Source organism: Lederbergia sp. B243.17 (assembly GCF_057657925.1).
This window is the reverse complement of record NZ_JBWBKF010000023.1, coordinates 1-57,671: the sequence shown is the minus strand read 5'-3', so window position 1 is coordinate 57,671 and position 57,671 is coordinate 1. Positions and strand designations below refer to the sequence as shown.

Annotated in this window: 56 protein-coding genes and 1 riboswitch (1 of these 57 running past the window's edge); of the genes, 17 read left to right on the top strand and 39 right to left on the bottom strand. The window is 47.9% G+C overall.

Annotated elements, in window-relative coordinates; translation table 11 throughout:
• Window positions 1-1,436 carry the 5' portion of a xylulokinase gene (xylB, locus tag AC0TWI_RS02980; RefSeq protein ID WP_488124845.1) on the bottom strand. 58 nt of this gene lie to the left of the window's left edge, so the window shows 1,436 of its 1,494 coding nt (coding positions 1-1,436); it begins with the start codon at window positions 1,434-1,436; the stop codon falls past the left edge of the window.
• Between the two features lie 65 nt (window positions 1,437-1,501).
• The gene (gene xylA / locus AC0TWI_RS02975; RefSeq protein WP_488124844.1) at window positions 1,502-2,827 is read right to left on the bottom strand and encodes a xylose isomerase; all 1,326 of its coding nucleotides are present in this window, start codon (window positions 2,825-2,827) and stop codon (window positions 1,502-1,504) included.
• 324 nt (window positions 2,828-3,151) lie between these two features.
• Here xylA and AC0TWI_RS02970 point away from each other — a divergent pair, with 324 nt between their 5' ends.
• From AC0TWI_RS02970 to AC0TWI_RS02960, 3 genes are all read left to right on the top strand, one after another.
• Window positions 3,152-4,333, top strand: coding sequence for an ROK family transcriptional regulator (locus tag AC0TWI_RS02970; RefSeq protein WP_488124843.1), 1,182 nt, complete (start codon window positions 3,152-3,154; stop codon window positions 4,331-4,333).
• A 354-nt stretch (window positions 4,334-4,687) separates the two neighbouring features.
• Entirely contained in the window at window positions 4,688-6,298 is a 1,611-nt protein-coding gene (locus AC0TWI_RS02965) for a glycoside hydrolase family 43 protein (RefSeq protein WP_488124842.1), read from the top strand.
• A 351-nt stretch (window positions 6,299-6,649) separates the two neighbouring features.
• Window positions 6,650-7,069 (top strand): hypothetical protein, encoded by a 420-nt coding sequence (locus AC0TWI_RS02960; RefSeq protein ID WP_488124841.1) that lies wholly within the window; start codon window positions 6,650-6,652, stop codon window positions 7,067-7,069.
• Window positions 7,070-7,181: 112 nt separating this feature from the next.
• On the opposite strand, the gene AC0TWI_RS02955 is transcribed toward AC0TWI_RS02960, so the two are convergent.
• The 3 genes from AC0TWI_RS02955 to AC0TWI_RS02945 are packed head-to-tail and all read right to left on the bottom strand — an operon-like array spanning window position 7,182 to window position 9,533.
• The gene (locus AC0TWI_RS02955; RefSeq protein WP_488124840.1) at window positions 7,182-7,877 is read right to left on the bottom strand and encodes an LrgB family protein; all 696 of its coding nucleotides are present in this window, start codon (window positions 7,875-7,877) and stop codon (window positions 7,182-7,184) included.
• On the bottom strand, window positions 7,870-8,247 hold the full coding sequence (locus AC0TWI_RS02950; protein WP_488124839.1) for a CidA/LrgA family protein: 378 nt from the start codon (window positions 8,245-8,247) through the stop codon (window positions 7,870-7,872). Before AC0TWI_RS02950 ends, AC0TWI_RS02955 begins: the two co-directional genes overlap by 8 nt.
• Window positions 8,248-8,258: 11 nt before the next feature.
• A complete protein-coding gene (locus tag AC0TWI_RS02945; RefSeq protein ID WP_488124838.1) occupies window positions 8,259-9,533 on the bottom strand; it encodes a helix-turn-helix domain-containing protein in 1,275 nt (424 codons plus the stop codon).
• 94 nt (window positions 9,534-9,627) lie between these two features.
• Between AC0TWI_RS02945 and AC0TWI_RS02940 the strand changes: the two genes are divergently transcribed.
• A complete protein-coding gene (locus tag AC0TWI_RS02940; protein ID WP_488124837.1) occupies window positions 9,628-10,926 on the top strand; it encodes an MFS transporter in 1,299 nt (432 codons plus the stop codon).
• A 173-nt stretch (window positions 10,927-11,099) separates the two neighbouring features.
• Window positions 11,100-11,660, top strand: a complete 561-nt coding sequence (locus tag AC0TWI_RS02935; RefSeq protein WP_488124836.1) for a hypothetical protein — start codon at window positions 11,100-11,102, stop codon at window positions 11,658-11,660.
• A 28-nt stretch (window positions 11,661-11,688) separates the two neighbouring features.
• Here the strand turns inward: AC0TWI_RS02935 and proC are convergent, their stop codons facing one another.
• The 8 genes from proC to AC0TWI_RS02895 all read right to left on the bottom strand — a co-directional run bounded on the left by proC (window position 11,689) and on the right by AC0TWI_RS02895 (window position 17,887).
• Window positions 11,689-12,498, bottom strand: coding sequence for a pyrroline-5-carboxylate reductase (gene proC, locus AC0TWI_RS02930; RefSeq protein ID WP_488124865.1), 810 nt, complete (start codon window positions 12,496-12,498; stop codon window positions 11,689-11,691).
• A gap of 72 nt (window positions 12,499-12,570) precedes the next feature.
• Complete coding sequence (locus tag AC0TWI_RS02925; protein WP_488124835.1) at window positions 12,571-13,290, bottom strand: YebC/PmpR family DNA-binding transcriptional regulator; 720 nt, start codon at window positions 13,288-13,290, stop codon at window positions 12,571-12,573.
• Between the two features lie 278 nt (window positions 13,291-13,568).
• A complete protein-coding gene (locus AC0TWI_RS02920; protein ID WP_488124834.1) occupies window positions 13,569-14,054 on the bottom strand; it encodes a GyrI-like domain-containing protein in 486 nt (161 codons plus the stop codon).
• Window positions 14,055-14,560: 506 nt separating this feature from the next.
• Window positions 14,561-15,277, bottom strand: a complete 717-nt coding sequence (tenA, locus tag AC0TWI_RS02915) for a thiaminase II (RefSeq protein WP_488124833.1) — start codon at window positions 15,275-15,277, stop codon at window positions 14,561-14,563.
• A 16-nt stretch (window positions 15,278-15,293) separates the two neighbouring features.
• Window positions 15,294-16,322 (bottom strand): ThiF family adenylyltransferase, encoded by a 1,029-nt coding sequence (locus tag AC0TWI_RS02910; RefSeq protein WP_488124832.1) that lies wholly within the window; start codon window positions 16,320-16,322, stop codon window positions 15,294-15,296.
• Entirely contained in the window at window positions 16,319-17,086 is a 768-nt protein-coding gene (locus tag AC0TWI_RS02905; RefSeq protein WP_488124831.1) for a thiazole synthase, read from the bottom strand. Before AC0TWI_RS02905 ends, AC0TWI_RS02910 begins: the two co-directional genes overlap by 4 nt.
• Window positions 17,087-17,290: a sulfur carrier protein ThiS gene (thiS, locus tag AC0TWI_RS02900; protein ID WP_488124830.1), complete on the bottom strand. Its 204-nt coding sequence runs from the start codon at window positions 17,288-17,290 to the stop codon at window positions 17,087-17,089. It lies immediately after the preceding gene.
• Window positions 17,291-17,296: 6 nt separating this feature from the next.
• The gene (locus AC0TWI_RS02895) at window positions 17,297-17,887 is read right to left on the bottom strand and encodes a thiamine phosphate synthase (protein ID WP_488124829.1); all 591 of its coding nucleotides are present in this window, start codon (window positions 17,885-17,887) and stop codon (window positions 17,297-17,299) included.
• Window positions 17,888-17,973: 86 nt separating this feature from the next.
• Window positions 17,974-18,081, bottom strand: a riboswitch (TPP riboswitch).
• Between the two features lie 168 nt (window positions 18,082-18,249).
• Between AC0TWI_RS02895 and AC0TWI_RS02890 the strand changes: the two genes are divergently transcribed.
• Window positions 18,250-18,660, top strand: a complete 411-nt coding sequence (locus AC0TWI_RS02890) for a hypothetical protein (protein ID WP_488124828.1) — start codon at window positions 18,250-18,252, stop codon at window positions 18,658-18,660.
• 60 nt (window positions 18,661-18,720) lie between these two features.
• On the opposite strand, the gene AC0TWI_RS02885 is transcribed toward AC0TWI_RS02890, so the two are convergent.
• The 7 genes from AC0TWI_RS02885 to AC0TWI_RS02855 form a co-directional block, all read right to left on the bottom strand.
• A complete protein-coding gene (locus tag AC0TWI_RS02885) occupies window positions 18,721-20,370 on the bottom strand; it encodes a long-chain-fatty-acid--CoA ligase (RefSeq protein WP_488124827.1) in 1,650 nt (549 codons plus the stop codon).
• A 35-nt stretch (window positions 20,371-20,405) separates the two neighbouring features.
• Complete coding sequence (locus AC0TWI_RS02880; RefSeq protein ID WP_488124826.1) at window positions 20,406-21,134, bottom strand: 2-phosphosulfolactate phosphatase; 729 nt, start codon at window positions 21,132-21,134, stop codon at window positions 20,406-20,408.
• Window positions 21,135-21,145: 11 nt separating this feature from the next.
• A complete protein-coding gene (locus AC0TWI_RS02875) occupies window positions 21,146-22,207 on the bottom strand; it encodes a phosphotransferase family protein (protein WP_488124825.1) in 1,062 nt (353 codons plus the stop codon).
• A gap of 76 nt (window positions 22,208-22,283) precedes the next feature.
• Complete coding sequence (locus AC0TWI_RS02870; protein WP_488124824.1) at window positions 22,284-22,847, bottom strand: TetR/AcrR family transcriptional regulator; 564 nt, start codon at window positions 22,845-22,847, stop codon at window positions 22,284-22,286.
• A gap of 73 nt (window positions 22,848-22,920) precedes the next feature.
• Window positions 22,921-23,691: an SDR family oxidoreductase gene (locus AC0TWI_RS02865; protein ID WP_488124823.1), complete on the bottom strand. Its 771-nt coding sequence runs from the start codon at window positions 23,689-23,691 to the stop codon at window positions 22,921-22,923.
• Window positions 23,691-24,914: an acyl-CoA dehydrogenase gene (locus AC0TWI_RS02860; RefSeq protein WP_488124822.1), complete on the bottom strand. Its 1,224-nt coding sequence runs from the start codon at window positions 24,912-24,914 to the stop codon at window positions 23,691-23,693. The genes AC0TWI_RS02865 and AC0TWI_RS02860 overlap by 1 nt, the downstream gene beginning before the upstream one ends.
• A gap of 162 nt (window positions 24,915-25,076) precedes the next feature.
• Window positions 25,077-26,513 carry a SulP family inorganic anion transporter gene (locus tag AC0TWI_RS02855; protein WP_488124821.1) on the bottom strand — a complete coding sequence of 479 codons (1,437 nt, stop codon included), beginning with the start codon at window positions 26,511-26,513 and terminating at the stop codon, window positions 25,077-25,079.
• A gap of 121 nt (window positions 26,514-26,634) precedes the next feature.
• Between AC0TWI_RS02855 and AC0TWI_RS02850 the strand changes: the two genes are divergently transcribed.
• Window positions 26,635-27,177, top strand: coding sequence for a recombinase family protein (locus AC0TWI_RS02850; protein WP_488124820.1), 543 nt, complete (start codon window positions 26,635-26,637; stop codon window positions 27,175-27,177).
• A gap of 151 nt (window positions 27,178-27,328) precedes the next feature.
• Here AC0TWI_RS02850 and AC0TWI_RS02845 read toward each other — a convergent pair whose 3' ends face one another.
• The 10 genes from AC0TWI_RS02845 to AC0TWI_RS02800 all read right to left on the bottom strand — a co-directional run bounded on the left by AC0TWI_RS02845 (window position 27,329) and on the right by AC0TWI_RS02800 (window position 35,710).
• The gene (locus AC0TWI_RS02845) at window positions 27,329-27,655 is read right to left on the bottom strand and encodes an N-acetyltransferase family protein (RefSeq protein ID WP_488124864.1); all 327 of its coding nucleotides are present in this window, start codon (window positions 27,653-27,655) and stop codon (window positions 27,329-27,331) included.
• Window positions 27,656-27,856, bottom strand: a complete 201-nt coding sequence (locus tag AC0TWI_RS02840; protein ID WP_488124819.1) for a hypothetical protein — start codon at window positions 27,854-27,856, stop codon at window positions 27,656-27,658.
• A 131-nt stretch (window positions 27,857-27,987) separates the two neighbouring features.
• The gene (locus tag AC0TWI_RS02835) at window positions 27,988-29,820 is read right to left on the bottom strand and encodes a serine hydrolase domain-containing protein (protein ID WP_488124818.1); all 1,833 of its coding nucleotides are present in this window, start codon (window positions 29,818-29,820) and stop codon (window positions 27,988-27,990) included.
• Window positions 29,821-29,948: 128 nt separating this feature from the next.
• Complete coding sequence (locus AC0TWI_RS02830; RefSeq protein ID WP_488124817.1) at window positions 29,949-30,320, bottom strand: Na+/H+ antiporter subunit G; 372 nt, start codon at window positions 30,318-30,320, stop codon at window positions 29,949-29,951.
• Window positions 30,298-30,570, bottom strand: a complete 273-nt coding sequence (locus AC0TWI_RS02825; RefSeq protein WP_488124863.1) for a Na(+)/H(+) antiporter subunit F1 — start codon at window positions 30,568-30,570, stop codon at window positions 30,298-30,300. Before AC0TWI_RS02825 ends, AC0TWI_RS02830 begins: the two co-directional genes overlap by 23 nt.
• Window positions 30,571-30,581: 11 nt before the next feature.
• Window positions 30,582-31,064, bottom strand: coding sequence for a Na+/H+ antiporter subunit E (locus tag AC0TWI_RS02820; protein WP_488124816.1), 483 nt, complete (start codon window positions 31,062-31,064; stop codon window positions 30,582-30,584).
• A gap of 22 nt (window positions 31,065-31,086) precedes the next feature.
• Window positions 31,087-32,565: a Na+/H+ antiporter subunit D gene (locus AC0TWI_RS02815; RefSeq protein WP_488124815.1), complete on the bottom strand. Its 1,479-nt coding sequence runs from the start codon at window positions 32,563-32,565 to the stop codon at window positions 31,087-31,089.
• Window positions 32,558-32,896 carry a Na(+)/H(+) antiporter subunit C gene (locus tag AC0TWI_RS02810; protein WP_488124814.1) on the bottom strand — a complete coding sequence of 113 codons (339 nt, stop codon included), beginning with the start codon at window positions 32,894-32,896 and terminating at the stop codon, window positions 32,558-32,560. Before AC0TWI_RS02810 ends, AC0TWI_RS02815 begins: the two co-directional genes overlap by 8 nt.
• A gap of 4 nt (window positions 32,897-32,900) precedes the next feature.
• Window positions 32,901-33,323 (bottom strand): Na(+)/H(+) antiporter subunit B, encoded by a 423-nt coding sequence (locus AC0TWI_RS02805; RefSeq protein ID WP_488124813.1) that lies wholly within the window; start codon window positions 33,321-33,323, stop codon window positions 32,901-32,903.
• Window positions 33,320-35,710: a Na+/H+ antiporter subunit A gene (locus tag AC0TWI_RS02800; RefSeq protein WP_488124812.1), complete on the bottom strand. Its 2,391-nt coding sequence runs from the start codon at window positions 35,708-35,710 to the stop codon at window positions 33,320-33,322. Before AC0TWI_RS02800 ends, AC0TWI_RS02805 begins: the two co-directional genes overlap by 4 nt.
• 298 nt (window positions 35,711-36,008) lie before the next feature.
• Between AC0TWI_RS02800 and AC0TWI_RS02795 the strand changes: the two genes are divergently transcribed.
• The gene (locus AC0TWI_RS02795) at window positions 36,009-36,692 is read left to right on the top strand and encodes a histidine kinase (RefSeq protein ID WP_488124811.1); all 684 of its coding nucleotides are present in this window, start codon (window positions 36,009-36,011) and stop codon (window positions 36,690-36,692) included.
• 50 nt (window positions 36,693-36,742) lie between these two features.
• Here AC0TWI_RS02795 and AC0TWI_RS02790 read toward each other — a convergent pair whose 3' ends face one another.
• Together AC0TWI_RS02790 and AC0TWI_RS02785 are read right to left on the bottom strand one after the other, a co-directional pair.
• Entirely contained in the window at window positions 36,743-37,882 is a 1,140-nt protein-coding gene (locus AC0TWI_RS02790) for an ElyC/SanA/YdcF family protein (protein ID WP_488124810.1), read from the bottom strand.
• A gap of 203 nt (window positions 37,883-38,085) precedes the next feature.
• Window positions 38,086-39,252 (bottom strand): MFS transporter, encoded by a 1,167-nt coding sequence (locus AC0TWI_RS02785; RefSeq protein ID WP_488124809.1) that lies wholly within the window; start codon window positions 39,250-39,252, stop codon window positions 38,086-38,088.
• 184 nt (window positions 39,253-39,436) lie between these two features.
• On the opposite strand from AC0TWI_RS02785, the gene AC0TWI_RS02780 reads away from it, so the two are divergent.
• Window positions 39,437-39,736: a hypothetical protein gene (locus AC0TWI_RS02780; protein ID WP_488124808.1), complete on the top strand. Its 300-nt coding sequence runs from the start codon at window positions 39,437-39,439 to the stop codon at window positions 39,734-39,736.
• 164 nt (window positions 39,737-39,900) lie between these two features.
• Here the strand turns inward: AC0TWI_RS02780 and AC0TWI_RS02775 are convergent, their stop codons facing one another.
• Window positions 39,901-40,476 (bottom strand): undecaprenyl-diphosphatase, encoded by a 576-nt coding sequence (locus tag AC0TWI_RS02775; protein ID WP_488124807.1) that lies wholly within the window; start codon window positions 40,474-40,476, stop codon window positions 39,901-39,903.
• A 122-nt stretch (window positions 40,477-40,598) separates the two neighbouring features.
• A complete protein-coding gene (locus tag AC0TWI_RS02770) occupies window positions 40,599-41,573 on the bottom strand; it encodes a Rieske 2Fe-2S domain-containing protein (RefSeq protein WP_488124806.1) in 975 nt (324 codons plus the stop codon).
• A gap of 183 nt (window positions 41,574-41,756) precedes the next feature.
• On the opposite strand from AC0TWI_RS02770, the gene AC0TWI_RS02765 reads away from it, so the two are divergent.
• Both AC0TWI_RS02765 and ggt read left to right on the top strand, forming a co-directional pair.
• A complete protein-coding gene (locus AC0TWI_RS02765; protein ID WP_488124805.1) occupies window positions 41,757-43,103 on the top strand; it encodes a uracil-xanthine permease family protein in 1,347 nt (448 codons plus the stop codon).
• A 529-nt stretch (window positions 43,104-43,632) separates the two neighbouring features.
• Complete coding sequence (gene ggt / locus AC0TWI_RS02760; protein WP_488124804.1) at window positions 43,633-45,327, top strand: gamma-glutamyltransferase; 1,695 nt, start codon at window positions 43,633-43,635, stop codon at window positions 45,325-45,327.
• A gap of 49 nt (window positions 45,328-45,376) precedes the next feature.
• Here the strand turns inward: ggt and AC0TWI_RS02755 are convergent, their stop codons facing one another.
• Window positions 45,377-46,198 (bottom strand): STAS domain-containing protein, encoded by an 822-nt coding sequence (locus AC0TWI_RS02755; protein WP_488124803.1) that lies wholly within the window; start codon window positions 46,196-46,198, stop codon window positions 45,377-45,379.
• A gap of 202 nt (window positions 46,199-46,400) precedes the next feature.
• Between AC0TWI_RS02755 and AC0TWI_RS02750 the strand changes: the two genes are divergently transcribed.
• Both AC0TWI_RS02750 and AC0TWI_RS02745 read left to right on the top strand, forming a co-directional pair.
• On the top strand, window positions 46,401-47,858 hold the full coding sequence (locus AC0TWI_RS02750) for an aldehyde dehydrogenase family protein (RefSeq protein ID WP_488124802.1): 1,458 nt from the start codon (window positions 46,401-46,403) through the stop codon (window positions 47,856-47,858).
• Window positions 47,859-47,882: 24 nt separating this feature from the next.
• On the top strand, window positions 47,883-48,731 hold the full coding sequence (locus AC0TWI_RS02745; RefSeq protein WP_488124862.1) for a methyl-accepting chemotaxis protein: 849 nt from the start codon (window positions 47,883-47,885) through the stop codon (window positions 48,729-48,731).
• 56 nt (window positions 48,732-48,787) lie between these two features.
• Here AC0TWI_RS02745 and purU read toward each other — a convergent pair whose 3' ends face one another.
• On the bottom strand, window positions 48,788-49,666 hold the full coding sequence (gene purU / locus AC0TWI_RS02740; RefSeq protein ID WP_488124801.1) for a formyltetrahydrofolate deformylase: 879 nt from the start codon (window positions 49,664-49,666) through the stop codon (window positions 48,788-48,790).
• A gap of 164 nt (window positions 49,667-49,830) precedes the next feature.
• Here purU and AC0TWI_RS02735 point away from each other — a divergent pair, with 164 nt between their 5' ends.
• The 3 genes from AC0TWI_RS02735 to AC0TWI_RS02725 all read left to right on the top strand — a co-directional run bounded on the left by AC0TWI_RS02735 (window position 49,831) and on the right by AC0TWI_RS02725 (window position 53,069).
• Window positions 49,831-51,408: a M2 family metallopeptidase gene (locus AC0TWI_RS02735; protein WP_488124800.1), complete on the top strand. Its 1,578-nt coding sequence runs from the start codon at window positions 49,831-49,833 to the stop codon at window positions 51,406-51,408.
• Between the two features lie 28 nt (window positions 51,409-51,436).
• A complete protein-coding gene (locus AC0TWI_RS02730) occupies window positions 51,437-51,934 on the top strand; it encodes a DUF1648 domain-containing protein (protein ID WP_488124799.1) in 498 nt (165 codons plus the stop codon).
• A 139-nt stretch (window positions 51,935-52,073) separates the two neighbouring features.
• Complete coding sequence (locus AC0TWI_RS02725; protein ID WP_488124798.1) at window positions 52,074-53,069, top strand: YecA family protein; 996 nt, start codon at window positions 52,074-52,076, stop codon at window positions 53,067-53,069.
• A gap of 51 nt (window positions 53,070-53,120) precedes the next feature.
• On the opposite strand, the gene AC0TWI_RS02720 is transcribed toward AC0TWI_RS02725, so the two are convergent.
• Window positions 53,121-53,633: a hypothetical protein gene (locus tag AC0TWI_RS02720; RefSeq protein ID WP_488124797.1), complete on the bottom strand. Its 513-nt coding sequence runs from the start codon at window positions 53,631-53,633 to the stop codon at window positions 53,121-53,123.
• 287 nt (window positions 53,634-53,920) lie between these two features.
• On the opposite strand from AC0TWI_RS02720, the gene AC0TWI_RS02715 reads away from it, so the two are divergent.
• A complete protein-coding gene (locus AC0TWI_RS02715) occupies window positions 53,921-55,336 on the top strand; it encodes a VWA domain-containing protein (protein WP_488124796.1) in 1,416 nt (471 codons plus the stop codon).
• 154 nt (window positions 55,337-55,490) lie between these two features.
• On the opposite strand, the gene AC0TWI_RS02710 is transcribed toward AC0TWI_RS02715, so the two are convergent.
• Both AC0TWI_RS02710 and AC0TWI_RS02705 read right to left on the bottom strand, forming a co-directional pair.
• Window positions 55,491-55,661 carry a hypothetical protein gene (locus tag AC0TWI_RS02710; protein ID WP_488124795.1) on the bottom strand — a complete coding sequence of 57 codons (171 nt, stop codon included), beginning with the start codon at window positions 55,659-55,661 and terminating at the stop codon, window positions 55,491-55,493.
• A 29-nt stretch (window positions 55,662-55,690) separates the two neighbouring features.
• Window positions 55,691-56,989, bottom strand: coding sequence for an arsenic transporter (locus AC0TWI_RS02705; protein ID WP_488124794.1), 1,299 nt, complete (start codon window positions 56,987-56,989; stop codon window positions 55,691-55,693).
• Window positions 56,990-57,671 lie beyond the last annotated feature (682 nt).

The following is a 57,671-nucleotide window of genomic DNA, read 5'->3' as shown; positions in this document are numbered from 1 at the left end:
CGGTACACTTCAAACAATTGCTCATATAGGCGGACATTTTCAAGGTTCGGTTCAAATACTTGATCCTCATCCAAAAACTCAGCTGCACAAGACTCTAAAGAATCAAACCAGCCGCATCCAAACGCCGCAAGCATAGCCGCCCCCATTCCTGGCCCTTGCTCGCTCTTCAGCTTGACGATGGAAGCATTAAAGATATCCGCCTGCATTTGCAGCCATGCTGCGTTTTTTGCACCGCCGCCGATCGACACAATCCGATCGATTGTTTTCCCGCTCTCTCTGAAAATCCGGATCGATTCATTCAGGGAAAACGTAATCCCTTCCAGTACAGCCCGGACAAAGTCCTTGCGCTCATGCGAGCTATCCATCCCGACGAAGCTTGCCCGGATGGCCGAATCCGCATGCGGCGTTCTTTCTCCTGATAAATAAGGCGTGAACAGCAGGCCGCGGGAACCGGGAGGAACTGAATCGACGTCTGCCAGCAGGGCTTCAAAGGAATCATTCTTTGCGAACACATCGCGGAACCAGGTCAGGCTGTGTCCTGCAGACAAGGTCACCCCCATTGTGTAATAGGCATCGGGCGCACCGTGGTTGAAATAATGGACCTTCCCGTGAAAGTCCTGATCGCCGTTTTCCTCAAAAGATAGGACGACGCCCGAAGTACCGATGCTGCATAATGTTTTCCCTTCCGAAAGAATGCCTGCACCGATCGCTCCGCACGCATTGTCCGCTCCGCCTGCAAAGACACGGGTCGTTTCCAACAGACCGGTTTTTGCCGCAGCTTCCTCTGTCAGCCTGCCTGTCTCCTGTACGGATTCAACAAGGGGCGGACAGATGGCGGGATCAATGTTTAGCCGTTCGCATATTTCCTTGCTCCATTGCTTCTTTTCCACATCAAGAAGCAATGTTCCTGCCGCATCGGAATAATCCATTTCCAGCGTGCCTGTCAGGCGGAAACGGACGTAATCCTTCGGCAGCAGAAAGAGGGCTGCCCTTTCGTACAAATCGGCTTCATGTTCTTTGACCCATAAAAGCTTAGGCAGAGTGAAGCCTTCCAGGGCAGGGTTCTTAGCAATTTCCAGGAGCTGTTCTTTTCCGAGGACGCGTTCGACTTCCCGGCATTGGGCAGTCGTCCTCGTATCATTCCAGAGAATAGCATTCCGCAGTACCTGCTGGTGCTCATCGAGGAGGACAAGGCCATGCATCTGACCGGAAAAGCTGATGCCTTCAATCGAGGCCGGATCAAAACCGGCTGAAAGTTCGGCAAGCCCCGCAAAGGTTTGCGCTGTCCACAGTTCTGGATCCTGTTCGCTATACCCCATCTTTTCATGAATCAGCGGATAGGACTTTGACACTTCCTTCACAACATTTCCTTTCTGGTCGACAAGCAGCAATTTCACCGCACTCGTCCCCAAATCAATTCCGATCACATACTTCATTCTTTCTCCTCCAATTCATCAAAAATGAAGACAGGAATCTGAACTATTCAGATTCCCATCCTGCTTCACTTGCCGGCAAAGGCAGTCAGCATATATTGATTGATCAATGCTTTGATCTGTTCCTGGTGTCCGGATTGATGCTTGATGTCCGTCAGTTCAAGCGCATGCTTTTCGAGAGAATGGAAGTCTGCTTTTCCGTCCAGGATTTCTTTGCCGATTCCCTCCTGATAGCTGCTGTACCGTTCCTCGATCACCTTTTCAAATACCTGGTCGTCAATCAGTTTTTGAGCGATGACCAATCCGGCGGCAAAACTGTCCATGCCGGCAATATGGGCGTGGAACAAATCTTCCGGTTCAAAAGAGCCGCGGCGCACTTTTGCATCGAAGTTCAATCCCCCGCGACCGAGACCGTCGTTCTTCAAGATCTCATACATAGCGAGAGTAGTGGAATATAAGTCTGTCGGAAACTCATCGGTATCCCAGCCGATCAGCGGGTCTCCCTGGTTGGCATCGACCGATCCGAGCATCCCGTTAATGCGTGCATACCGCAGCTCATGCTCGAAGGTGTGACCAGCAAGGGTGGCATGGTTGGCTTCAATATTAAATTTAAAATGATCGGCAAGATCATAGGCCTGAAGGAAGGCGTGTGCTGTCGCCACATCAAAATCATATTGGTGGGTCGTTGGCTCTTTCGGCTTCGGTTCGATCAGGAACTGCGCATCAAATCCGATTTCTTTGGCATAGTCGACAGCCATATGGAAGAACCGGCCCAAATTGTCCTGCTCCAACTTCATATCGGTATTGAGCAGCGTCTCATAGCCTTCACGGCCGCCCCAGAAAACAAAGTTTTCAGCGCCGAGCTCCTTGCCGATTTCCAAGCCCTTTTTCACCTTGGCCGCAGAATAAGCGAACACATCGGCATTCGGGGAGGTGGCAGCCCCATGGACAAACCGGGGGTTCGTGAAGTTATTCGCCGTGTTCCAGAGCAGCTTCGTTTTGCTGTCTTTCATGTAATCCTTGATCATCGCTACAATCGTATCCAGGTTTTGGTTCGTCTCGCGCAAGCTGTCCCCCTCAGGTGCAATGTCAACATCATGGAAGCAGAAGAAAGGAACGTTCAGCTTTTCAAATAATTCAAAAGCCGCTTCAACACGTGCTTTTGCCAAGTCCAATCCGGACAGCCGATCCCAAGGTCGGACCATCGTTCCCGCGCCGAATGGATCGGAGCCATCCATCGTGAATGTATGCCAGTAGGCAACGCCGAAGCGAAGGATTTCCTCCATTGTTTTCCCGCCGATTACCTCTTCAGGATTGTAAAATTTAAATGCATAAGGATTTTTTGATGTCGGGCCTTCGTATTGTATTGAGCTAATTTCGTTAAAGTATGCCATGGTCTTCCTCCCTGAATTGAAATGATATTCTGAAAATGCTTTCATTTTCATTATAGCAACCTAGATTTTGTTTGTCTATCGAATAAACTAAGTTTAATCTAAATGTATACTGGCTACGTAAGAGCATTAAGGTTTCATTTCAAATTGCCTTACTCTCTTTCCTAAATTTCTCCCTTATCTATTCTATGGTTAGTATTTTCATTTGTTTGTTAGATGGATAAACAATATTTCTTTAATTGATTTATGCTATTATAAAAATAGAAAAACGAAGATTAGGACACCTTCCTGCAGTTTCAATACCTTAGAAATGAGTTGAAGCGCTACATGAAACCAACCCAAACATGGAATCAGCATGTCGTGAAAAAAGAGAATAAACAATTAGTGTTGGAAACCATTCAAAACAATGATGCCATATCGAGGGCAGATATTGCCTATACAACAGGATTGAATAAAGGGACGGTCTCCTCGCTGGTGAGTGAATTGATTGAAGAACATTTCATATATGAATCCGGCCCCGGAAAATCAAGCGGCGGCCGCCGTCCGGTCATGCTTCATTTCAACAAGATCGCAGGCTACTCAATCGGCATTGACCTGGGAGTCAATTATCTGCTCGGGGTGCTGACCGACCTGCAGGGAAACATATACGAGGAAAAGTTAATCAAATACAAAAATTTAAATTTTGAAGAAATAAAAGAGAAGATTTTTCTTCTAATCGACTCCTTAATGTCCTTTGCTCCAGACAGCCCTTACGGAATTGTCGGCATTGGCATCGGCGTCCCGGGAATCGTCAGCAATGAAGGCAATATTTTGCTTGCACCGAATCTTGGGTGGAAAAATATCCACCTGCAACAGATTGTTGAAGAACGATACCATTTGCCGGTAATCATTGAAAACGAGGCGAACGCCGGGGCATATGGCGAAAAGAAATTTGGCGCCGGCAAAACTGCCGATAACATCATCTATGTCAGTGTCGGAATCGGAATTGGTGTCGGAATGGTACTGGGCGGCCAGCTTTACAGAGGAATCAATGGTTTTTCAGGCGAGCTTGGACATATGACAATCGAAGTGGATGGAAAAGAATGCCGCTGCGGCAATCGAGGCTGCTGGGAACTATATGCTTCTGAGCAGGTGCTTGAAGAAGAAGCTCAAAAGTCGGGGCTGCTTGACCGATCTGTTGAGTTTTCCTTGGAAAGTCTCTTGGTTCTCGCAGATGAAGGAAATCAAGAGACCATTGCCCTTTTTGAAAATGTGGGCGACTATTTAGGAGTTGGGTTGAATAATATCGTGAACATCTTTAACCCTGATTTAGTCTTGATCGGCAATCGAATGGCATCCGCGGAGAAATGGCTTTCCCCTTCCCTATCCAAGCGCCTAGATCAAATTTTATCGTTCCAGAAGAAGGATCTAAGCGTTGCCTTCTCGGAATTATCTACCCATTCGAGTGCGCTCGGAATGGCCGCATTCACAGTTGAAAATTTTCATACAAAATCTTTTCAGCAAAACTAAAACTTGAGAAAGAATGCACTCCTCGGGTACTGCATTCTTTCTTCAGACTTCTTTGTTTGTTGATCAGACAAACTATATTCCGCTATACTTCCCTTAAAGGTTACTAGTGTCTTCTTGCAATCTGATCAGAAACATTGGAAACCCTTACCTTTTATCAAAAATAGGAGGTGTGCTTGCCTGGCTATAGGAGGACGTGACTTTTGCAAGTGAACCTAACATGGCCATACATGGCTTTGTGACCGTTTCGATCGTCAAGAGGTCCGCAATATCCGTCTAAATAATACTAGAGGCGTATCGCTTTTCAAGTCGGTATATGTAAGCTGATTTTTCCAAACATACATAGAGGTGAGGAAATTGTCAACAATTCGCAATCCGATTTTACCTGGCTTTCATCCAGATCCTAGTATTTGCCGTGCAGGGGAAGATTACTATATTGCCGTTTCCACATTTGAATGGTTTCCTGGTGTCGGTATTTTCCACTCGAAAGATTTAAAAAACTGGCGGCTTGTTTCACGGCCGCTGAATCGTCTCAGCCAGCTGAACATGATGGGGAATCCCGACTCAGGCGGGGTTTGGGCACCGCAGCTGTCCTATGCTGACGGGAAGTTCTGGCTGATTTATACAGATGTGAAGGTTACAGAAGGGCAATGGAAGGACTGCCACAATTATCTTGTTACCTCCGATTCAATAGACGGCGACTGGTCGGAGCCAGTATTTCTTAATAGTTCAGGCTTTGATCCTTCCCTTTTCCATGACGAGGATGGAAGAAAATATCTTGTTAACATGCTGTGGGACCACCGTGTTGGCCACCATAACTTCTACGGGATTGTCCTCCAGGAATATGATCATGAGAAAGGAAGGTTGATTGGAGAAGCGGAAGTGATCTTTAAAGGAACCGATATCATGCTGACGGAGGCTCCGCATCTCTATAAGATCAATGGATACTATTATTTGCTGACAGCAGAAGGCGGAACAAAATATGACCATCAGGCGACCTTCGCCCGCTCAAAAAATCTCCGCGGTCCTTATGAAGTCCATCCGGACAATCCATTGATCAGTTCATTTGCCCATCCGCGAATTCCTTTACAGAAAGCGGGTCACGCTTCCATTGTCCAAACCCATACCGACGAATGGTTTCTCGTTCACTTGACCGGAAGGCCATTGCCGCGGGAAGGACAGCCTTTGTTGGATCCGCGGGGCTATTGCCCGCTTGGCCGGGAGACCGCGATCCAGCGTCTAGAATGGAAGGATGATTGGCCGTATGTTGTGGGGGGAAATCGTCCGGCGATGGAAATAGAAGGACCGGCCATCCAAGAAGTAATATGGGATCAACCTGGGGAGAAAGATGATTTCGACTCAGAGGCCCTTTCTCTCGACTTCCAGACATTGAGGATTCCTCTCGGCGAAAACATTCTTTCGCTCACGGACCGCCCAGGTCACTTGCGGCTTTATGGAAAAGAATCGCTCACATCCAAATTCACGCAGGCCTTTGTCGCCAGGCGCTGGCAGCATTTCAATTTCACAGCCGAGACAAAGGTATCGTTCCGTCCGGAAACATTCCAGCAATCTGCTGGTCTCGTGAACTATTACAATACCCAGAACTGGACGTCCCTTCAGATGACCTGGAATGAAGGAAAAGGACGGATTCTCGAGCTGATGACATCCGATAATTTTACTTTTGCTCAGCCGCTCCAAGGTAGTGAAATCACTATTCCGGAAGAAGTCGAAAATGTGTATCTTCGTGTGAATGTCAACACGGGAACCTATCAATATTCCTACTCGTTTGACGGTAAAAAATGGACAGACATTCCAGTCACTTTCGAATCCTATAAGTTGTCCGATGACTATATCCAGGGCGGCGGCTTTTTCACCGGAGCGTTTGTCGGCATGCAGTGCCAGGACACGTCCGGCCGCGGGCTTCACGCAGATTTCGATTATTTTACCTACAGGCCTGCTGAACAATGACAGAACAAGACCCCGATGCGCGCAGCATCGGGGTCTTGTTTAAGCAGGAAAGTCAAGTCCTTGTAAATCCTTTTCCTTATGGAAATTCTGTTTATCGCCTGTGTTGGAATTCCGTCTTTTTGAATCGAGAATTCTTTAAAATAATGTTACTCAACAACCGCGCCCGTTTGTGGAACAAGCACTCAGATGGAACTATTGATATACATCCAATAGTTAATTATGCTATATCTATAGTAGGGTGAATAACTTATCTGCTCTGTGTCCACTAATATTCGTAACCAATTATAGAAAACATTTTCTCTTCGTGGTTATTGAGAGTTGTGCTATATTCATAGTGTCTGGAGTGAGTTGATGAAAAAGTTTTTAATAATTACTGCAATAGTTCTTGTTTTACTCGGAGCAGCTGGCTATGCTGTATGGCATTTTGGGACAAATATCGCGTCCGAAAAAATAATCGAAAAAGTGGAATCTACTTTAGATGACGAAAAGCTAGAAGAAGTAAAATCCTACATCGAGAACGATTCGCAGGTTCAAGAAATTGTAAGCGAGGCAGCAACTACAAATCCGGATACTCTTCCCTTCCAAACTAAGGAAGAAGCGACACGTGTGCTAATAAAAAAAGTAGGCATTAATCGCTTACTTGAAATTCAGGAACAAGCACAAAATGGTTCAATTAGTAAGGATGAAGTATTATCCGAAGTTGAAGGCAAACTGTCTGAAGATGAAATTTCTGCTTTGAAATATGTTTTATATAAGGAATTGAATAAATAATACTAGCCATTTAATAGTTCTGTTTGCTGAAGTTCAAAATATTGATCATGCTTGCTGTCTTTAGCTTATTGAACACAGAACAAGCCCTCGATGCGCGCATCGGGGGCTTTGTTCATGCTGGAAGAAACAATCCGATCAGAATCGGGATGATCACCGAAACGATCATCGCGCTCAGCACCATCGCGACCGAACTCGCTGCCCCTTCCCTTTCATCCATTTCCATCAATTTCGCCGTCCCGATCGCATGGGCGGCACTTCCCATGCCGAGTCCCCGCGCGAGCGAATGGGAGATGCCAAGCTTGTCCATCAGGAACGGCCCGGCCACTGCGCCGCTGATTCCGGCAATCATGACAAACGTAACCGCCAAGGATGGGGATGCATGGAACTCGCGGGCAATGTCCATCGCAACCGGCGATGTCACCGATTTGGGCAGCATCGCCACGATGGTCAGCCGGTCGATCCCGATCCACATGCCGAACAGCAATCCACTCGCTGTGCCAGCGGCTGCCCCGGCAAACACACCGGCAGCGACCGCGGCGGCATATCGCTTCAGTACATGGCGCTGCTGGTAGAGCGGATAAGCGAGGGCAACAACAGCGGGACCGAGGAACAGATCAATCCATTTTGCTCCCGCGATATACTCCTCATATGGAACGTTGAAAACAAGCAAGATGACGATGATCCCAACGGTCGCCGTAAGGATTGGCAAGGTCAATGGGTTTGGCAGCTTTTTATTCAGCCATTTTGAAAAGAAGAAGATACCGATCGTCAGGAGGAGCGCCCCCAGCTTTCCAAAAGAATTATCCATGGTGTTCTTCCTCCCTGTCCTTACGGGCTGCCAGCAGCTGTGAAACCCAGCCGGCGCTCAACATGACGATCGCTGTGCTTGCGAGGACCGCTGCAATCAGCCAAGCCCCTCTTCCCTTGAACAGATCAAAATAGACCATCACGCCGACCGTTACCGGCAAAAAAAGGAGCGGCATGTATTGGATAAGCAGCGTTGCCGCACGATCTGCAATATTCTCCTTCACCTTTCCCGACAAAAGCAGGAATAAGAGCAGGAGCATGCCGATGATGCTCCCTGGCACCGGCAAGCCCGTCAATAGCTGAATCCCTGTACCGATATAATAAAAGACGAATAGAATGCCGATTTGCCCGATCCATTTTACTGCTTTCACTTCACTCGCCTCTATTTCTTCTGACTGGAATTCGATTTTTTATTCCCACATGCTGACCGAACCTCTTCTGCGGTCTTTTGGATAAATTGATGATAAGGTGCAAAAGGGAACTCATTCACCTTTTCAAGGGCAAGCTCTGCAAGACGGAAAGCGTCGTCCATTTCCCCCAGCTCCAGCTTGCACAACGCCTGGTACGAAAATGACGTATAGAGAGTCGACAGATCGAACGGGTGATGCAAATAATCCGGTATGTCTACCTGTTGCAAGTATTCCAAGGCCTCTGCAGGGTGCCCCAAATGATACAAGGCTTTCCCTCTTCCCAAAGCAAAATACCGGTTCAGGATTTTATTATCCTCATTCTTCTGTAATGCATCCAATCTCTCCAGCGCCTCTTCATATTCTTCCTTCTCGACCAGCGCCTCAATAAGAATGAGGTCACTGAAGACGAGGGCAAAATCGTCGTCGGTAAACTTGCCGTATTCTTTAAGCTTCTTTAAATAATATTCCAGTTTTTCCTCATTCTCTTCAATGCTGGCATGAGCAGCAGCAATCCGGTACAGGTCATCAATCCGGTAAAAAATCCGCTGTTCCTTCGAATAAGCGATTGCCTGTTCCATCACTTCATGGGCCCTTTCGAAATTCCCTACCGCATAATGCAAGATCGATTCATAATAATCCAAGTCAATCCGGCTGAGCGGCTCGAAATAAGCATATCGTGCTTCGAGTTCCTTCCGCTCCTCTAATAAGATCTCCAATGCCCTTTCATACTGATGATGGATGAATGCAACATCCGAGCGGAAAACAGCGATATCCGTCCGTTTAGAAGACATATTCATGCTGTCATACAAGGCGGCTGCCCGATCCGCGTATTCCTCCCAGCCTTGATCCTGAACCCGGAAAAGACTGATGCTGTAAATTTCAAGCAGACGTGCAGCCTCATAACCCGAGACCAGCTTATCAAGATACGGCCCAATCAACTCAAGCTCCTCTTGATGCTCTTTCTTTTCCTCCATGAAACCGACATGCACAAGCCGTTCTGCTTTCTCTAATAATGACTGCAGTTCCTTCATGCTGCCGTTATCGAGCAGGTCGGCAACTTCAATACCAAGACGCCCCGCTATATAATTCAGGCTCTCCATTGAGGGATTTGCCTTATTGTTTTCAATTAGGCTTAGCATGCCCTTTGAAAGATTGGGTCCTGCCAATGCCTCTAATGTCATATTATTTTCTTTCCGCAAACTGCGGATTGTTTCACCTAACGTTTTGATTTGGCACACCTCCAGCATATAGTTTAATTATATTAAACTTTTTCTTGAAAGGAAAGTTTTCCTGTGTTATCCTTTGTTTAATCAAATTAAACTTTTGAAATGGGGAGTTATAATGGATGAGGAACTGAAGCTGAAAAAGGCGACCTATCATTTGTGGACATTTACGACAAGCAAGCTGATTTCCACGTTTGGAGCTCAGGTTTATGCATTTGCAATCAGCTTTTACATTTTGCAGACGACCGGCTCTGCCAGCAGTTTCGCAATGAACCTGATTTGCAATATTTTGCCGCGGACAATTGTTTCTCCGTTTGCCGGATATGCGGCTGACCGATATTCGAGGAAAAAGATCGTTATTTTGTCCCAGTTGGCGACTACTGCCGTAATTGGCGGACTGCTTGCAATTATTGTGCTCAAAGGGATATCCTTGCCGGCCATTTATACGGCGACTGCCCTGCTCTCCATTGCTTCGGCATTCTCAGGGGTGACGTTCACTTCTTCGATTACTGGGCTTGTGGATAAAGAGAGGATCCAGAAAGCAATGTCCTTGAACCAGATGTCGATTTCCTTTGCCTCGATCGGCAGCCCTGCAATCGGCGGTCTGATGTACGGCGCCGTTTCAATGCCCGTTTTTCTGATCATCTATATGGGGGCATCCCTCATCGCCGTCGTCCTCGAAGCGACGATGAACTTCAATTTGTTTGCTGATCGGAAGGAAAAAGCCAAAGACGCGCCTGCAGAGTCGATGTGGCAAAGTATGAAGGCCGGTTTGTCCTATGTCCGACTCCAATCAATCTTGGTAGTCATCATTACGATCAGCCTGCTGATCAATTTCCTGATCGGCGCTTTTGAAGTCGGCTATTCCTATGTACTAATCGAAATGCTGAAGATCGATTCCTCGCATTTCGGGTTTACTCAAGGGGCTTTTGCTGTCGGGATGCTGCTCATGTCAATCTATTTCTCCATCCGGAAAGAAGTTCGCTATCCGCTGATCGTCTCTAAAAGGGGCATCATCGGGATGGGTGTGACGATTGGTGCGGTATCGGTTCCGTTACTCGTTCCAATTCCATATGCAGCCTCCCTCGGCTTTTATTTGCTGCTGATGTTCTCCTTAGGCAGCCTGGTGATTGTCGTCAATACTCCACTGCAAGTCATGTTTCAAAAGACAATTGATGATGATTATAAGGGAAGAGTATTTTCAATACTGGAAGCTTCCGCCATGGCCTTAATGCCGATCGGAATGGTGCTGTACGGATTCCTATATGACATCCTGCCTGCCCAATGGGTTCTGCTCATCTCTGCCGCAGCTCTCGTGCTCGTTGTCTTGTTCCTTGCCCGGCCGTCCGTAGTTCGGGAAGCCTATCCTGAATTGGCTGATAGGAAAAAAACGGCAGTGAGCGGAACCTTATCCTGAGTGCTCATTAAATGAATTAATAAGGAAAATAGCCGTATACCCAGCCGAAAATTGGCGGTATACGGCTATCTTTTTTATCGATTTCATTCATATAAGCGCTTTTCAAAAGATATGGCTCTGCTTCTGTATCCGAAACCTTTTTCTCTGTCAAACGTAAGAAAGGGAACAACCTATTGGAAAAGGTGAGCCGGATGCAGTTGTATGCTTTGCGGGATGCGATCTTCTTTAGTAAAGATAAAAGCCTTCCTTTGCGAAATGAAAACGGTCAGGATATCGGTCTTATCAGGCGGGAGACGGTTCCGGGGTACGAAAAAAACCATGTATTCTCATATTCTCCGGCGGACGGGCAGGCGAAAGTGACAGTCGGCATCAAAAAAGGCGGCCTGTCACGGTTTATGATGGCCAAATATGGCGTGATAGCAGACGGACAAGAGTTGGAATTGAAGGATAAGCTCGGCAATAACTTTCTGTACTTTTGTGTAACCGGCAAGATCGGTGACAGGCATATCTCCTTCGAGGAAAATTGGAGCCGTGATGTCGAGTTGAGAATTGAGAAACACCCCGTGGCGTTTATCCAAAAAAAGAAAAGGGATCTCCATGCAACCTTTCAATTTGAAGAGGAAATCAAAGAGAATTCCCTATTATTTTCAATGACAATTTTAATGTATTTCATGCTGAAGATTTATAAAGATGAAACAGAAGTTTTCCAAGACTTATTAATGGAGGCAGATTGACAAAGGACATTCTCCATCTGACTTTTCATTATTCCCCCGACAGTTTTTTCACCTTTTCCGTGCAGCGATCCATCGCGGAAAGCACGCTTGCGCGGAAGCCCTGTTTCTCCAATTCTGCCACAGCTTCGATCGTCGACCCTCCCGGCGTGCACACCTGGTCTTTCAGGATGCCCGGATGGAGACCCGTTTCCAGCACCATTTTTGCAGCGCCTAAAACAGCCTGGGCAGCCATTTTATACGCCAATTCTCGCGGGAGACCGGACTTAACACCGCCATCCGCCAGGGCCTCGATGAACATGTAAGCGTAGGCGGGAGAAGAACCGCTGATTGCGGGCACCGCATCCATCAGTCTTTCTTCAAGGACGACAGCCCTGCCGCAGCTTTCAAAAATTTCTACGACTATCGACAGTTCTTCCTCCGTAACATTTTGATTCGCACAGAGGGCACTCATTCCTTCGCCGACGAGCGACGGCGTGTTCGGCATGACCCGTACCGCTTTAATCGAACGGCCGAATGCTTTCTCCAAAAATTCGAGTGTAATGCCTGCAGCAATCGTGATCACGACTGCCTCCTTCTTTGTGCTCTCACTGATTTCCTCAATGATAGTACCGTGAAGGCCGGGTTCAACTGCAAGAATGAGCACATCCGCCCATTCCGCCACTTCCCGATTGCAGCGGGTTGTGCTGATATTGAACGCAGAGTGCAGCGAATCAACTGTGGCTTGTGACTTGGCGCTAGCCATGATGTTCTCCGGCTGGACAAGCTTACTATTCATGATGCCGCCGATAATAGCCCCTGCCATTTTTCCGGCACCGATAAATCCAATTTTTTTCTCAATCAACGCAATCCTTCTCCTTCATCGTCCAATTAAAATGACCGGATAAGCATGGCGGCTCATCCGGTCATTTTTTTATTCGCCGAGGTCGACGTTGTGATAAACCTGGCTCACATCTTCCAGATCCTCAAGCACATCGATCATTTTTTCGAATTGCGCCTGGGCATCTTCCGGAAGCTCAATATGATTTTGGGCAAGCATTGTTAATTCGGCTACCGTAAACTCGGTGATTCCGGCATCTTTCAACGCCTCTTGTACGGCATGAAATTGATCAGGCTCCGCGTAAATGATAACCGCATCTTCCTCTTCCAGGATATCGCGGGCATCAACATCGGCTTCCATCAGGATTTCCAGCACTTCGTCGGCTGTCTTGCCTTCGATGCCGATTACCGCTGTCGCATCGAACATATATGCCACCGAACCGCTGACACCCATGTTTCCGCCGTTTTTGCCGAAAGCCGCACGAACTTCGGATGCAGTCCGGTTCACGTTATTCGTCAACGCATCAACGATTACCATTGATCCGTTCGGGCCGAACCCTTCGTAGCGGAGCTCGTCATAGTTTTCTTCGGCGCCGCCCTTTGCCTTCTCAATTGCGCGGTCAATAATCGTTTTCGGCACGCTGTATGTTTTCGCGCGCTCAAGAACGACTTTCAGCGCCTGGTTGGATTCTGGATCCGGCTCTCCCTGCTTGGCCGCAACATAAATTTCACGACCAAATTTCGCATAAATTCGGCTCGTATTCGCATCTTTGGATGCTTTCTTTTCCTTGATATTGTTCCATTTACGACCCATCTATAAACACTCGCTTTCACTAGAAAATGTACATCAAGAATAGTAAACCTAAATAAGGACGGACACAACCTTTTTTTTATTATACCCTAATTAGGGCGGTTGACGCAGTTTGACGGCTTTGTCCGGCTGATTTTTTCTAATAGCGAGGCCAATTGGTCGATAACTCTGTTGAGACGCTAAATATCTCTTTTGGGCGGTATGTAACCTTCCTAAGATGGTGGATATCTTTTCTAAGGCGGCAGATACTTTTGCCGAGGCATACATTGCCCTTTACAACTTCATTTTTTTACAATCGGTATATAAATATCAAAATGAGGATCATTGGGATCACGATCGACTGGACAATGTTCATGTTTAATCGGCATATAAGGGTCAGAGTAATCTACACCTGCTTCTCTAAATGCGGTATAGTCACTCGCAAATAACCACTGATGTAAATCCGTATAGGTCCTTTGCACATCCTCCCCTTTATTGTGTGCCGTCTTCACATACGTCCATTCAGGAACCCTTATTTCAATCATTCCATCAGGTATTTCCTGCTCCTCACTCACTTCATATACTGCGTAATGTGCGAATCCATCCTCAATTACATGATAAGACAGACCTAATTGAACAACAGGATTCACCCTATGCTCCAACTCATCGGCACGGTCTTCCATTTGTTGAATGACATTTTTTAAATCTGGTACAATTTCAGAGAATGTTCCCTCCCATTTTAATCCTACTGCCCGATAGGCCGGTAACGTGATAATTTCGCAACTCAATATAATCCCCTCCCTTTCTTTGAAGCTTCATAAATCCCTATTTATAGTTTCGCTATCTATAGGTGATTCACCTACTTTCACGTAAAAAACAGGAAAAGAAGAAGACAACCGGCTCCGGCATTTGCTGTGAATTGGTCGATAACTTTCCTGAGGTGGTAGATACTTTTCCCGAGGCGTACATATTTTTCATTTGGTGTACCTTGTTTGCATGAGGCGTACATTGATTGCGGTATGGCGGTAGATTAATAGCTGCTTCTCCGGAAACACGAAAGGAAGAAGGAGCAGTTCGCCTTCTTCCTTAGATGTTCGCCCCTAAGCGAGCGCCTTCTGCTTTTCTTTGTCCAGCTCCTGACGCCAGCGACTAGCAGACTTCGAAGTTGTGCCTACGATAAGTCAACATCGATTCGCCTTGCAGGCTCATCGTGTTTCCTTTATCTCGTTACAACTTCTCCAGTCTGTACGTCGCTAACCGGCGCCTTCTGCTTTTCTTTGTCCAGCTCCTGGCGCTAGGGGCTCGAGGTCGCTTCGACAGAGAGCGCCCTCCGCTTTTCTTTGTCCCCCAGCCACATGGTTTGGTTGTAGGCCATGTCCCAGAAGTGGTATTCGAATTTGGTGGTGTGGAGGAAGATTTTTTCGAGTTTGGTGAGTTCTTTTTCGGATTTGCCATCGGCGAGTTCGTTCATGAGGTCGATGCACCAGGAGGCGAGTTCGCCGAATTCTTCAGATGAGTAGGTTTTGACCCAGTCGCCGTATTTCGGGTGTTCTGCGGCGCCAGGGATTTCGCTCAGTTCTTTGCCGATTTCCCAATAACTCCATGCGCATGGGAGGACGGCAGCCATCACTTCTGCCAATGTGCCGTTTTGCGCGACATGCAGCATATAGTGCGTGTAGCTGAGCACGGTCGGTGACGGCTCGGCCGATTCTAGTTCTTCGCGCGGAATGCCGAAGCGGGCAGCGTAGGAACGGTGCAGTTCCATTTCATAATGGAGGTGCCCTTCGAGTATTTTTGAGAATCTTTCCATATGGCGCAGTTCATCGGCTTTGACGACAGCGATGGCAAAGATTTTCACATAGTCGATCAAGTACAGATAATCCTGGACCATGTAAAATTTAAATTTCTCTTCATCCAACGTACCGCTTCCGATTTCCTGAACGAACGGATGATAGTAGTTCCTTCTCCAAATCGGCAGTGCTTTTTCCAGCATTCTCTCTGTGAATTTCAAGAAAAGTCCTCCCTTTTTACGAAAATAGTTCATAATAGATTTTTTTCGCTTCCTGAATATCGTTCATGCCGTGGATGAACAGCCGACCGTCTTTAAAAAATATCAACTGACGGCCCCTGTACCGGAAACTGAGCAAAAACTCATTCCTTTTCAGATTGTCAACGACCGGAGCCAGGTCATCTGAGATTTCGGCCAGTTCCTTGCCAAAAGGCCTGGGCGGGCGGATTTGGACAGTGTCCCTCCCGCAGAGGACGGCAAATTTCGTCCGGCTCTCCATCTGGAGGTACGGATAGGATGCCTCCTTTCCGCAAGAGGGGCAGCCCCTTTTTTTCAGTGGTGCCGGGTTGATATCGGCTCGGGTGTTCTCCCACACATCTGCGGCATAAATTGTCTTTCTCAATGCCTGTTCATTGCCTGTCAGGATTTTGAGTGCTTCCGCCGTTTGGATCGCCGTCACCAGCTGAGCGGCGGGCGAGATAATTCCCGCTGTATCGCATGTAAGGCCGGCGGGCGGCAGTGTTTCCAGCAGACAATGGAGACAAGGGGTTTCCCCCGGGATGATCGTATAGGTGATCGCTTGGGATCCGACACAGGCTCCGTAAATCCAGGGGATGCCCCATTTTTGTGAAACATCGTTGATGAGCAGCCTCGTCTCAAAATTATCGGTCGCATCCATAATCAGGTCCCACTTCTCTGTCTCCGCCCGTGATTCAAGCCAGGCAGGATCAGCCTCACCGATGACCGCATCGATCAAGGTATCCCGGTTGATTCTGGCAAGCGCCGCTTTGATTGCTGCAGCTTTTGGCGTCTTATCCGCCGCATCCTTTTCGGTGAAAAGCTGCTGGCGCTGCAGATTGGATGCTTCGACGTAGTCCCGGTCGATAATCGTGATCTTGCCGATCCCGGCCCTTGCCAATGTTTCGGCGATGGATGTGCCAAGGGCGCCTGCTCCGACAATCATCACATGGGAATCGAGCAGCCGCCTCTGGCCTTCTTCACCGATCGGGGAGAACAGCACTTGCCTGGAATAACGGTCCGCCGTCACAACGGAATATTCTCCAGCGGGCTTGTCGGCTCGGCAAATGGCTTTTTCGGAATCCGGCCGGCTTCATATCCGAGACGCCCGGCCCGCACTGCCCACTTCATCGCTTTGGCCATTTTTACAGGATCATCCGCACGAGAAACGGCACTGTTTAACAACACGGCATCTGCTCCTAGTTCCATTGCCAAGGCGGCGTCGCTTGGGGATCCGATGCCGGCGTCGACAATGACCGGCACTGTGGCCGCTTCAATGATCATCCGTAAATTCACAGGGTTCAAGATTCCAAGGCCCGACCCGATCGGCGAAGCAGCCGGCATGACCGCGTGGCAGCCCATATCCTGCAGCCTTTTGGCCAGAATGACGTCGTCGGATATGTACGGAAGTACGATGAACCCTTCTTCAAGCAAAAGTTCACAGGCCTTCGCAGTCTCGAACGGATCCGGCAGAAGAGTCTTGTCACAACCGAACACTTCGACCTTGACCATATGGCAAAGACCCGAAGCCTTCGCCAGCTTTGCAATCCTTACTGCCTCTTCAGCTGTTTTCGCCCCTGCAGTGTTCGGCAAAAATAGGAATCTTTCCAACTCGATCTCTTCGAGCAGATTGGGCTGCTGCTGATTGTAAATATTCATTCTTCTTACGGCGAAGGTCAATACTTCCGTTTCTGATGCGGCTACAGCCTCTTTTTGGACAGCGACAGACGGAAACTTTCCTGTTCCGAGAAATAAACGTGATGCGAACGTGTATGGACCGATTTTTAATGACATTTAACCGCCTCCTACAAATTGGACTATTTCGATTTTGTCTCCTGCTGCTAGGGGATGCTCATTCCAGCTTCCCTTTTCCAGCACCGTGCCGTTTTGCTCAACAATGGCAAATTCCTTTTTCACCGCTAAAAATTCGATCAGCTCTCCGACAGTCCGGACGTCATCCGGGGATTGGAGTCTCTGGCCGTTGACGGTCACTTCCACGTAATCTCACCTCCTTAAAATAGAGAGTTTGCTAGCTTCTTCAAGCGATTCATCGGGTGGAAAAAACGCCGATATCGCTGCAATGCCAGCTGCTCCTGTCTGAAGAACATCCGCTGCGTTTTCCGCATGGATGCCGCCGATGGCGATAACCGGGATGGCGGCAGACCGGACGAGCGCCTTCAATTCCGCCAATCCCCTTGGTGCGTGGCCCGGCTTTGAATCGGAAAGGAAGACATGGCCGTAATAGAGATAATCTGCACCTGCCTCCTCCGCCTGCTGGGCAGCTCCCGCCGAATGGACGGATTGGCCGATTCTCAGCCCAGGAAAAGAGCGCTTCAGCTCCGGGATGCCTTCCATATGCTCAGGAAGATGGACGCCATAAAGCCGGTATTTGTGGGCTATCTCAGGAAAATGGTGAACAATCAGCCTGTTTGGAGGTATTCCACTCTTCAGAAAAGTCTCCACAAGCGAGTCCGTCTCCTTCTCGGAATATCGTTTTTCCCGAAGATGGATCCGGTCCACCCACGGCAGAAGTTTTTTTGAAAATGCTGCAAGCCGCTTCTGCTCCCAATTATCATTCGTTACTGCATGGATCATCGCCGCCCTCCTTTTTTTGCATAATAAAAACCACTACTCTTCAGAAGAATAGTGGTTGGCTGCACGAAAAAAAACATCAGGATATACGTCCCCATGCACCACTTCCCTCCGCTGGCTTTAACCAGATCAGGTTCGAAGAGTCCCAAAGTCACACTTTGATCTCAGCCTTTCAAAAGGCCCCCCTAGCAGTTATTGAACTATGAAGTTGTTTCAAAGCCATCGTACCATGTCATTTTTTATTGTCAAGGCTTTCAATAGATGCACTTTACAAATCTGTTTTTGTATTGTGTAATAGGGGTAATGTGGATTTTTGGCGGGGAAGTTTCCCCAACGATGTCCTTGTATGGAGTAGGGGGGAAGGCATGTCAACAGCTTATCTTTATGTTACAGCTTCAGCACTGGCTGTCGTTGCAATTTCAATCGTGTTCAAGATTTTCATAGAAAAATTAAAGCAGCAGCCTGAACAGCAGTCGACGTTGCAGCGCAACTTCTTTATCGGCGTCGCGATTGCCGAAATCGTGCCGATTGTGCTTGTCATCTTCGCGATGATCAATTCGGTCCCGGCACAGGATATCAATGAGCTGCTCATCCCGGCTTTGCTCATTGTTATACTAATGACGTTTGCCCCAATTTTGGTCCTGATGCAAACAAAAGTAGATGTACCGAAAGAAGCGGAAGCAGCCATTACCGTATTCCGGCCAATCGGAAGCATGATGGTTTCCACGATACCGCTCATCTCGCTCGTCGGCTTGTTCCTGTTGCTGCCAAGATAAAAAACCGGAGGATGTTCTCAGAAAGTCAGATCTGACTTTCCGAGTGCTCCTCCGGTTTTTTTAAGCTTCTTGAAGCTTCCTCCATAGGATTTTCCCGCTGCTCGTTGTCGGGAACGTGTCGTGGAATTCGACAATTCGCGGATACTTGTAGCTCGCCATCTTTTCTTTCGCCCAATTGATGATGTTCTCTTCCGCTATTTTCCCTTTGTATTCATCGTTCAAAATAATGAGTGCTTTCACTGTCTCACCGCGCACTTCATCCGGTGCTCGGACGACGCATGCCTGCTGGACAGCCGGATGGCGATACAGAACCGACTCAACCTCAGTCGGCCAGACTTTGTAGCCTGCGGCGTTGATCATCCGTTTTACGCGGTCGACCATAAAGAAATAACCTTCTTCATCCATGCGAACGATATCCCCGGTCCGAAAAAAACGTTTCCCCTCAATCGTCAGATGGATCGCCTCGGTTTCTTCCGGCTGATTAAAATAACCGGCAAACAGTTGCGGCGCATGGACGATCAGCTCCCCCTCTTTCCCTGCACCGAGCTCCTCACCAGAAACCGGGTCAATGATCCGGGCGTCGACACCGAATGACGGAATGCCGAGACACTGTAGCTTTGGACGCTGGGGCGGATTGAAATGGGTGTGGGACATCGTTTCCGACAAACCGTAACCTTCCACATATTCAAGTCCCGTCCAATCTCTCAGCTTTCTCCCGACCGCCTCCGGCAATGTCGCCCCGCCGCCGCCAACAAGTTCAAGAGAAGAGACATCATAGTCTGCCAGATTAGGATTTGCGAGAAAGTCGATCAGCATCGTACTGATATTAATCCAATGAGTGATGCCAAATGTTTCGATCGCTTTTGCTGCGTATTCCCGGTCCCACCTTGTCAGCAGGATCATTGTGCTGCCCGCAAGAATCGGATTAAGAGCGCTGTGGACAATCCCCGTCACATGGAAGAGCGGAAGCGTCGTCAGTACAGTCGTGTCGGGTGTCATGTTCATCCAGTGGAACGCGCCCGTGATGTTCGCCTGGATGGTCGCATTCGTATGGATGCAGCCCTTAGGCAGACCGGTTGTCCCGGAAGTGTAGGGAATCATCGCGATATCGTCGCTTTCCCCGGAGTATTCAGACGGGGAGAAGCCAGCCCGAAGCGCCGTTTTCCACTCAATCACATCCGGCCATTCGGCTGTCTCTGCCATCGCTTCAGCAGGAATCATGCCAAGTGCTTGTTCCGCTCCGGTATAATCGGAATAGGCTGCCGTCATCACATACTCCAGAGGGGTGCCGCTTCTTAAAGGCTCCAGCTTCTGATACAGCTCCTGCCCGGCAAAAGCGAACCGTATGTCACCATCTTTGATAAAAAAGCGAAGATCGTCCGTCGTACTCATCGCGTTCACGGCAACAGCAACCGCCCGGAGCCGAAAGATGGCGAATAGACTGATCAAAAACTGCGGTGAGTTCTGCATGAGCAGCAGCACACGATCCCCCGCACCAACAGCGCATTGCCGCTCCAGAAATCCGGCCATTTTTTCAGACTCGGTGAGCAGTTCCTTATAGGTCATCCCTTTGCCGTAAAACTCGATTGCGGTCTTGTCGGGGAATCGCTTTGCTGTTATCGTCAAATTATCAAAAACAGTGGTTTTCGGCACCGTCAGTGTTTTCGAGACCCTCGGCGGCCAGTAGGCAAAATGGGCAGTATGTTTCATCCTCTCTCACTCCTCTTCTTTGAATGCGTTTTCACTTACTCGCAAACAAGCTGACGCCCGGCCAGAAATGGAACCTCTTTCATTGCCCCTTTTTGGCTGATGAATGATAATTCCTTACCAATCCCCATCTTTACGAGTTTCCGGCCGACCCTTGTGTTGGCCAATATCTCCTCACCCTGTTCCGGCTGCGCTTCATAAAACAGCTTGGCCGCCAATGCGCTATCTGTCAGTTCCAAGCCGTCACCCTTGGACAAGGCACTGAGCTCCGAGATGAAATAGCCTGCTCCGTAGAAGTCTTCAAGGCAAAATTGATTATTCGAACCCGAGCAGACGACGATTACTGTTTCCCCGTCGTATTCTTCGAAGACCTTTCTGGCGGCTGCTTTTCCATTCAGTAAAGAAGCGATCAATACCTTTCTGGCTCCGCTCGCCTTACGGACGGCAACCGTTCCATTTGTCGTAGAAAGAATCAGCGTCTTTCCCTGAATCTGTTCTTTCAGGAAGAGTGGAATCGGATGAAGAAATCCGTTAATCGTCAATCCCCCATATTCTCCGGCGAGACAAAATTCCCCGGCTTCCTGGCCTTCCGCCTCAAGCAGCGCTTCCTCCTCGTCCAATACGGGAATCACCGACTTTGCGCCGAAGGAAAAGCAGGCGGTCATCGTCGAGGTGGCAAGCAGCACATCAAAGATGACGGCGGTCTTTGACGAATCCAGCTTCGTACCATCGATTTCCTCTTTTTTCAACAGGACATGTACCTTCATTTTCGTCCCCCTCATTGTTTTGCGTTTTCCAGCGCGTGGCGGATCAGGTTTTCAACGAAGAGGTTGAAGTGCGCAAATCTTTTGTCGTTCGTCTGTCCTTTTTTATAGCGGAAGTAAATTTGCTGACAAATAACGGCGAGCTTAAAATAGGCAAATGTCAGGTAAAAGTCGATCGTCCCCAGTTCTCTTCCGCTCTTTTTGGCATAGGCATGGAGAAATTCATCCCGTTTAAAAAAACCATCCATAACCGTGACTGGCGGCTTGCCAAGTCCCTTTTTCAAAATTTCGGGGTCGCCCGCCTCGATCCAATAGCTCAGCGCAGCACCCACGTCTGCAAGTGGATCGCCGACTGTCGTCATCTCCCAGTCAAACAAGCCCGCCATTTCCGAAAAGTCTTCTGAAAACATCGTGTTGTTCAATTTATAGTCATAATGGATGATCGTCGGCTCAGGTGAGTTCGGGATGTGATCCGCCAAGTATTTCATCAGGCTTTCCACACCGGGTACGTCATCCGTCTTTGCCCGTTCGTAACGGCCGATCCAACTGACAACCTGGCGTTCAAGAAATCCTTCCGGTTTGCTGAGGCTCGCAAGCTCCGTCTTCCGATAATCGATGCTGTGGAGCTCGGCAAGCTTGTCGACCATCAATTGCGAGATCTTTTTTCCAAGCGCAGGCGTATAAGCGATTTCAGCTGGGAATGCAGTATCGAGCACACTCCCTTTTTTTCGCTCCATCAGGAAAAACGGACTGCCGACAATGCTTTCGTCCTCAGAGAAAACATACGGCTTCGGAGCCGGCGGAAAAAGCGAATGCAGGGAGGACAAAATCGTATATTCCCTCTTCATGTCATGCGCTTTCGGTGCCACCGGTCCGTGGGGCGGCCGTCGGAGAACCGCTTCCCAATCGCCTGCCTTCAAGGCATAGGTCAAATTCGAATGTCCCGCGCCGAATTGGCGGAGCTCCAGTTCACGTGCCGGCACTTCCGGAAACTGCCTGGCGATAAAGTCGCGCAGGCGTTCCAGGTCCAATTCCTCCCCTGTTCTCACGGCAATCGTATCGTCTGGCAAAATCATCCTCTCCCTTCCCGTACTGAATGGTTGGTATGTGACACCGTCGTGCTGCGCAAGATGCACAGCCCATCGTAATCTATTATTTTTCAATTCCATGCAATACCATTTCGGCGTATAGATTGGACAACCCCTCTGCAGATACCTCACCGGAAGGATCGAACCAGTTGTAGCTGTAATTGGCCATCCCAAGGATGCCGAATGTCAGCATGTCCGGCCGCAAATCGCTTCTGAATTCGCCGGCTTCGATCCCCTCGCGGATCAAATTTTCAATATTGATCCGGAAGCGGTCACGGTCGCTTGTGATCGTTTCCATATTCTCATCGCCGAGATGGCGGATTTCCCGAAAAAAGACACGGCCGCTCGGACCGTTTTTTTCGATGTCGCCAATGAGCAGCCCGATCATTTTTTCAAGCTTCTCCCTGTAACCGGCATTCTTTTCTTCGAGTATTTCCTCCTGCCGCCTCAGCAGCTCGGAAATGTACTCCTGGTGTATGACCATCAACAGCTGTTCCTTGCTCGTAAAATAATAATAAAAAGTCCCTTTCGTCACTCCAAGTGCATCCACAATATCCTGGATTGAAGTTTCACTGAATCCTTTCTGTTCAAACAGCCGAATGCTTGCTTTCGTAATTTTGTCTTTCATCGCGATTCCCCAGTTCTCAAATTAATGTCTGAACTTACTGTACCATAGAATCGAGGGGGGATTTTCTGCTATTTTAAAAAGCATGGGCTCCGCCGTCTACCGTCAGGATATCGCCTGTTACATAGTCGGATGCCGGGGCCGCGAGGAACAGGGCTGCTCCTTTCAAATCTGAATCGCTGCCGACACGGCCGAGCGGAGTGCTTTCTAAGATGACGTCCCTTCCCTGCTCAATCAGCACCTTTGACATTTTGGTCGGGAAAAAGCCCGGCGCGATACAGTTAACATTGATTTGATGCCTTCCCCACTTGACTGCCAGGTCCTTCGTAAACGTCATAATCGCCCCCTTGCTCGTGTTGTAACCGATCGTCTGCATAAAAGGGTGTGTCCCGCCGAAACCGGCAATCGATGCAATGTTGATGATCTTTCCCTGTTTTTGCTCGATCATCACCTTTCCTGCCTCCTGGCTCATTAAAAACGTGCCGGTCACATTAACATCCATCACCTTCTGCCATGCCTCAAGCGGCATGTTCTCGACGGGCGCTCCCCATGTTGCCCCGCTGTTGTTCACAAGAATATCAATTCGCCCGAAATGCGCCTTCGTTCCAGCGACGACGGCCTTGATCTCTTCGTGATTTGTCACATCGCATTGAAAAGCAAGCGCCTTCGTCCCTCTTTCCTCAAGCTTCTCCTTCATCGACTCACATGCGGCCAGGTCTCGTGAACAAACAACCACATTGGCGCCCGCTTCCGCGTATGCTTCGGCGATTTGCGCACCGAGCCCGCGGCCGCCGCCGGTCACGATCGCCGTTTTTCCATTCAGTCGAAACAAATCCAATACGCTCATTATTTTTCCTCCTGCTTCCGGTATTTTTTCAGCTCAAGCCTGGCGATCTGCCTTGCGTGCACCTCGTCGGGACCGTCTGCAATCCGCAATGTTCTGGCGTTGGCATATTGGAAAGCAAGCGGAAAGTCGTTCGAGACACCGGCTCCGCCGAATGCCTGAATTGCCCTGTCAATCACGCGAAGCGCCATATTCGGCGCAACTACCTTGATCATCGCGATCTCTGCCTTGGCAACTTTATTCCCGACCGTATCCATCATATACGCCGCCTTCAACGTCAAAAGCCGCGCCTGTTCAATATCCATCCGCGACTCCGCAATCCATTGCTCGATCACCCCGTGCTCAGAAAGCTTCCGGCCAAATGTCTCCCGTTCCTGCACGCGCCGGCACATCAATTCAAGAGCCCGTTCCGCAGCGCCGATTAATCTCATGCAGTGGTGGATCCGTCCGGGTCCAAGCCTTCCCTGCGCGATCGCGAACCCTCTTCCTTCTCCCCAAATCATGTTTTCAGCCGGGACTCTCACATTGTCGAAGGACACTTCGGCATGGCCATGCGGGGCATCATCATAGCCGAAAACCGGCAGCATCCGTTCCACTTTCACACCTTTCGTATCCATCGGTACGAGGATCATGGACTGCTGTTCATATTTCGGCCCGTCCGGATCGCTCTTCCCCATGAAAATCAGCACCCTGCAACGGGGATCCCCTGCTCCTGACGTCCACCATTTCCTGCCGTTAAGCACATATTCGTCCCCATCCCGGATGATGCTCGCCTGGATGTTGGTCGCATCGCTTGATGCAACATCCGGCTCTGTCATGGCAAAAGCCGAGCGAATCTTCCCGTCAAGGAGCGGAGCAAGCCATCTGCGCTTCTGCTCTTCTGATCCATAACGGGCGAGCACTTCCATATTGCCCGTGTCGGGTGCATTGCAGTTGAACACTTCCGGTGCAATCAATGATCGCCCCATCAATTCACAGAGCGGGGCGTATTCCAGATTGGTCAGCCCGGCTCCGTTCTCTGAATCCGGCAGGAAGAGATTCCAGAGTCCCTCCTCCTTCGCCTTGCTTTTCAGTTCCTCGATAATCGGCGGCACTTCTCCCCAGCGGTTTTCCTGGGCATTCAGCTGTTTTGTGTATACGCCTTCATTCGGATAGATATGCTCCTCCATAAAACGGCTAAGGTGTTCCCTGAGCCCTTCCACTTTATCAGTATAGGAAAAATTCACAGCCTCTCCTCCTCAAATACTAACCGGTTGGTATAATCAGAATATTAACATATATATTCACAGTTTGCCAGTGAAGGAAAAGAAAAAACACCGGGCTACAAAAAGTAAACCCGGTGCTGCATCGATTATTTCACGACCAAATATTTTCCAGCATCCGCCAGATCAAGTTTTATGAATAGCGAGCTGCTGAACGAGCTTCTTACTATTGGAATCAAGCCCTGTTAGTTTTACGAGATGATGTTCCTGCAATTTCATGACAATCTTATCAATTGCGGCGACAGCGGATTCATCCCATATATGGGAACCTGTGAAGTCAATGGTCACTTCTTTTCCCGCCACTTTTCCTTCAAAAGCCTTTAGAAAACTTTCAACAGAAGCGAAGAACAGCTGCCCCTCCACCTTAAAAATCTGCACGTTCCCTTCTGTGGTTTCGGTCACTTTCACCTTCGAAATTTTCGCGGTGAAGAAAATCGCGCTTAGAATGACACCGGCAATAACACCTTTTGAAAGATCATGTGTCGCGACAACAATGATTACCGTCACGAGCATCACGGTTGCATCTGTCCTTGGAGCTTTCCGCAAATAAGAAAAAGAGGACCAGTCGAACGTACCGATCGATACCATGATCATAATGCCGACGAGAACCGGCATCGGAATTTTGACGACAATATCGCCAAGGACCATCAGCAGGAAGATCAGGAAAACACCGGCAGTCAACGTGGACAACCTGCCGCGCCCGCCTGACTTCACGTTAATGACCGATTGGCCGATCATCGCACATCCGGCCATGCCGCCGAAAAAGCCAGTAACAATATTGGCGATCCCTTGGCCCCGCGCCTCCCGGTTCTTATCGCTTTCCGTGTCTGTCATGTCATCAACAATAGACGAAGTCAACAAAGATTCAAGCAAACCGACAATCGCCATGGCAATGGAGAAAGGAAAAATGATTTTCAGTGTCTCCAAGTTGAATGGCACGTCAGGTATAAGGAAGTTTGGCAATGTGCGGCTGATTTCGCCCAAATCGCCGACCGTTCGCAAATCTGCTTTCGTCAGGATTGCCACAGTCGTCAGCGCTATAATGGCAATAAGTGGAGCCGGGACTACCTTGACAAACCTCGGCAAAATATACACAATAGCGAGTGTGACCGCAACAAATACATAGGTCACAGATGAGACTCCGAGAAATTGCGGAACCTGCGCCATGAAAATCAGGATGGCTAGTGCATTGACAAAGCCGATCATGACGGCATGGGGAATAAATTTCATCAGCTTGGCTACTTTGAAAACACCAAACAAAATTTGAATGACACCTGTGAGCAGCGTGGCTGCGAACAGATACTGCAAACCGTACTCTCTTACGAGCGGTCCCATTAACAAAGCCATTGCCCCGGTTGCGGCCGAAATCATCGCCGGGCGGCCGCCGGCAAAGGAGATGACGATGGCCATCGTAAAGGATGCATAAAGACCGATCATCGGGCTGACACCGGCGATAATGGAAAAAGCAATCGCTTCAGGAATCAACGCCAGTGCAACGACAATCCCAGCGAGGATGTCGGCACGAATATTGGAAAACCACTCTCTTTTTATCGTTTCTACCACTCTTGTTTCCACCCCATCTATCACACTTAAGCTTAGAAGATTGTATCATCTTTCTTCCCGAAATGGAACCTTTTTGGGAAGGTTGCTGCTAGGCAAACAATCAAGAAACAGGTGAGTGACTATGGATTATGGATATATTAGACCCTATTTCGGCGATGAAGACGGTGCTAGGCAATTAGGAGTACTGCAGTCTAATGGATGCGGCAAAATCATGATAGAAAAGCATGCCTCAGCGAACAATCGGATAGAGCTCTGCGGGCTGATCGATGAATTGCAGCCCGGAGACAGGCTGGTCGTTTGCAATCTCTTTGCATTCGCGGACTCCTCAAGACATTTGGCTGAATTACTTTTCACCCTGGAAAAGAAAGGCGTCTTCTTCCAATCTCTCAAAGAAAAAATAGACACAAGCACGCCGAATGCCCTTTCTTTCCTTGAAACGGTTGAACGGCTTGTCGAGTTTCAGAACGAGGTGGCAAGCGAACGGACAAGACAGGGTATGAAACATGCCGAAAAGCAGGGAAAAACTGCCGGAAGGCCTAAGAAACCGGACGCCAATGTCCGGCGGGCGCTGGAAATGTACGAGAGCAAATCGTATACACTCGCACAAATCAAAGAAGCGACTGGCATCAGCAAATCGACCTTGTACCGCTATCTGGAGAACTGAAAGAAGATACTCCCAGGTAAGTTTGGCCTTTCAAAAAGGCTGCCATTTTTTAAGGTGCGAAAATCTCAAGAATCGTTAAATTAGCAAATAAAAAAAGCAGTGGAATTCGTTTTCCATTGCTTTTTTACTTTGTCTATCTATCATTCCATTATCAACTTGGCTTGAGTACCGAAACCGAATTTACATTTTTCCATTCATATATCGCCAAAGGTAATTCCTTTCCTTGGACTTCTGTTGTTGTTAATTCGTAAAATTCCGCACCCATTTTTTCATAGAAATACTTGGATTCATTATCATCTAATACTTCTACAAAAATCCTTTGATACCCTAACTCCTTTAACTTAGAAAATAGTTTCTTGACTAAGTTTTTGCCAATCCCTTGCCCGTGATATTCCTTACGAATATAGATTGAGGTTAAATCTCCAGAATTCTCGAATTGATTTGTTTCCCTTTTGCCTCCATCGGCAACTCCAACGATTTACCCCTTGTCAGTTTCTGCAACATAAACATAATTGTCAGCCCTTGATATGTTATGAATCCATTGTGATATTCTTTTTTCGTACGTCATTCTTTCTAGAAAAGAGTCTGGAATGATGTTCTTATATGTACTATTCCAACTGTCCACATACACTCTCGCTATTGCTTCGGCATCTGACAATTTTGCCTCCCGAATATTCATACTTTCACCCTCCATTCTCATGTTATAGTTCTAAACCGCCAGTTAGATTAACTTTAACAGCTATGATGCAAATGCATCAATATAACAAATAAAAGAGACTCAGCTATCCCTATAAGACGATGCACATGCATCTAATAATAAAATTCCCAATACAAAATATTTCCGCATAAAATTACTGTAAACATTATTGTCGTCATCCAAACCAGTTTGTTACATCTCTTAATTTTGGCGATTAAAAATCCACTGATAATAAGAGTAATAACTAGATAAAAAAGATTTGCAGTTAAAAATGGCTTGAGGAATGAATAACTTACCATCGACAAAGTCTTATAAATGATCCAAAGTACGTTAGTGAACATCAAAAGATTTAATACATGCTGAGCGAAAAGGAATATATGAAGGCCTTTCTTATTCCATATCCTTTTTACTATAGCGACAACAACATAGATCAAAGAAAACGTTACAGCTACTAATGCTAGAATAATACCTCCCCATTCTAAGAGGTGTTTATATAAGTGGACATAAAGCAGATCTGAATATGTATTAGATAGCATCTTTTTAGTTTGGGGATGTTTTGAATAAACGTCTACACTGTACATATTAAAATCATCTTCTGTTTTATAGACGCCTGGTTCCAGCTGTGAATAATTTAAGTTACTTATCGTTAAATCGTGTGCTCCGCTCTGTTTCGTATGGCTTCTTAAAAATAACCCATACAACCTGCTAAATCCGTGCCGGGGCAACCGTGCCGGCTCATATATCCCCTCCCATTGGGATGAATTCTCCAAATTCACGTCATTTTCAACATGTGCATATTCTCCAAAGACAATCTCAGGTATTCCGAGTGTGAACGTACTTTCATCTTTCACATTCGCCAGAACCAAAACACCTTTGCGGTTTTTTCTATCGACATAAAAGGAGGAGCTGAAAGCCTTAGAATTCCCGCTATGACCGTAAACGTGCTGACTTTCCGAAGGCAAATGAAACAAGCCATTTGCGATACGCGGGATATTATTCCCCGGATAATACAACGTTGGGTAAAACATTTTGTCAAGCATTCTATTATCTTTAAATAAAGGGGTTCCATCTTCTGCTAATAATGCTTGTAATAGCTTTTGCAGATCTCCAGCTGTTCCCATGACACTCCCTGCCGGATACATCGGAATCGAATAAAGATTAGGTTCAATTAATTTCAGCGCATTCGAATAACCTAGTACCTTCCTCCTCTGTTCCTTCACCCATTTGTTATCGTCCTGTTCAGGATCGATCGCTGTTTTCGTCATTTGAAGTGGTTCAAAGATGTTCTTCCGCACGTATTCACGATAGTCAAGGCCGCTCACTTCTTCAATAATGTAGGCAGCAAGGCTGCTTCCATAATTTGAATAAGCCACAACTTCACCAGGAGAAAATACTTGTTTACTGTCTGCTGCTTCAAGTACTTCTCTTAATGAACCCTTTTTCGTTGGACGATGAATCATTAAATCAGTGTAACTATCATCGAATCCGGCTGTATGATGCATTAAGTGCTGCATTGCTATAGGCTCATCAAATTCTTTTTTGGAACGGAAATCGTTTGGCAAATAGGTTTCGATATCTGTATCTAAATTAAGCTCTCCTGTCTCTACCATTTGCAAAACACTAATCCAAACCAGTATTTTAGAAACAGATGCCCATTCAAAAACAGTGTCTTCATCAACCGGGATGCGTTCTTCTCTATTTGAATAGCCTTTCATTTTATAAATTACTTCGTCCTGATCTATTAAAATTGTTGCTAATCCAGCAATATCCTTCTCGTGCTCTGTCATATAGTTTTCTACTTTCGTTTCTAATCCAATATGTTTATTTGCAGAAACCGTTGATTTAGGATGAAATCCAAGCAAGAGCCAAAGGAGCAGGAAACAATTGATCACCACAAGAAACTTATTATTCCGAATACTTACGTCACTCTCCCCCTTTTTAATCATATCATTTTTACTTTATTCTCCTTTATACCATTCATGTCATTCCAATTGCTGAACCGATTCCCTTATTTTTAAGAAAAAATAGCTGAAGAATAACCTCCAGCTATCGCACCTATCTTTCGTATCATTTCCTATTTTCCTTCTGCATTTTCAGCCTTCGCAAGCACCGGAGCGAGTTCATCCTCCGTCGTCGTATCCGCCAGCTTCACTTTTGATCGGTAGGCGGCACGGATGATGAGATGGCCGGAGACCGGAGCCGTGATGAAGACAAACAAGATGCCGGCGATAATCCGGACGCTGATGAAATGATCGTTGAACCATATGAAAAGGAATGCGCCAATCAGCGTAAGCAGGACGGCAAGCGTCGAGCTTTTCGTCGCCGCATGAGACCGCGTATACACATCCGGAAAGCGGATGATCCCGATAGCGCTGATGACAGAGACCAGGCTGCCGATCAGAATGAGCAGCACACCTGCGAATTCACCGATTTCTTTTACGTTCAATGATGGCCCCCCTCTCAATGAATTTTGACATGGCGATTGTTGAGATAAAGGCGAGGATGCCGAGGATCAGGATGGCTTCCAGGAAAGCTTTTGTTTTCAGCAGAACCGAGACAGCGGCGATCGCTGATATAAGATTGACCCCGATCATATCGAGTGCGATCACCCTGTCCGGCACAGACGGCCCGCGGATGATCCTGAAGAGCGACAGCCCGATCGCCGTGATAAAGAGCGCAAGCGCCGTTACAAGCATGATTTCAATGATCACCTCGTCACCTCCATGATCGCTTTTTCGAATTTATCCAACGAACGGATCAGGTCGCTCTTATACCGTTCAATATCAAGTGCATGAATGTAGAAAACATTTCCTTCCGGCGAGATTTCCATGACGACAGAGCCGGGGGTCAAGGTGAGGAGCAGGGCGAGTGTCGTCACCTCCCAATCACTTTTCAAACTAGTCGTATAGGTGAAGATACCGGGCCGAATGTCAATTTTCGGATGGACGATATGCTTCATGACGACAACGGCTGATAAAAACAATTCCGATATGAAAATGAACACGAGTTTCAAAACGTAATAAAAACGCTGCAAGTAAAACTGCTTTCCAAAAAAACGCTGCATAATGAAAATGATGACGATGCCGACGAGGAAGCCGGCAAAGAAGGTTGAAAAATGGAGATCCTCCTCATCATTCAGGACCATCCATAAAAAGGCGATAAACAAATTGAGCAAAAACTGTGCAGGCATCGATTGATCCCTCCCTTTCAACTTACTTACCCAATACCGCTTGAATGTAACGTTCTGGGCGAATCAGTGTATCTGCTGCATCTTTCACATACGGGGCAAGCGCTTCAGCACCGAGCCCGATACCGACAGAGAGCAAGGCGAGCAGCGCACAAGGGATGATCCAACCCTTTCTCATCGGGCGCTCATCCTCTTCGCTAATAATCGTCTCCCCCCAAAAACAGTTAAGGAAAATCCGCAGCAGGGAATAAAGGACAGCGATGCTCGACAGAAGGGCAAGTGCCAGCAAAACATACGCTCCGCCTTCAACAGCCCCCTGGCCGACAAGCAGTTTCCCCAGGAAGCCGGACAGCGGCGGAATCCCGGCAAGAGCCAGCAGTGTGAGAAAAAAGAGCCAGCCTAAGAGCGGATAGTTGCGGATCAGTCCGCTCATATCCCCGATTCTGGCCGTGCCCGCCAACGCGATCATCGTGCCGGCAAGCAAAAAAAGCAGCGCTTTGACGATCATATCGTGTACGAGATAGAAGATGGACCCTTCCACGGCCGCCGGGTTCATAACAGCAAGTCCGACCAAGATAAAACCGACAGCAATGATAACGTTGTAAGCTGCGATCGACCTCACGTCCTTGAAGGCGAGCGCACCGATGCTGCCGCCTATTAAGGTAAGGGCAGCCATGATGCCGATCATTCCATGTGTAATGTGCGGTTCATGATAAAAGATAAGCGTAAACATCCGGAACATCGCGTAGATCCCGACCTTGGTCAGCAGCGCCCCGAACAATGCTGCGATTGCCGTCGGCGGAGCGCTGTAGGAACCCGGCAGCCAGAAATAAAGCAGAAGTCCGGCTTTCAGTGCGAAGACGAGCAGGAACATGACGGCGATCACTGTCAGTACTGGTGTCTGCCCGGCTTCTGCTACCCGGACGGAAAGATGGGCCATGTTCAGCGTCCCAATCGTGCCGTACAAATAGGCAATGCCTACAAGAAAGAACCAGGAAGACAGCACGTTGATCAGCACATATTTCAGCGACTCCCGCAGCTGCCGCTTTGTACCTCCGAGCGTAATCAGCGCATACGAAGCGAGCAGCATCACTTCAAAACAGACGTACAGATTAAACAGGTCCCCGGTCAGAAAAGAGCCGTTCACCCCGGCCACCATCAGCAGCGAGAACGGGTAGAAATAAAACCGCTCCCTCTCCTCACCGATTGAGAACATCGCATAGATAAAGACGAGTCCTGCCACAACACCTGTTGTCCCGACAAGCAGCAGGGAAAAGGAATCGGCGACAAACAAAATGCCGAACGGCGGTTTCCAGTTTCCAAAATCGATCCTCTGAATTCCATCCGCCTGTACTTTTTCCAGCAGATAAAATGCGGTGCCGGACACTCCCGCCATCGCCAGTACGCTTACCACCCGCTGTAGGCGTAGCCTGTTGCGGAAAAACAGGAGCAATATTCCCGCAAGCAGCGGAATGATCATCGGCATGACAACTGCATTATTCATCTCTCAAACCCCTCAGCAGCGAAATATCGTCTTTTCGGTGCTCCTGATATGTTCGGTAGGCGAGCGCGAGCAAAAACGCCGTCACGGCAAAAGAGATGACAATCGATGTGAGGATGAGAGCCTGGGGCAGCGCATCCACATAGCCAGCATCTCCGTCGCCGATGACTGGAACTCCTCCGCGCTTCAACCTCCCCATCGTCATGATCAGCAAATGCCCCGCATGCGACAGCAAAGCCGTTCCTAAAATAATCCGGATGAAATTTTTCGATAAAATCAAGTAGGTGGCAACAGAGACGAAGACACCTGTAAGCAAAATGATGATGGTTTCCATACCTCTACACATCCTCGCTAATACTTAAGATGATGGTGACGACAACGCCGACGACCGCCAGCGCGACACCGAGCTCAAACAGCGTCACCGTTGCAGCAGACGTCTTGCCGAGCACCGGAAGATGTACATATGTGAAAAACTGACTTAAAAAATTTTTTCCGAACAATGCCGGCCCGAGCCCCGTCGCCACGGCGAGAAAGGCGCCGAAAGCCGAGACGAGTTTGAAGTCGATCGGAATTTTCTTCATGATCGTCTCAACGTCGAAAGCGAGGCAAAGAAGGACGAAGGCGGAAGCGAGAATCAAACCGCCGATGAATCCACCACCCGGACTGTTGTGTCCGGAAATGAACAGATAGATTGCCATCGTCAAAATAATGAACACCGCAATCTTCGTCACTGTCTGTAAAATTACATCATTGATTTTCAATCTTTCGCTCCCCCTTTCTTCTCCCTTAATTTGATCAGCGAATAAACGCCGAGCCCGCCGATCAGAAGGACGACAACTTCCAGCATCGTATCGAATGCACGAAAATCTCCAAGAATTGAATTGACAATATTGTTTCCGCCTGTTAGCTCATAGGCGTCTTCAAAAAAAGCGGAAACCGTTTCAAACAAGCGGCCGCTGTTGACGGACAAAGCGATCAGGACGAAGACAACCCCCGTACCGATCGAGACGGATAGTCTGACAGCCCTGGACTTTTTCGGCGCTTCCTCCTTCTTCCACTCCGGCAGGAAACGGAAGCAAAGCAGGAACAATGCAGTCGTCACCGTTTCGACGATCAGTTGCGTCAATGCAAGATCCGGCGCGCGGAAAAAGACGAAGAAGAGAGCAATCGAATAGCCAATCGCCCCGTTCAACAGCGTGGCGCTTAAGCGCGACTTGGCAAAGGGTATGGCGAGCACCGCTGCCAGCATGACGACGGCCAGCAATGTTTCATAGAGCCCTGCCGGCGCATCACCCGACGTATCATAATGAAAAGCGCCCGTATACAAAAGCACGCCGCCGGCGGCCAGAATAAAGAATACATAAATATAGGTGAGATAATGACGCAAATCCCCAGTCATATACGTTTTTGTCAGTTTGGTGGAACGCTTTTCACTCATGCCGACAGCAGAGTCGTAGAGCCGGTTGAACGACCAGCTATCGGGGAGGATCCAATAAATGAGCTTCCAATAGCGGAGAAGCTTGTACAAAAGGATGCCGAACACTATCACGCCGGCCGTCATGATCAGCGCCGGATTGACGCCATGCCATGCGGAAATTGGCGCAACTGCCTCCTCCCATCCGAGCCCTGGAAAAATACTGTCCATTGCCGGACGGAGCAAATAGTCCCCGAGAACATTCGGAAAGAAGAAAATCAGAACGACGAGACTCGCCAGCACAATCGGCGATATCAAAATTCCAATCGACCCTTCTCTCGGTTCATGATCGATTTTTTCCGGCTTGAACTTGCCGAAGAAGGTTTGCCAGACGATCAGTATCGAGTAAATAAAGGTGAACACACTCGCAAGCCAGGCGATCGCAGGCATGACAGTCCACCAGCCAGTACCGGCAAACAGATGCATGTCTCCTGCACCGAGCATCGCTCCAAAAAACATCTCCTTACTAAGAAAACCGTTGAAAGGCGGAAGTCCAGCCATGGATAAACTGCCGATTAAGATAACGGTGAACGAAACCGGCATAAAGGACATGAGTCCGCCGAGACGGCGAATGTCCCTTGTACCGAGCTGATGGTCGATAATGCCGACTGCCATGAACAGGGCACCTTTGAACGTCGAATGATTGACGAGATGAAAGAGTGCCGCAAAGCCAGCCGGTGCAAATATGGCAAGCTCCTTCCCGCTCCCAGGCTGGAACGCAGCGGAGGCAAGGCCGAAAAGGCTCATAATCAAGCCGAGCTGGCTGATTGTGGAAAAGGCGAGCAATGCTTTCAGATCGGTCTGGCGAATTGCATTGAACGCTCCCCAGAACAGGGTAATGAGCCCCGTCCCGATCACAAGCCAGAACCAGAGAGTGCTCACGCCAAACAACGGAGTGAAACGGGCCACCAGATAGATGCCAGCCTTCACCATTGTTGCCGAGTGAAGATACGCACTAACCGGCGTTGGCGCCTCCATCGCATCCGGCAGCCAGATGTGGAACGGAAACTGTGCTGATTTTGTGAAAGCACCAATCAGAATAAGCACCAAAGCGGGAATAAAAAGAGGATGCTGCGGATCGATCAGGGCAAGCATCTCCCGTATGCTCATCGTTCCCGTCATCGTATAAAGCATGATAAAACCGGCGAGGAGCGCAATCCCGCCGCTTACCGTGATCAGGAGCGCCTTTTGCGCACCGTACCGCGACCGCTTCCGTTGATACCAGAAGGCAATCAACAAAAATGAAGAAATGCTCGTCAGTTCCCAGAAAACGTACAGAACCATCAAATTGTCCGAGAAAACAACACCAAGCATGGCTCCCATGAACAGGAGCAGATAGAGGTAAAAATGATGCAGGGACTCTCTCGAAGATAGATAAAAGATGGAGTAAAGAATGACAAGACTGCCGATTCCTGTGATCAACAGGCCAAAAATCAAACTGAGACCGTCAAGAGAGGCCGAGAAAACAAGTTCATAAGATGGGATCCAGCGGACCGTATGGTGGAATGTTTCTCCTGCCGCCACCTTAGGAATGAAGCGGAGAAAGCCTGCAAATAGCAGCAAAGGGACGATCAAGACAGCCCAACCGACATGCCGCCGAAAAACTTTTGCGAAAAAAGGAACGAAAACTGCCGCCAAAAATGGAAGCAGGATGGCTATATACAAAGAAACCAAAACCAAACCTCCGATTCTACTGATTTTACATTTTTTTGAAAAAGATAAATGCGGACTGCGCCTTTAGTGACGCGAGGATTTTCTCACATTTATTATTATACGATAAAAGTAGGTGTTACATCATAAAACGAATCCTTTTCCTCTAGAAATATGATGAAAAAGTACTTTTTAATGAATCTTTCACATATACTTCGCTGCTGCCTATTGTCTATTTAATTGTTCTTGTATATAATGATTGAATTTAAGGGGAACTTTTCCCCTGAAGATGGTGCATACTATTGAAGAGGTGAATGTCGTCTTGAAAAAAGTGAAGGGTCGTATGGATGAGAGCATTCTCGTTTGTGTTTATTACGGTCCAAATGGTGAACGTTTGATCAAGCGCGGCCATAAGATGGCCAGCATGCTGAATTGTCCATTGTATATACTGACGGTCGACCCGCTTCCGTATGATGAGTTTGACGCGGAACGTTCCGGCTATATTGAAAGATGGCAGGAACTTGCCGAAGAGTTTGACGCGGAAGAATTTATTCTGAAGGATAATGAAAAGCGGCCAGTCGCCAAAGCGATTGCTGAGGTCGCACACAAACTGAACATCACTCAGCTGATCATCGGCCAGACCGCACAGAACCGCTGGGAAGAGATTACAAAAGGATCATTTGTGAATGTATTGCTACGCGAAATCACATTTATCGATATTCATATTGTCTCGCTTGACCGGAATATAAAGAGCGAGGACGATATTACGTATGAAACCGGAGTGAGAGGTTACCTGAAACAGGAGGACGGCGGCTACCGGCTCACGTTCACCTGTCAGAAGGGGATCAGTTATGAAGGGATCTTCTATAAAGAGATCGGCACCGATTTTGATAACGGAATTTTCAAGCTGGTCCATGACGGAAAAACGTACCAAGTTCCCATCATCGAAGACCGGGTGGCCGGCACCATTGATGCCCCGTCCAATATTAAAAAAGTGAATGTTTGAAACAGATGCGCCCCGCCAATTAATCGGCGGGGCGCATCTCTAGTTCGTACTTATCGCTGAAGTCCCGGGAATTGCCAGATACCAGAGGCGCGGAGCAAGTCCCTATAGATGACCAATTCCTCATTGGCCGACACCTTCATCATTTCTTCTTCATTCTCGAAATCCTGCTCAACGATATTCGTCAACACCCGATTTGTATACGGGTCCCCTTTTTTCGCCATCATGCTGTTGATTTCCTCGAATATCACGAGCGCTCTTCTCATATGGCTTGCGCTTGTGATCAGTGTCACTTCTTTGATCTTTTCTTCTTTTACAATGTCCATCGAAAAAATGGCATTTTCAACCGTATCTGTCGCCATGGCCTCTTTTCGGATTCGCTTGCCGTCGACGCCGTTCGCAACGAGCCAATCATACATAACATCCGCTTCCGTGATGCCTTTTTTCGGAACTCCGCCGGTCACAATGATTTTCGAATCCGGGTACTGCTCTGCTGCTTTTTTGGCTACTTGGAGCCGTTTCAGCAAGGTATCGCGCATTTTCCCATCCTCGTCGAGGGCATAGCCGAGAACGATAAAGGCATGGTTCTCTTTCGGCAGCCCGTCCGGTACCTCCGTGTTTAGTTTCGTTGTCTTCGCTTTTTCGACGGTCGTGACTTTATGTTCAAAAGCATCGGCTCGATTTTTATCAAGCTTTTTCAGTTCCTGCATATCACTTTTATACGTTTTGTCGTCCCCGTTCACCTTTGAATAAATCGCATGTGCCACTCTCGCCTCTTCATGCTGCGGATCAAACTGGAGAATCTCCTCGTATGTAGCGAGCGCTCCCGGAATGTTTTTCTGCAAAATCTGTGAAGATGCGTACGAGTATTTCAGCTCCAAGTCATACGGATCAATCTGTGACGCCTGCTTGAATGCCTGCTCAACAACATCATAATTTCCGTGAAGCGTAATTCCTTTGAAGATTTCCTCTTCCGCCTTCTTCAGATCTCCGCCATTCCAGTAATAATGCATGGCGATATCTTCAAGCGCTTTGATCCGTTCCCCTGTCGGCGAATTGTTCTTCACCTTCTCGAATAAGCCTGTAGTCGCATCGTCCGGTTTCACCGCGTCAGTCGTTTGGGAATGCCCGGATGTTGCCATACCAAAAACCAGAACTGCCGACAATGCAATGCCAAAAATACTTCGTTTCATTGTTCCGCCTCCTCCTGTTTTTGCTCACACAGGCAAGCGCTGAATCCGGCAAAAAAGGCATGGCAGTAGCAAGGGGCCAAATGCCCGCCTGTACCGCCATGCCTGATCGGATCAGTAACATGCGATGCTGTGTTCACTTGCCTCCATCTTAGCAAGCGGAAAAGAAAGATGCAATTATTTTGCCGCAATTCAAATTAATCATTTTACAGAGCTTCCCGCTCCCCTTCCGGCTGCTTCCACCGCAAAGTGAGCAAAACACCGAGTGCGAGCACTGCCGTCGCAAAATAGAATGGGTAGTCGAGATCAATATCAAACAGCATTCCGCCAATGATGGGCCCGAATACATTTCCGATGCTCGTGAACATCGAGTTCATGCCCCCGACAAACCCCTGCTCATTCCCGGCGATTTTTGATAAATAGGAAGTGACCGCAGGCCTAATCAAGTCAAAACCGACAAAGATGGTGATTGTCACTAACAAGATATACACATATTGGTGGACGGCCGTCATCGCGAAGGCGAGCACCGCTGAAAAGATCAAGCACCAAAGGATCAGCTTGATTTCCCCCATCAGCTTCGTCAGTCTGTCAAACAGAGCAATTTGGGCGAATGCCCCGACAATCCCGCTTCCCGATATGATAATGGCGATATCTCCCGGAGTAAAGCTGAACTTATGATCAACATACAAACTGAAAATCGACTCAAAAGAAGCAAGACCGAATGACAGAATGAAGATGATCATGAACGCGATAAAATAGATCGGGGCGAAGATGCGTTTGAACCCTGGCTTATTTTCAGACAATGTCTCCTCATGCTGCCTCTCAGGTTCTTTAAGCATGATTGTCGAAAAGATGGCAGCGAACATCGCGAGTCCTGCTGCAAAATAAAACGGTGTTCGCGTTCCGAACTCTGCCAAAAATCCGCCGATCCCCGGCCCGATGATGAAGCCGGTCGAAATGGCCGCAGACATATAGCCGAGTGCTTTGGAACGGGTCTCCATTGTCGTAATGTCCGCAATGAAAGCCGTAACAGCCGGCATAATGAACGCCGCGCTGATCCCTCCGAGCAGTCGGGACAAAAAGAGCATGCTCAATCCCTGTCCGATCGCGAAAAGATACTCGGATGCGCTGAAAATGAGCAGCCCAATTACGATCATTTTCTTGCGGCCGAACGAATCGACCCATCTGCCTGCAAACGGTGAAGTGATTAGCTGCGCTATCGCAAAGGCTGCCACAAGATAGCCGACAACCTTCCCTGAAATGTGAAGCTCATTCATCAAGGTCGGCATAACCGGGATGACCAGGCCGATGCCCAAAAAGGCAATCAGCAAATTGGACAGCAACAGCGCCAATGTAATTTTTGTTTTCCTCATGTTTCTCAAACTCTCCATTCATGCAATTGCCAGGATGAAAACACGGTGCGCCTGGCAAAAGATGCCTGACCCACCCTCATTTCTCCATCATACCAATCCATCAGGACGGTGACAATGTAGAGGACTGATTTTTGTGTGAATAATGAAGAAACCAATGAGACAGCCTAAAATGGAGGTGATGGTCATGAATTTCCCTTTGATCCATACAAATTTCTGGGACGCAGTCATTGCCGTCCCGCTCGTTATGATTCTGACTCAGCTGGTCAAAGTTTTTTTGAAAGTGCCTGATAAATATGTCCCGACTATCGCCCTTGTTTTCGGTCTCTTTATTTCAATATTTTATAGCCATCGGCACAGCCTCGCATCTGGCATCTTCATGGGCTGGTTTTATGGATATGCCGCAATCGGAAACTATGCCGGTCTGAAAACAGCCATCCTCGCCTACCGCAACAAAAAAGAGGCCTACAACCAGCCGGAAATATAAGGGTGTGCGGAAACGAGGCACACCCTTTGCTTACAGGAAGAATTCGCAAAGAGCAGATTTCGCGTTACTCCCCCTTATCCTCACCTGTATAGCATCTCTTCATGCAGCTTCCCTTTGTTCTCCCGACAAAAAAACACCAGCTGGGATCAGCTGGTGAAACTTGCTTAATTTTGTCTGGAGCCGAGCGGCAGAAAGGAGAGAATCCGGTCATATAGGCGGATGAGTCCTGTCGATAGCACCGCTACCCCTTTTTTCATTTTAAAAACACCCCATGCCGTCAACACCGAAATAACGATGCTTCCCAGCACATCTGCTGGATAATGGTGACCAACGTATATTCGGGAAAAGCCGGTCAAAAACGCGAAGCCAAGCATAAGCAGCCCGAACCGACGGAAATAAAACAGAATCGCAATCGACAGAGCAAAGGCACCTGTCGTATGGTTACTCGGGAATGAGAAGCTGTTATCGTGGGCTACGAGCAAATTCACATCATGTGCAACAAACGGCCTCTGCACAAAATGGATGTAGCCGATAATGTAATTGACCGCCAGTGCCAATGCACCAGTTACTGCAGCAAAAACAACGGCCTGTTTCAACCTCTGTTTTCCGAAAATCCACATAAGAATGAGGACGATCGGATAGATGAGCATCGATTTTTCCGTGACAAAAACCATTGCTGCATCAAAGGCTGGATGGCTCCCGGCCTGCTGGTTGATCCATTTGAAGAGTTCGTAATTCATAGTTTTTCAGTCCCCCAGTTTCAGGAATACCCCCCATTTAACCATCTTTTCTGCAATAGCGCAACCGTTCGCAAACCTGCTTTGCACAAAAAATCCTCCGGACAAGCCGGAGGTTTTGCGGTTTACGCCGTTCCGAGCACGACGCCAAGTTCTTTCAAATATTGTCTGTACGCTATGCTGACGCGGTCGGATATCAGAGAGAGTTCAACTTGCAGATCAAGCGGAAGCTCTTCCGGTTTCTGATTTTGGACGATCGGTTTATCCTGGGCAAAAATTTCATCTTGAAAAGCGATGATTTCTTCATCCGACAAGCCTGTTTCGTAATTGAATGAAAGAATGCCATAAGCGACGGAAGTTGTCTCATCAACCGGACGGACAGTGAGGAGAATCGTCATCAGCGTATCGTTCTCCCGGTCCCTTTTCGTGAATCGTACGGTGAAGGGGCGAAGAATTTCATATGTATAATACACATACTTTGCCTGTCCCGAACCGTCGGGATCCGGCTGAAAGATCCGGATTTCATCGGACCAGATCCGGTCGCCTTCCCGATTCATTTTGTAATTCTCAATTTCCCTATGTGTTTCCGTGCCGAGAAAGCCTTCATGAACAATCGCCAGATGGCCGACATCAAGGAAATTCTCAATAATACGCGGCGGCTTTGCCTCTACTTCCTGCGGTCCCCAAATAACGTTTCGGTATCCGTCTCCGTCCATCTCCGGATAGGAAAATATGTCAGGCCTGTTGCCTGCCCGGTTTATCCAGATCAGCCCATATTTCTCGATGCAAGCATAAGCAATCGCCTTCGCCTTTTTCGGAATCGGCCTTCCTTCAGGCAGCTGCGGGATTTTCACACAATCCCCGCTTTCATCATATTCCCAAGCATGATACGGGCAGACGAGACAGTCGTTCCGCACTTCGCCCAATGACAAAGCCGCACCGCGGTGAATGCACAAATCCTTAAAAGCATGAACACCTTTGCTGTTCCTGAAAATCGCAAGCCGTTCTCCCATCAACATGATTTGCACCGGCTTTTCTTGTACATCAACTGAACGGCAAGCGACGATCCAATCCTCCTGCAACACTTTATCTTCGAGCATTTCCTTCATCTCCTCCACCTTTATCGTAGCTCCAGTTTACTAGCTTGAGGAAAACCGGTCAACCTGAAACACGAACGAATAATAAAATTTAAATTAAATCGTTCGTTATTAGTGTATACAAACCAAAAATTATTCTATATAATCCAACTATCAACTATTAAAAACGAATTGAGGGCGATACTCGTGGAGCAAAAAGCAGAGACTGGCATTATTATCGGGGTGGACGATAAAGTTACCTATCCGAAGGCTTTCATTCTAGGACTCCAGCACGTATTGGCGATGGATTTATACATTGCTCCGATCATCATTGCTGGGCTTTTATCATTAAGCGCAGAAAACACCTCATTTTTCGTGCAAATGTGTTTCCTTGCCACCGGGATTGCCACTTTGATCCAGACGGGGGCAGGAATGAAACTTCCTGTTGTCCAGGGGCCATCTTATGTACCAATCGGCGCGATTGCAGCAATCGGCGGAAAACTCGGCCTCGGGGCGATCGCTGGCAGCCTGATCCCTGGCGCCATACTGATTACGCTCCTCGGCTATCCTTTAAAAGTTTTTGCTAAAGCAGTAAGGAAAATCATCCCCCCTCTCGTTGGCGGAACAGTTATCATCATCGTCGGGATTGCCCTGATGCCGATCGGGCTGAATAATATTTTCCTTGCTGAAGGAAACATCGGCGATAACGTCGTGATAGCAGCCATTTCCGCAGGTGTCCTGATTGTCTGCATGCTTCTCGGACGCAGACTGCCGAGCCTAGGGACCTTCTTCCGACTGATTTCAGTCATTGTCGCAATTGCGGCCGGCACCATTGCAGCGAGCTTCTTCGGCCATATCGACTTTTCGCCCGTGAAAGAAGCAAGCTGGTTCTCGCTTCCGTCTTTACTTCCTTTCGGAAAACCTGTCTTTAATTTGAGCGCAATCATTACCATGATGTTCGTCTATCTGATTATCCTGATGGAAACGACAGGCACATGGTTCGTCGTTTCTTCTGTCACTGGAAAAGAGCTGGATGAGAAGCGATTGAACCGGGCGTCCGTAGGAGAAGGACTCGGCTGCCTGATTGGCTCGCTCTTCGGCAGCACGCCGCTGACCGGCTATTCCTCCAATGCTGGATTGCTCGCCATCACGGGGATTGCCAGCCGGATGGTCATCATGGCCAGCGGAACGATCCTTGTCCTGCTTGGTCTTGTTCCGAAACTGTCAACCGCAATCACCTGTATACCTGAGCCCGTCATTAACGGCATTTTCGGGATTGTCTGCGTCGCGATTGTGACGAACGGAATGAAAGTGATCCAGCCGATCATGATCGACGATCGGAATATGATTGTGATCGGGGTTCCCATCCTATTGACGATCGCAGTTACTGTCTTGCCGAAAGAGGTACTTACGGCTGTTCCTGACTGGGCAAATTACATCCTTTCTTCCGGAATAACAGTCGGCGCGCTCGCAACTGTCATCCTGAACCTGCTCATTCCTGAAGGACGTAGGGATTCAAGCAAAAAACGAACGGCAGAACTAAACAATCTCTAAACTGAAGCAGGAGAGGAAAAACAGTACGTTTTTCCTCTCCTGCTTTTTCAGTGTGTCTGAGAAGCGGCCGTCCTCTCTCAAGGTTTCTACCGGAAGAAAGAGAGTTTCCTTTTCTTCAGGTATCTATAAGCTCCTTTGACACCTAAAGGATTTCGATTTTCGTGAGCTTCCGGTATCTCTGACCTCGATTGACACCTGAAGAAAGAGAGTTTCCTTTTCTATAGGTATCTAAGAATTCCTTTGACACCTAAAAGATTTCAATTTCCGTGAGCTTCCGGTATCTAATGACCCCAATTTACGCCTGAAGAAAGCATCCCTCAAAACCTTCCAGTATCTTACAGCTTCTTTGACACCTAGAGAGAAACTGCCTATCGACTTAAGAAGAATAGCTGTCACACCGGCTTTCGGAGCAGCCCCTCTCCTCCCTGCTGTATTGTTCTCAAAAGTCAGAAGGGTTTATGCGCCAAAATGGGGAGGGTAGACTAATAGGAGTGAGAATATCAAATACTTCTAGTTAAGGATGATAGATATGAATTTGCAGCAATTATATAAAAACCAGAAAATCCAGCAGGGTGAAGACCCGCAACGCGCTTGGGGAGATTTTGGAATGACAGCGAGTGCCGCGACAGAAGCTTCCGAAGCAGGAGCGTCGATTTTAAAATCCGGCGGAAATGCGATGGATGCACTGGCCGCCATGCAATTCGCGCTCGCTGTGGCAGAACCGTTCAACACCGGCCTCGCGGCAAGCGGGTTCATCATGTATTATGACAACAAGACAAAAGAGACGATGGTCATCCAGGGGCACTCAAAAGCTCCAGCACATGTGAAGAAGAATATTTTCGTAGATGAAGACCAATCAAAAATTCCTTTTATTGAACGGTCAACACCGGGTACCGCAGTTGCAGTTCCAGGCATTCTCAAAGCGTTTTCTGCCGCATTGGATACGTACGGAACAAAAACCTGGCAAGAAGTGATCGACCCCGCAATCGGCCTTGCTGAGAACGGGGTTCGAGTCAATGAACTGTGGAAGGTATCGCTCGAACGGTTTCACAACCGTCTTGGAGAGGAAGCCCAATCGTTTTTTATGCCGGACGGCGTGCCGTTGACGATGGGAGAGATCGTCCCAAACAAGGACTTGGCCAAAACGTTGAGAATCCTTCAGAAAGAAGGCGCCGATTCTTTTTATGAAGGAGAAATCGCTGAGGCGATTATCCGGACCGCAAAGGAAATGGACGGCTGCATTGTGAAGGAGGACCTTGAAAACTACGAGGTCAACTATCAGGCGCCGCTGAAAGGGACGTATAAAGGGTTGGAGATCGTCGTTCCCGCACCGCCGAATGCTGGCGGATTTGGCCTGCTTTATATGCTGAAAATGATCGAATCGCTTGGCATCGAAAAATACGATCCACGCTCGTGGGAAAAGTATTATATTATCGCGGAATCACTTCGGATTATGACAGCCGACAAGCTCGCTTACATTGGCGATCCGAATTTTTATGACATCCCGATCGAAGGTTTGCTGCATCCCGACTATATAAAGGAGCGGCTGAAACTATTCAATTTCAATTGCCGCAATGTGGATGTCGATTTCGGGAATCCTTGGACATTTGTGAAAGGCGGAAAACCAAGCGGGAAAAAGCCGCAATCGGACGAAAAAGGGAGCGAAACGACTCATTTCATTGCCGTTGACCGCTGGGGAAATATTGCTGTCTGTACCTCATCGCTTGAGCATATTTTCGGTTCAGGCATCATGGTTCCGGGATACGGATTTCTATTGAACAATGACATGACCGATTTCGATCCTTCGCCTGAGAGCATCAACGGTGTCGAGCCAAATAAATACCCGGTCAGCATGAAAACTCCGACGATTGTATTTGAAGCCGGCAAGCCGATCCTTACATTAGGCTCGCCGGGCGGCCCGACGATTGTCGCTTCTGTATTGCAGACACTTCTAAACGTCGTTGATTTTAAAATGGATTTGAAAGATGCGATTGAGGAACCCCGCATCTACAACGGAACAGGACCGCTGATCTGGTGGGAAAAAGGAGTTCCCGAGGAAGCGCGGCGGGTACTGAAAAACATGAACTACCAGTTTGACGACATTTCTTTGTCAATCGGCAATGTACAGGCCGTTTTGCTCGACCAGGAAAGAGATCTTTATTACGGGGCAAGCGACTCATCGCGTCCTGGAACGCCAATAGGATTGGACCAAAAAGAATTTTAAAGGACACATCAAAAAGCGGAGGAACCATAGACGGTTTCCTCCGCTTTTTTCAATCCGGCAAGCTTTCAAGCGCTTGTTTCACAGTTGCAAAAGTCTTAATGGAGGAAAGATCAATCCCTGCCTGCACAACCGCTTGGGCAAGCTTCGGCCGCAGTCCCGTCGTGATCGCAGTTATTCCCATCAGCTGCAGAGCTGCATCAATCCGGTATAGATAATTAACCACTTCGGCATCAATCTTCAATATGCCGGAAAAGTCGGTTATGACATATTCTACTCCCATTTCCGCTATTTCTGCAATGACACTATCCATAATATGGTTGGCTCTTATTTCATTAATTTCGCCGATTAAAGGAAGTACCACGACCCCATCCCTCACTGGGACGAGCGGAGCAGACAGCTTTGCGAGCTCACTTTCCGTCTCTTTCCGATACTGGGAGGAAAGCTGTTCAAAGGCGAAGAAGGTTTCATTCAAACTGACATCAAGCATTTGGTTGATTCTTTTCAGAACAAAAGCATGTTCCCTCACTGTCAGTCCAAGATCCTCACTGATATCAGTCAGCAGATCGTTGATTACATCCCGCGTCGGGGGATATCGAACAACTATCTGCGAAAGCACCCCTTTGCTTTTCGCGATAATGGCAGCGTTGTTTTTACTCCAATCGATCAAAGCCTGAGGCACAGTTCCATCGTCTTCCTTCAGAAGAGATTCACCGAAGAAACCGAGCAGCTCCTCATACATCCAAACGGCCTTTCCCTGCTCTTCCTCGGGGATATCTGCTCCCATCCGCAACACAGCCGCGTCTACTATCCGGCGAGCCAGCAAATCCGCATTGTCTTTTATGTAGATGGAAAAATCGATCATCGCACTCATCCAAGCACCTCGTCCCTTTGATCTATCAATTTAGTATAGCTCAATTGCCTGCATTTTTCCCAGCAATCCGGCAGTCACCCTTCTTCTGGCACTTTTCTAGTTTTTCGAAAAGATAGACATATAGTTTTCCCCTAAATAGTTTTATTCGTCTGCCGATAGTAATACCATACACAGTTTTAGAAATATTTGGAGGGATATAATTATGCTATCAATTCAGGAGTTAAGCAAACAATTTATTAATGGAGATTGGAGAGACGGAGATAGCATCAATATGCTTGAGAATGTTAACCCTTACAACAAAGAGGTATTGTCTACGATTCGCGTGGCGTCTGTGCAGGACGTAGACCAGGCTTACCGTGCTTCCGCTGCTGCCCAAAAGACTTGGGAAAACATCAATCCTTATAAACGGAGAGATATCCTCGAAAATGCCACCAAGTACATCGAAGAACACGAAGAGGAAATAACAGAAATTATCATAGATGAACTTGGCGGAACAAGGATGAAGGCAGCTTTTGAAATCGGCCTTGTAAAAAACATGGTAAAAGAAGCGGCTACATTCCCATTGCGCATGGAAGGCAAAATTCTCCCTTCCGTTGAGGATCAAAAAGAAAATAGATTGTATCGTATTCCAGTCGGTGTGGTTGGCGTCATCAGTCCTTTCAATTTCCCATTCTTCCTATCTATGAAATCAGTTGCGCCAGCACTTGGAGCCGGAAATGGCGTTGTTCTAAAGCCGCATGAAGAGACACCAGTCACAGGCGGAACACTGATCGGGAAGATTTTTGAAGAGGCAGGACTGCCGGCAGGTCTGCTAAATGTAGTTGTGACAGATATCAATGAAATCGGCGATGCTTTCATCGAACATCCGGTGGCAAGGGTCATTTCCTTTACCGGCTCTACAAAGGTAGGCAGCCATATCGGACAGGTTGCGATCAAGAACTTCAAGAAACCACTGCTTGAACTGGGCGGAAATAGTGCATTTATTGTCATGGAAGACGCCGACCTCGAGTATGCGGTCAATGCTGCTGCATTCAGCCGTTTCACCCACCAGGGCCAAATTTGCATGTGTGCGAACCGCATTCTTGTCCAAGAGAATATTTATGATCGTTTCGTTGATCAGTTCAAACAAAAGGTTGCTTCCTTGAAAGTGGGAGACCCAAGAGATGCAGAGACCGTTATCGGGCCCGTTGTCAACGAACGATCTGCCCAGAATCTGCAGCACCTGATCGAAGACAGCATTAATCAAGGAGCTTCGGCGATTTTGAAGGGCCAGATCCGCTCGAACATCGTCGAGCCGACGATCATTGGAAATGTCACTCCGGATATGGCCATTACAAAAGAGGAGATGTTCGGTCCAGTTGTTATCATAATGCCTTTTAAAGATGAAAAAGAAGCGATCGCAATCGCAAATAATTCGCGATTCGGACTCAGCGGTGCAATCCATACGTCGAACGTGGAAACAGGAGTAGAAATGGCGAAAAAAATCCACACAGGCATGATCCACGTAAACGATATAACGATTAATGATGAGCCGATTGTTGCGTTCGGCGGTGAAAACCAATCAGGGATCGGACGCTTGAATGGCCAGTGGAGCCTTGATGAATTCACAACGATGAAGTGGATTTCTGTAAACTATGGTCAGCGGACTTTTCCCTATTAATCAAAGGAGGAAATGGGTTTGAACATGGATGACAAATTTGCAAGCAGGGAGATATTGGATGCTTTTATAAAAGTGGCTCCTTACCTGAACAGATTAATTCAAGACGATATTACTGTCGGAATTTACGATACAAAGGAATTATTGCTGAACATCCCGGGAGAAACCTTTGCTTTGAATGTGAAGACGGGCGATCCATTGGCTCCGGGAGACATCATTACAAATGCTTTGAAAGAAAATCGCGATCAGGCGGCAATGGTCCCAAAGGAATTATTCGGCTTTCCGCTCATCGCCCGGGCCATCCCCTTGCATGATAAGGACGGAAAAGTGGTCGGCGGTGTCGGAGTCGGAACAAGCCTGCAGAAATCCAACGAATTGTTCATGGTCGCTGACAGCCTTTCCGCGATTGTCGAAGAAACGGCTGCTTCATTAGACGAAATCGCTGATTCCGTAACAAAATTGGCCGATCAGGTGGCCGAAGCCTCTGACTTGGTAACGGATGTAATCAAAGGAGCCGCCGAAATCGGAAAAATTTCTACAGTTGTAAAAGGCATATCTGACCAAAGCAACCTGCTCGGTTTGAACGCAGCCATTGAAGCAGCCAGGGCCGGGGAGCACGGAAAAGGATTCTCCGTTGTCGCTGAGGAAATTCGGAAATTGGCTACCAATTCAAAGGAAAATGTGATTCAGATTGATAATGTCACCAAGAATATTTCCCAATCAATCGATAAGCTGAATCAGTCCTTTCATGACATCAACGATGTGACGACGAATCAGGCAGCAGCGATTGAACAAATTTCTGCGACAGTTCAGGAAATCAACCGAAATGCACAAAGCCTCTCTTCCATGGCTGAAGGGGCATTGACCGAAGAATAAAAATAGCAAAAACCAAGCCCGTCGAACAGATATATTCGACGGGCGTTTCTTTATATTTAATGGAAAACGATGGTCTTGTTCCCTTCGACAATCACGCGGTCCTCCAGATGCCATTTTACCGCTTTTGCCAGTACACGGCGCTCGATCTTGCGGCCGGTCTTTTTCAAGGCGGTAACATCATCGCGATGGTCGACTCGCTCAACATCCTGTTCAATGATTGGTCCTTCATCCAAGTCGTTCGTCACATAATGCGACGTGGCCCCGATCAGCTTCACTCCCCGCTGGAAGGCCCGCTCATATGGACGTGCACCTATAAACGCGGGCAGGAAGGAGTGGTGGATGTTGATGATCTTGTTTTCAAAATGAGTGATGAAGTCCGGTGTTAAAATCTGCATATAGCGTGCCAAAATAAGCAGATTGACATCATATTCCTTCATCAGCCGGATTTGCTCTTCCTCCGCCTGTTGCCGGATTTCCTTATTCGCCGGTATATAATAGAATGGGATGCCAAGCGGCTCGACGATTGAGCGGGCATCTTCATGATTGCTGACCACAAGTGCAATGTCCGTCTCCAAATCGCCATTTTGCCATTCCCATAATAGCTCCATCAAACAATGCAGTTCCTTGGAAACGAAGATGGCAGACCGCTTCCTTTTATGAAGATACGCAAATCGGTACTCCATCGCGTATTCCTTGCCGATATTTGCGAAATCGGCTTCGATCTCTTCTCTTTTTTCCAGCAATCCGTCACAGTGAAATTCAATTCTGATGAAGAATACGCCGTTTTCCGGATCCGTCGAATATTGGCTCGACTCAATGATGTTCGCCCCATGGTTTAGCAAGAATGTCGAGATGGCGGACACGATTCCCGGTTTATCCTCACATTTGACAAGCAGCCGGCCATGGTCCTTCAGCGTTTTTGTTTCCTTTTGCATAAATAAAGCACCTCATCCTCTAAATCATATCCGATTATTATGAATCATCCACCTCATTTTCGCAAGCCTGTTGTATAGAAACCGCTCCTCTCCGCTAAAAAAGGGATTTTCCCGCCCGTCATCGAATAAATAACAAGAAGAAATGAAATATGGAGGAGAACAATATGACAGCAAGAGAATTTTTGGAAGAACAAAATCGGGTAATTGCCGAGCTGCATATCGCTGGGGCAGAAAGCTCCTGGATGGCCGCAACGACAGGTGATGAGGAATGGAATCGGAAGACGGCAGATGCGGAAACGGCGTTAAATTTATACTACTCAGATCCGGAACGTTTCCGGCAAGTAAAGGCCTATTTGCAAGAAGAAAAAGACACGCTCCTTAAGCGCCAGCTCGAGATTCTGCACAACAGCATGGTAGAAAACCAGATTCCTGAGAAGGATCTGAGAGAAATGGTCGAGCTGTCGACTGAACTGATCGGCGTTTTCAATACATACCGGGCAACCCTTAACGGAAAACAAGTATCCGAAAATGACGTCCGCCAAATCTTGATCAAAAGCAATGACCTCCAAGAGCGTGAAGAGGCGTGGCATGCCAGTAAACAGATTGGCAAGGAGGTTGAGGAAAAGCTGCTCATCCTCGTCAAAAAACGCAATGAAGTCGCGCGTTCGCTCGGTTATGAAAACTACCACCAGATGAGCTTCGAACTTCAGGAACTAGATCGCGATGAAATTTTCGCAATCTTCAAGGAGCTGAAGGAAACGTCTGATGAACCTTTCCGCCAATTGAAGCAAGAGATGGACGATGAGCTGACAGAACGCTTTGGCATCACTGCCGATGAACTGCGGCCATGGCATTATGCTGATCCTTTCTTCCAGGAAGCGCCGCCATCAAAGGAATTGGACTTGGATCCTTTTTATGAGGGGAAAAATCTTGAGCAATTGACGGCAGACACGTTCCGCAGCATGGGAATGGATATTGAAGACATGCTCGAGAAAAGTGACCTGTACCCCCGTGAAAAGAAAAATCAGCATGCGTTCTGTACAGATATCGACCGCAAAGGCGATGTGCGTGTTCTTTGCAACAATGTCCCGTCCGACTATTGGTCGGTGACGATGCTCCATGAATTCGGTCATGCCGTTTACTTTAAATACATCGACCGGGACCTGCCTTTCCTTCTCAGCGTGCATACGCACATTCTGGCAACAGAAGCGATTGCGATGCTATACGGACGATTCGGGAAAAATCCCGCGTGGCTCCACAAATTTTTAGGCATCGAAAAAGACAAAATAGAAGAACTGGAACCTTTGATCCAAAAAGCATTGCGCAGGCAGATGCTGGTTGCCGGCCGCTGGATGATGACCTTCACTTTCTTTGAACGGGAACTATATGAAAATCCTGATCAGGACTTGAACCGTCTCTGGTGGAAAACCGTTAGCGAAGTCCAATTTGTGCATCCGCCGGAAAATCAGGATTACCCGCATTGGGCGGCAAAAATCCACTTTACGCTTGCACCGGTCTACTACCAGAACTACCTGCTCGGTGAATTGACGACGTCCCAGCTGCATGCCTATATGGAGAAAAACATTTCCGCCGATCCGTTTGTGCCGGAAGCCGGCCAGTACTTGATCCAACAATATTTCAAGACCGGCGCTTTGTACCCTTGGAACGAAACAATCGAGAAAGCGACCGGCGAAAAATTGAATCCGCAGTATTTTGTCGATCAATTTGTGAGCGGATCCTGATTTGTGCTGATAAAGGGGGAATCAACTTTTGACAATCAAGCCAGAACCCAAATTAAAGAAAACAACCTCCGACCTGATCTTTGACCTGGTCGGCGGGATTCTTTTCCTTAGCTCCCTCGTCTACCTGGCCATCCATTGGGGCAGCCTGCCAGACGAAATTCCCGCCCATTTTAACGGGGCTGGAGAAGTAGATCGGTACGGATCAAGAGGTGAACTCCTTATCCTGCCGATCATCGGCACTTTCCTGTGGGGACTGATGGAGGTGCTTGAACGGAATCCGCAAACCCATAATTACCCAATTCGATTAAACGAGGAGAATAAAGAAAGACTATACCAGCAAAGCCGCACGCTTCTCAACCAAGTGAAAAACATCTGTCTGCTGCTTTTCGCTTATCTCACCTTCCAAATCATTCGGGTTGCGCTCGGTGAAGCAGAATCACTCGGCAAATGGACAATCGGGATTCTCATCGCGGCGACAGTTCTCCCGATCGTATTCCATTATTTTAAGCTGCGGAAAATAAAATAAGTGCCACACTGCGGTATCTCCGATTGCAGGAGATGCCGCTTTTCCGTTTTTTTCCGGCCATTTTCCAATGCACGCAGGACCGGCAAATGGTAAACTGGTAAGGTCGTCAATTTTTTTACGTTTCAAAGGAGTGTTATATATGGTTGGCCGAAACGATCCGTGCCCATGCGGCAGCGGGAAAAAATATAAGAAATGCTGTGAATCGAAGTTGGCGGTTTCCGTTGAAACGGTTCAAGCGGAGGAACTGGAGAGAGTGCTCCAGACATTTTTTGATGAATACCCTGAGCGGAAGGATATCCCTCAATACATAGAACTGGCGAATCAATGGAAGGAAGCGCTCAAGCAGTATTTGCCAGAGGAAATGATTGAAGCGGTCGCCCTGGATGAATTCTTTTTCCATTACAGGCAAGACATTTGGCAAGGTTATTTAAAGAAGCAGATGAAAAAACAAGTGCGCCCTTCTGTTTTGGCGGCCCTTGATCAGTGGCAGAACCCGGAAGCATTTATCGGGGAAGTCATAGAGGATCAAGGAACGCATGTCGCTGTGAAAAAGATTATCGACGGTGAAACGCTTAAGCTCAAACGCGTAAACGACAAACCGATTTCCATCGGTTCGCATCTATTTTGCTTTTTGTTGCCGGACGGTACCGGGAAAGCCGGGCATTTTCTTCCGGTCTCAACCCTCATCTTCTTCCCTACCGATTTCCGGCCGGCGATCGAAGCGTTCAGCAGCCGCTTCCCGGGAGAAGAGGTCATCTCGATTTCCGCTTACTTCAAGGATAAGGCGATTGACCTCTGGGCCTTGCTCGGTGAAGCAGGCTACGAAGGGGGAGAATACACGAGTTTCGAGGTCGGCGTACTTGTCGGCTTGATGGAGTTTCTTGAAAAGCATGACCGGAGTAATGACCGGCTGCTCGAAATCACGGAAGACTTCCTCGTCGCCCGGCAGCCGAATGCCCGGAAGGAAGCAGCCATCTCAGCCGGCGCCATCCGCTTTGCCCAAGAGCAGAAGCTGATCGAGCCGCTGACGATGCCGTTGAAAGACATCGCTGATGCGTTCGGAGTATCGACTTCTTCCATGAACAAATACTATAAGGAATTGGATGAATATTACGCAGAGCTTGTCACGGCGTAAACTCATTTTTTCGTTAGAGCAGTGGTGCCAGGTCTTGAACTGGCACCACTTTTAAATATCATTCAACATCTCAAGCGATTTGAGTACTGTTTCGAGAAAGCCGCGGATTTCTCTCATATTTTCCTCATTCAGCTTCTTGCCGAAACCGACATCAATCTTATTCAGAAACCCCGGCGTCTCCTGCTCATATTCACGGCTAAGCGTTTGTGTAATCTGTACATCGCCTTCCCAGATGCCAGCCAGTTTATCTCTGATTTCCCGGCATTGCTCCTCCCGCTCCATCTTCTTCGTAAATCGGAGAAGCAGCGAGCAGCCCGGCATCGTTCCGGACCATTCCAAAATCTCCCCTGCCAAATCCTCTAGCGCAGCCTCCAGCCGCACCTCGGCCTTCACTTCTTCTTTTCCGGCAAGCACAAACTGAATCGAAAACCGCCGCCCAAGAACAGAGAAATCCATCAGATCCGACCTATCCAAAATCACAATCGCTCCATCCAAATTATCCAAGTCATAAATATGGTTCTCAAACGCCACTTTCAAGTTTTCAAAAATTGTCGGATCGTACACCTGGATCCCTCCATTTTCTTGGAAATTTAAGATCGCATCCAAAGTACCACAATGCACGTGATAACTGAAACCAGACTATACAGCAACAACTGCTTCCAGTTCACACTCCCCAACCTGCTCCCCCCATTCTTTTTTATCAGTATAGCCTACTCTATCTTCATATCCCAACATTCCCCTGCACCAATTGAGTTCCCGCTTGAACCCTCACCTTTAGTCCTATATTCCTACTTCGGTCATTATGGTACAGTAAAGTAAAATGGCAATTTTCGTAAAAGGAGGGGCTGACTATGAAAAAACTGCTTTGTTCGCTTCTTTTGCTTGGCCTGATGGCAGGCTGTGCCGCTAAGGAAACGGACAAAACGCCAAAGGAGCCGAAAAAGGCGGCAGTTGAGCAGAAGGAAATCAAAGCGGAGGCAAAAACAGACAAGGAAGCGAAAAAACCTAAACCAAGCATTGTCGCTTCTTTTGCTGATGATGCCGAGGAAATGGCAAAACTGCCGCCGGGCGAGCTTGCCAAGGATTTTTCGGTCGGACATGAAACATCCATGTGGACATTAAAGGAGGTTCCGTCAGATGTCCGGCCTGCCTTCATGGAGAAAATGGAAGCGTTCCTGAAGGATGAAAGAACGCCTGAAGAAATCCATGAAGCAATCGTTTACTACTTGGGCAGCGCCCACTACGGTACATTGATCGAGCCCCTGCTCGCCTACGAACCGAATTTTGATGAACCGCTTCTGCCCGAGCCTTATGAAATGAGCGGCGAAGAAAAAAAGGAAGCGCCCCCGGCAAATGCGGTGATTCTGCTGGATGCGAGCTCCAGTATGCTTCTGAAGGCGGACGGCCGCCTGAAAATGAATACAGCAAAAGCGGCGGTCCGCAGTTTCGGCAAAGCGATGGGCCAGCAGAGCGCTGTCTCTCTTTATGCGTACGGACATAAAGGTTCACAGGAAGACAAAGACATGGAATTGTCCTGCAAAGGAATTGAGGAAGTGTACCGTCTCGGCGAATACAACCAAGACAGCTTTAATCAAGCGGTTGACAGTGTCGAAGCGAAAGGCTGGACGCCGCTTGCAGGCGCGATTGCCAAAGCGAATGAGAATTTCGCCAATGTGCAGGATGACATTACGCTCTATATTGTAAGCGATGGCGAGGAAACTTGCGGTGGCGATCCCGTTGAGGAAGCGAAGAAATTTGCCGAAGCCTATCCAGACCGCCATGTAAATGTAATTGGCTTTCAGGTCGACAGCAAAGCGGAATCTCAGCTTCAGGCTGTGGCAGAGTCCGGAAATGGTACATATATGGGCGCCGATTCATTAGAAGAAATGACAGAGGAAATTTCAAAACTCTGGCTTCCGACGGATATGGATCTGGTTTCCTTGTATTTTGCCGGTCCGGGCGGCTGGCCGCACACGATGGCGAGAGACAAAGTTCATCATTACCGGGAATCCATTTTCGATGCGATTCGTGTGGAAGATCAACGGCTGTCGGGAGCAGCAGAACTATTGGCCACGAAGGAACTGATCAATGAAGACATCGCAGAAAAAGTGACCAAACTTGTTAACGGCACGAAGGAGCGCTACCTGAAAATCATCGAGCAGGCAGCCAATGAAAAGCTTGATTTCATCGATTCCGAGGTGGACCGGATCAATACAAATATCTCCGACTACCAACAAAGGATGGCCGAGCTGAAAAAGAAACAATGATGGGAGTAAGAAGCCGGATGGAGGTATATCTCCTATCCGGCAAAAATTCTCCACAATGGCCGTCCAAGCTTGCTGTGGTCGGTGCTTGCGCACTCAAAAATAAGCAAGCCGCCGGATTTTTCCGGCGGCTTTTTTCGTGCAAGCATTGTCCAGCTTACTTGAGAATCGGAAAAAAGTGCTCCAAAATGAGAACGACAGCTACCGCCCCGGCAATCTCGATGATGGTTTGCTTTGCGGAAGCCTTTTCTCCACTCTCTTTCCACATATAGTTTTTCACAAGTACGACACCGGTGAAGACGAATATGAGCAATAGAACCTTATCCATTCCGCCCCTCCTGTATGAAGTAATTTCTCTTACTGTATGATCAGCAGCCAAATAAACAATCCTGCCAATGTAATGAACAGCGTTGGTATTGTCAAGATGATCCCTGTTTTAAAATAGGTACCCCATGAGATCTTTACGCCTTTCAATGAGAGGACATGCAGCCAAAGCAAGGTCGCAAGAGAACCAATCGGCGTAATTTTCGGTCCAAGGTCGGAGCCGATGACATTTGCATAGATGAGCCCCTCCCTAATCACGCCCGTTGTATTCGTTTCTGCGATTGCCAGTGCGTCGATCATGACCGTCGGCAAGTTGTTCATGACCGACGATAAAACAGCAGCAATGAACCCCATCCCCATTACTGCTGGGAACAAACCGCCATCCGCCGCATGCTGGATCCAATTGGCAAGCACCTCGGTCAGACCTGCATTTTTCAATCCATACACGACTACATACATGCCGATCGAGAAAAAGACAATCGCCCAAGGCGCTCCCTTGATTACATTTACAGTACTGACCGCGGGACTCCTTCTTGCCATCAATAAAAAGAAAATCGCGACCGCTCCTGCCACAAAAGAGACCGGGATCGACAGCATTTCGCTGGCAAAATAACCCGCAAGCAGAACAAGCAGCACCAGCCAGGAAAGGCGGAACATCCGGTGATCGCGGATCGCCTCCGCGGGATTCCTCAATTGGGACGCATCATATCGTGCTGGGATGCGCTTGCGGAAAAACAGATACAGCACAAGGATGCTCGCTGCCAACGAAAACAGATTCGGCACAATCATGTGTGCAGCATACTCACTGAAGCCGATGCCGAAAAAGTCAGCCGAAACAATATTGACCAAGTTGCTGACAATCAAAGGCAGCGACGTTGTATCGGCAATAAACCCGCTGGCAATGATGAACGGAAACACCGCCGCCTCTTTAAATTTCAATGCACGAACCATCGCCAGCACAATCGGCGTCAAAATAAGCGCCGCCCCGTCATTCGCAAAAAAGGCCGCTACAATGGCACCCAGCACCGCCACCAGCAAGAACATCAAAACGCCATTCCCCTTGGAGGCCCGAGCCATATGAAGCGCCGCCCATTCAAAAAAGCCGATTTCATCCAAGACCAACGAAATAATAATAATACCGATAAATGCCAATGTCGCATTCCAGACAATGCTCGTTACGTCCACTACATCCTGAAACCCGACAACACCCGCAAGCAACGCCACCGCTGCTCCTCCGCAAGCTGACCAGCCAATCGAAAGGTTTCTCGGCTGCCAAATCACAAGCACGAGCGTCAAGATAAAGATTAATGATGCCAATAAAATCGATGTCACAATCGAACCTCACTCTCCAAACTACTACCTTTTAATTCCAAGCCAGATCCGAACTGCATGCTTGGCTCTTTCTGCATTATAATACAGGGATTTGCCTCTAAGCCAGAAACGAAACAACCAACTTGATTCCGTCTTCGATCCCAGCGGCTCTCTAGGTTCTCTTTATGCAGCATAAAACTTGGTTATCTACCGGAAGCCTCCGATCGCCTTTTCTTCAGGTGCCTAAGGCCATGTTTCATACTTGAAGTTCCTCGATTTCTCTTTCCTCAGGTATCTATGGCTCTCTTTCATATCCAAAAATCCTCGCTTGCTCTTTCTTCCGGTGTCTATAGCTCTCTTTCATACCCCAAGATCCTCGTTTGCTCTTTCTTCAGGTGCCTATGTCCTTTTTATACTCAAAGATTTGATATGGCTCTTCCTTCAGTTGTCTAACCCCGCTTTCACACCAAAAGATCCGCCTTCATGTAGCAGATATCCCGCCCGGTACCTCTCTCCCCGTACCTCCTCAAAGCAAAAAAAAGAAAGCGGGGAGAATGATCTGTTTAAAGTGGTACCTGTAGGTAGGACACTCGAAAAAAAGAGTGTTCAACCTGCAGGTGCTTTTTATATACTTGAAATTAAGAATATGGGATTAGGGGATAACATGAGCAAAGTAACTTTTTCGTCCGAACAGGTAAGTGCA

Coding starts and splice junctions, on each gene's coding strand:
- xylA (WP_488124844.1), bottom strand. CDS start 2,827: ATGGCATACTTTAACGAAATTAGCTCAATACAATACGAAGGCCCGACA.
- AC0TWI_RS02970 (WP_488124843.1), top strand. CDS start 3,152: ATGAAACCAACCCAAACATGGAATCAGCATGTCGTGAAAAAAGAGAAT.
- AC0TWI_RS02960 (WP_488124841.1), top strand. CDS start 6,650: ATGAAAAAGTTTTTAATAATTACTGCAATAGTTCTTGTTTTACTCGGA.
- AC0TWI_RS02955 (WP_488124840.1), bottom strand. CDS start 7,877: ATGGATAATTCTTTTGGAAAGCTGGGGGCGCTCCTCCTGACGATCGGT.
- AC0TWI_RS02945 (WP_488124838.1), bottom strand. CDS start 9,533: ATGCTGGAGGTGTGCCAAATCAAAACGTTAGGTGAAACAATCCGCAGT.
- AC0TWI_RS02940 (WP_488124837.1), top strand. CDS start 9,628: ATGGATGAGGAACTGAAGCTGAAAAAGGCGACCTATCATTTGTGGACA.
- AC0TWI_RS02925 (WP_488124835.1), bottom strand. CDS start 13,290: ATGGGTCGTAAATGGAACAATATCAAGGAAAAGAAAGCATCCAAAGAT.
- AC0TWI_RS02905 (WP_488124831.1), bottom strand. CDS start 17,086: ATGTCATTAAAAATCGGTCCATACACGTTCGCATCACGTTTATTTCTC.
- AC0TWI_RS02895 (WP_488124829.1), bottom strand. CDS start 17,887: ATGATCCATGCAGTAACGAATGATAATTGGGAGCAGAAGCGGCTTGCA.
- AC0TWI_RS02890 (WP_488124828.1), top strand. CDS start 18,250: ATGTCAACAGCTTATCTTTATGTTACAGCTTCAGCACTGGCTGTCGTT.
- AC0TWI_RS02885 (WP_488124827.1), bottom strand. CDS start 20,370: ATGAAACATACTGCCCATTTTGCCTACTGGCCGCCGAGGGTCTCGAAA.
- AC0TWI_RS02880 (WP_488124826.1), bottom strand. CDS start 21,134: ATGAAGGTACATGTCCTGTTGAAAAAAGAGGAAATCGATGGTACGAAG.
- AC0TWI_RS02875 (WP_488124825.1), bottom strand. CDS start 22,207: ATGATTTTGCCAGACGATACGATTGCCGTGAGAACAGGGGAGGAATTG.
- AC0TWI_RS02870 (WP_488124824.1), bottom strand. CDS start 22,847: ATGAAAGACAAAATTACGAAAGCAAGCATTCGGCTGTTTGAACAGAAA.
- AC0TWI_RS02865 (WP_488124823.1), bottom strand. CDS start 23,691: ATGAGCGTATTGGATTTGTTTCGACTGAATGGAAAAACGGCGATCGTG.
- AC0TWI_RS02850 (WP_488124820.1), top strand. CDS start 26,635: ATGGATTATGGATATATTAGACCCTATTTCGGCGATGAAGACGGTGCT.
- AC0TWI_RS02840 (WP_488124819.1), bottom strand. CDS start 27,856: ATGAATATTCGGGAGGCAAAATTGTCAGATGCCGAAGCAATAGCGAGA.
- AC0TWI_RS02835 (WP_488124818.1), bottom strand. CDS start 29,820: ATGATTAAAAAGGGGGAGAGTGACGTAAGTATTCGGAATAATAAGTTT.
- AC0TWI_RS02825 (WP_488124863.1), bottom strand. CDS start 30,570: ATGCTTGTAACGGCGCTTGCGCTCTTTATCACGGCGATCGGGCTGTCG.
- AC0TWI_RS02820 (WP_488124816.1), bottom strand. CDS start 31,064: ATGCCTGCACAGTTTTTGCTCAATTTGTTTATCGCCTTTTTATGGATG.
- AC0TWI_RS02815 (WP_488124815.1), bottom strand. CDS start 32,565: ATGAATAATGCAGTTGTCATGCCGATGATCATTCCGCTGCTTGCGGGA.
- AC0TWI_RS02810 (WP_488124814.1), bottom strand. CDS start 32,896: ATGGAAACCATCATCATTTTGCTTACAGGTGTCTTCGTCTCTGTTGCC.
- AC0TWI_RS02790 (WP_488124810.1), bottom strand. CDS start 37,882: ATGAAACGAAGTATTTTTGGCATTGCATTGTCGGCAGTTCTGGTTTTT.
- AC0TWI_RS02785 (WP_488124809.1), bottom strand. CDS start 39,252: ATGAGGAAAACAAAAATTACATTGGCGCTGTTGCTGTCCAATTTGCTG.
- AC0TWI_RS02780 (WP_488124808.1), top strand. CDS start 39,437: ATGAATTTCCCTTTGATCCATACAAATTTCTGGGACGCAGTCATTGCC.
- AC0TWI_RS02775 (WP_488124807.1), bottom strand. CDS start 40,476: ATGAATTACGAACTCTTCAAATGGATCAACCAGCAGGCCGGGAGCCAT.
- AC0TWI_RS02770 (WP_488124806.1), bottom strand. CDS start 41,573: ATGCTCGAAGATAAAGTGTTGCAGGAGGATTGGATCGTCGCTTGCCGT.
- ggt (WP_488124804.1), top strand. CDS start 43,633: ATGAATTTGCAGCAATTATATAAAAACCAGAAAATCCAGCAGGGTGAA.
- AC0TWI_RS02755 (WP_488124803.1), bottom strand. CDS start 46,198: ATGAGTGCGATGATCGATTTTTCCATCTACATAAAAGACAATGCGGAT.
- AC0TWI_RS02750 (WP_488124802.1), top strand. CDS start 46,401: ATGCTATCAATTCAGGAGTTAAGCAAACAATTTATTAATGGAGATTGG.
- AC0TWI_RS02745 (WP_488124862.1), top strand. CDS start 47,883: ATGGATGACAAATTTGCAAGCAGGGAGATATTGGATGCTTTTATAAAA.
- purU (WP_488124801.1), bottom strand. CDS start 49,666: ATGCAAAAGGAAACAAAAACGCTGAAGGACCATGGCCGGCTGCTTGTC.
- AC0TWI_RS02735 (WP_488124800.1), top strand. CDS start 49,831: ATGACAGCAAGAGAATTTTTGGAAGAACAAAATCGGGTAATTGCCGAG.
- AC0TWI_RS02725 (WP_488124798.1), top strand. CDS start 52,074: ATGGTTGGCCGAAACGATCCGTGCCCATGCGGCAGCGGGAAAAAATAT.
- AC0TWI_RS02715 (WP_488124796.1), top strand. CDS start 53,921: ATGAAAAAACTGCTTTGTTCGCTTCTTTTGCTTGGCCTGATGGCAGGC.
- AC0TWI_RS02710 (WP_488124795.1), bottom strand. CDS start 55,661: ATGGATAAGGTTCTATTGCTCATATTCGTCTTCACCGGTGTCGTACTT.